Origin of the sequence: Kosakonia sp. N21, assembly GCF_050587465.1 — a bacterium.
Taxonomy (GTDB): Bacteria; Pseudomonadota; Gammaproteobacteria; order Enterobacterales; family Enterobacteriaceae.
Map to the genome: position 1 here is coordinate 57,672 of NZ_JBOBHR010000010.1, position 57,671 is coordinate 115,342.

Genomic DNA, 57,671 nt, shown 5'->3' on the forward strand with positions numbered 1-57,671 from the left:
CGCCCCTGATGGCGCGCATGTGGGCGTGGTAACGGTAAGTCCGCAGGCGGAAAAGTATGTTTTCATCCATGGTCCGGAAAACCCGGATGCCGACTGGCAATACGACTTTCATCATCGCCGCGGTGTGGTGACGGAAAATGGCTTGACCCATAATCTCGATGCGATGGACATCACCGCGCCCTGGACCCCCGGCGCGCTGCGCGGTGGTACGCATGTGCATGTTTTCAGCCCTAATGGCGAATTCATCAGCTTCACCTATAACGACCATGTTATGCATGAGCGCTCCCCGGCGCTGGATTTACGCAACGTCGGTGTTGCTGCGCCATTTGGCCCGGTTAACCCACCCTGTACACATCCCCGCGAGTACGGCGGCAGCCACTGGAGCGTGCTGGTAAGCCGCACCACACCTACGCCCGTGCCGGGTAGCGATGAGATTAACCGGGCGTACGAAGAGGGCTGGGTGAGCGACCAGCGGCTGGCGTTTATTGGCGACACGCTGTCGCTGACCGGCGAAAAAGTGCCGGAGCTGTTTATTGTGACGCTCCCTCAGGATGAACAGGGTTGGAAAACGGCGGGCGACGCACCGCTACAAGGAACGCCGGATACCCTGCCCGCACCTCCGCTGGGGGTGGTGCAACAGCGCCTGACCTTTACCCACCATAAACCCTTTCCCGGCCTGGTGAATGTGCCGCGTCACTGGGTGCGTAGTCATCCGCAAGCGACGCAGATTGCGTTTCTGATGCGCGACGACCAGGGCATTGTTCAACTCTGGTTAATCAGCCCAAATGGCGGCGAACCGCGCCAGCTAACGCAGACCAGCAGCGGGATCCAGTCGGCGTTTAACTGGCATCCATCGGGTAATGCGCTGGGATTTGTACTGGAAAACCGTATTGCGCTGTGCGATGTGAAGCGCGGAGAGATAACCTTTTTGACTTCCGATCATGGAAATCCGCCGTCAGCGGATGCGGTGGTCTTTTCGCCGGATGGCAAACAGATCGCCTGGATGCAAGACGCGGAGGGTTTCCGCCAGTTATGGATGACGGAAACCGGGCTGTAGTTTACCGGGCAGGCATCGGTGCGGGCGGGATAACGGAATTGGTGGCAAAGTTAGCCTGCTCGCTCTTTTCCACCCGTGACTTTATCGAGTTATCACGACGGAACAGATCCCATGGCAGCAGTAAGGTGTCCATCACCGCCGTGAAGGGCATATCCAGCACCACCAGCGATTTCATGCCAATACCGGTGTCATCATCCGACACCATGGCTGAGCTGGCGCGCGTGCCGGGATAAACCCCCTCTTTGCCGCCGGTATGAGACATGACGCTGGAGCACCCCGACAGCACCATTCCGCTGAAGAACACAAAAACTACCAGTATATTTTTCATCATTAGCTAATCATCGTTATTGGCAGTGTGAACACCGTTCCGCGTTTATGGCTTTTCCGCAGAGCAAAAATCAGCGTTCGGGTTCCGCTCTGTGGCGGCATTCGCACTTTGACCATTTGTGCTGTAACCCCAGTCTAAGCGTTGCCACAGAAAGTGCAAAAAAAAGTCGATATTCGCCCCTTGAAATCATCACCGTCAGCCACATTTTAGGAATAGAGCCGGGGAACACGCCGTAAGGGTGTTTGGCTACTGTTGCATGGCCTGTCCATTGTGGAAGGCAAATAACAATCTCGCTGATTTCAGGAGCTTTATGTATGCGTAACTTCGATCTTTCTCCGCTTTACCGTTCTGCTATTGGTTTCGACCGTCTGTTTAATCTGCTGGAAAACAATCAAAGCCAAAGCAATGGCGGTTACCCTCCGTACAATGTGGAATTAGTGGACGAAAACCACTACCGCATCGCTATCGCCGTGGCGGGGTTTGCTGAAAGCGAACTGGAGATCACCGCGCAGGACAACCTGCTGGTGGTGAAAGGCTCCCATACCGCCGAGCAAAAAGAACGCACCTATCTCTATCAGGGCATCGCCGAACGTAACTTTGAGCGTAAATTCCAACTGGCCGAAAACATCCACGTCCAGGGCGCTAACCTGGTCAATGGCCTGCTGTACGTCGAACTGGAACGCGTGATCCCGGAAGAGAAAAAACCGCGTCGTATCGAAATTAACTGATTTATTCCGGGTCGCACTGGCGGCCCATCCCGAACATGCTCGCCGACAGGGAGCATATGCGAGCCGCATGCTCGCAGGTATTCACTCGCTTCTTTGAAGGAGAAACACAATGCGTAATTACGACTTATCCCCCCTGCTGCGTCAGTGGATCGGCTTCGACAAACTGGCCAACGCGCTGCAAAGCACCACTGAGCAACAGACCTTTCCGCCCTATAACATTGAGAAGGGCGATGACAACCACTACCGCATTACCCTGGCGCTGGCGGGCTACCGTCAGGAAGAGCTGGATATCCAACTGGAAAGCGGTCGTCTGACTATCAAAGGGACGCCGGAAAAACCCGCCAACGAACCGAAATGGCTGCATCAGGGGCTGATTATCCAACCGTTCAGCCTGAGCTTTACGCTGGCCGATTTTATGGAAGTCACCGGCGCTACGTTCAATAACGGCTTACTGCATATTGATCTGCTGCGTAATGTCCCGGAAACAGCCGCTCCACAGCGTATCGCCATTAGCGAACGCCCGGCGTTAAATAGTTAATAGTACTGGCTAATACTGGAGCCCTGCTTTCATGCAGGGCTTTTTTGTTTCTTTGTCTGTCTGGTATACACTGGAGATATTGAAGGATTCGGGAGGTAGTTATGCTTGGTGAACATCTTGAAATTGAAGGACTTATTGGTGTGGGGCAAGTTAACTTAGAACTTGAATCCAGCCAGCATATTTATACCTTTATCGGAGCCAATGGCGTGGGCAAGACCAAAATGCTTGAGGCTCTATTCCAGATTATTTTTTTCAATAATTCCCTAGTGCATAAGTCTCTGGAGTCGATTACGGCCATTCCATTAAGGTTTAAATCGTTTAGCCAACATTCTCCTGATTCTTATCGCATTCAGATACACAATAGCTCACCTATTCTTTGGATGAATGCCAGAGACTGCTTTCCTCCGTCTTTATCCCACCACTTGCCGGTTGTTTTTCTGGGGGCACAATCCCGTGGGCTGATAACGAAAGATGAAATTCAGAATACATCCCTGGGGGGGTTAGAAAGTCGCAGGAAAGCATACTTTCAGTCACTCACCAAACAAATGGAGTCCGCTTTTGGTTCCATGAATATGTCTTCCAGCATCCAGGAATGGTTTGTTTCTATCGCCCGTTCGTCAAATCGCTGGCAGAAACGTGAAGATAACCGCGAGGTAGAAATTTCGACTGTTATCCGTTTATTACATGAGATCGATGAGCGAATTGACCCGGAGTTTCTTGAGGTTGGTGGCGATGATCGAGTGTGCTTGAAAATTGACGGGCAGGTTCGCGAAATCAGCCAGTTAAGCTCAGGCTTTACATCAATACTTAAGCTTATTCAGGCTATCATCTCAGGTTATAGCTATTTCACTAATGAATCCAATATTCAAAAGATTAAGGGTATTGTTTTAATTGATGAAATTGAAAGTCACCTACATCTCTCTTGGCAAGCGAACATCATTCCTTTATTGAAGAGACTGTTCCCTAATACCACCTTCTACATCACAACTCATTCATCGGTTGTCCTCGCGCAACTCAAAGAAGGTGAAGCCTATAATCTCTATCGGGATAATAATGGTGTTGTTAAAACAAGAAAAATAACTGCGCCGAATAAAGCCGCATTGGCTGATATTCTTAAAGATGTTTTCAGTGTTGATATCAACCAGATGAAGCTTCAGAACAGCAGTGTTGACGAGCAGCTGGATGCAAAAACCAGCTTGTTAGGATTGCTTAAAAAACAGGAGAAACAGTAATGACAAGGAATGTTTTGCTGGATACCAATCTGTTGATAGCAGCGCTAGATTCAAGTGGCAGAACATCGGATGAGATGAAAGAATCTGCAACAGCAATCCTTACTGGACTACTCAATGATGTAGAAGTGAAACTCTTTATTACTCCGTTGATACGCTATGAAGTTTTACGCGGGGTCCCGTGGTTGAACCACGAAAATTTCAATAAACTCCAGAATACGTTAAATCAATTCCCTGAACTGGATATCACCCGCAATATTTCTGAGCTTTCAGCCAACTTATTCCGGTACGATAGCTGGCTGATGGAGCAACCTGGTGCTGCCCCGCGAAACCTGGAAAAACGAAAGTTCGATGTGTTCCATTTCAGTAGCGCATCTTGCAACAGGCTTGAACTTTGCTCAAATGATTCAGATATCGGAAAGATACGCTCACTGCATGACGAGTATAAGACCTTTAGATTACTTGCTCAGCCATGAATCTATAAGTGCTACATGTCGGCGCTTTTTTTACGCGCTTACCGTCTGTAACAAGCAGTGTTGCCAAGGTTTCAGCACAAAAAAGCCAGTAGCGCACAGACAATATCCAGCGTAATGGCGCAGCCAAACACCAAATTCCAGCTGCTGGTATGCTGATACATCAGCTCTGCCAACGGGCCGCCGAAGGTAGAACCAATCCCCTGCGAGATTTAGAGCCAGCCATAATTTGCAAAATAATCAGCAGTGAAGAAGACAGTTGGATCTCTCCCAGTGGGACGTTCAGTTTTTCCATAAACGGACGGGTAAACAGAGCTCAGACATACTGCGGGCTGGAGATAGAAACCATCCACAGCAAACCCAGCGTCAGCTAGGTCCCTTTCTTCTGGTTCGCTACCGCGAGAAGCAACAAAAGCCGCGCGCTTTGTGCGCCATCACCCATACAAGCACGGTTGCCTCTGCCAGAATCGCAATAGTCATCATGTGGAAGGAAGCATTCATGAGTGATATCGCGTTAACAGTAAGCATACTGGCGCTGGTTGCGGTTGTCGGTTTGTGGATCGGTAATGTGAAGATACGCGGCGTCGGTTTTGGCATTGGCGGCGTGTTATTCGGTGGGATCATTGTCGGGCACTTTGTCGACCAGTTGGGTGTCCCCTTAAGCAGCCCGATGCTGCACTTCGTGCAGGAGTTTGGCCTGATCCTCTTTGTCTATACCATTGGTATCCAGGTGGGGCCGGGGTTTTTCGCCTCTTTACGTGTTTCTGGTCTGCGGCTCAATTTGTTTGCCATTCTGATTGTTATCCTCGGTGGTCTGGTGACCGCTATCCTGCATAAACTTTTTGCCATCCCGCTTCCTGTGGTGCTCGGTATTTTTTCCGGTGCGGTCACCAACACGCCTGCGCTCGGGGCCGGGCAGCAGATCCTGCGCGATTTGGGCGTACCAGGTGCTGCGGTTGATCAAATGGGGATGAGCTACGCGATGGCCTACCCGTTTGGCATTTGCGGTATTTTGCTGACTATGTGGCTGCTGCGGGTGCTGTTTCGCGTCAATGTCGATGACGAAGCGCGGAAGCATGACGCCACCCTGAGTCACGGCACGTCGCTTATCCGCACCATCAATATTCGCGTCGAAAACCCGAATCTCAACAATATGGCGATTCAGGATGTGCCCATTCTCAACAGCGACAAAATCATCTGCTCGCGGTTAAAACGGGCGGATTTGCTGATGGTACCCTCGCCCACGACGCTGATTCAGTCCGGGGATTTGCTGCACCTGGTCGGGCTGCCAGCAGACCTGCACAACGCACAGCTGGTCATTGGCCAGGAGGTGGACACCTCGTTGTCGACACGCGGTACGGATTTACGCGTTGAGCGGGTGGTGGTGACCAACGAGAAAGTGCTGGGGAAAAAAATCCGCGATCTGCACTTCAAAGAGCGGTACGACGTGGTGATCTCCCGGCTTAATCGCGCGGGGGTGGAACTGGTCGCCAGTAGCGATGCGGGCCTGCAATTTGGTGACATTCTCAATCTGGTCGGCCGTCCGTCGGCAATTGAAGCGGTGGCCAATGAAGTCGGCAATGCGCAGCATAAACTGCAACAGGTGCAAATGCTGCCGGTGTTTATCGGTATTGGGCTGGGGGTGTTACTGGGCTCCGTACCGGTTTTTGTGCCGGGTTTTCCGGTCGCGCTGAAGTTAGGTCTGGCGGGCGGCCCGCTGATTATGGCGCTGATCCTCGGGCGTATTGGCAGCGTTGGCAAGCTGTACTGGTTTATGCCGCCGAGCGCCAACCTGGCGCTACGTGAGCTGGGGATTGTGCTGTTTCTGGCGGTGGTTGGGCTGAAATCCGGCGGTGATTTCATCGCCACGCTGACCCATGGCGATGGGCTGAACTGGATGTGCTACGGCATTTTTATCACCGCCATTCCGCTTATTACCGTCGGTGTGCTGGCGCGGGTGCTGGCGAAGATGAACTACCTGACCCTGTGCGGCATGTTAGCGGGGTCAATGACCGATCCCCCGGCGCTGGCCTTTGCTAACGGCCTGCATGCCACCAGCGGCGCGGCGGCGCTCTCTTATGCCACGGTGTATCCGCTGGTGATGTTTCTGCGCATTATCACGCCGCAGCTACTGGCGGTGATCTTCTGGGGACTGGGGTAAGGGCAGATCAGGGTGGATGCGCCGCAAGTGGTAATCCACCTGGTAATCACGGGTATTGCGGAACATGACGGAATAGTTGAGAAACTCGCCGCTGTCGCTGTAGGAAAGAGAGGTAATGCGCAGTAGCGGCGTATGTTCTTCAATATTGAGCACCGTTGCCAGCTGTTTATCCGCCAGCACCGGTGTCAGGCTTTCGTAATTACCGCTAATGCATATACCGCACTCTTGCTCGATATAGTCGAATTTTGACCCTTCGAGATGCGCCAGCGAGAGAGTGCGGAACAGCTTCACCGGCATATAGCTATCTTCCAGCATTAAGGGTTTGCCTTCGACATAGCGCACCCGGCGCGAAAAGTAGATCCGCTCATTAATTTGAATGCGTAACTGGCTGGCGATAGCCGGCGGTGCGGGCATCACTTCAAACAGCAGCACCTGGCTGTGAACCTCCTTTCCCTGCTGACGCAGCACTTCCACCAGTCCGGTCAGATTGGTGGTTTCATGGTGCACATCTTTGCGCGCCACATAGGTGCCGCTGCCGTGGCGGCGCACCACCAACCCCCAACCGACCAGCAAGTCGATCGCCTTGCGGATGGTCATCCGCGCCACGCCAAACTCCAGCGCCAGTATTTTTTCACCAGGCAGCGGGCTGCCAATGGGGTAATCCGACGAATTCAGCCGCAGGCGTAATCGTTCGGCAATGGATTTATAGATCACCTGTAGACCTCTTTAGGGGCATTAAGCCGGGAATGGGGTTTGAGCATGTCTATCTTTCTGCTGAAAAGTAGACCTGACAGGGCCAAATAAAACTATGAGGACTATCACGGATCGCAGCGGCGCGCCCTGCTCGCGCTGAAGCAAATTCTTATGCTCATTTCAGGCCAACACACCATAACAAGGCCTCTACCCCTACAGGTTGTTCAATGAGGATTTAAAAATGCTCAGTCAAATACAACGTTTTGGCGGCGCCATGTTTACCCCGGTGTTGCTGTTTCCCTTCGCCGGTATGGTGGTTGGGATCGCTATCATGCTGCGCAACCCGCTGTTCGTCGGTGAAGCGCTTACCGCACCCGACAACCTCTTTGCGCAGATCGTTCACATTATTGAAGAAGGCGGCTGGGCGGTGTTTCGTAACATGCCGCTGATTTTCGCCGTCGGTTTACCCATTGGCCTGGCGAAACAGGCACAGGGGCGCGCCTGTCTGGCCGTGCTGATTAGCTTCCTGACCTGGAACTATTTTATTAATGCCATGGGGATGACCTGGGGTCATTTCTTTGGCGTCAACTTTGCCGCAGACCCTGTTGCCGGTAGCGGATTAACGCTGATTGCCGGTATTAAAACCCTTGATACCAGCATTATCGGCGCGATTGCCATTTCCGGCCTTGTGACGGCGATACATAACCGCTACTTCGATAAGCCGTTGCCGGTATTTCTCGGCATTTTTCAGGGCACATCGTTTGTGGTGATTATCGCGTTTCTGGTGATGATCCCCTGCGCCTGGCTAACGCTGTTGGGCTGGCCGAAAGTGCAACTGGGCATTGAGTCGTTACAGGCGTTCTTACGTTCCGCCGGCGCGCTGGGCGTGTGGGTCTATACCTTCCTGGAGCGCATCCTGATCCCGACCGGGCTGCACCACTTCGTCTATGGGCCGTTTATTTTTGGCCCGGCGGCGGTGGAAGGCGGCATTCAGGTGTACTGGGCGCAGCATTTACAGGAATTTAGCCAGAGCACCGAAGCGCTGAAAACCCTCTTCCCGCAAGGCGGTTTTGCCCTGCACGGGAACTCAAAAGTGTTCGGTTCCGTCGGCATTGCGCTGGCGTTGTGGTACACCGCATCGCCGGAAAACCGCGTTAAAGTTGCAGGCTTACTGATCCCCGCCACGCTCACGGCAGTGCTGGTGGGCATTACCGAACCGCTTGAGTTTACCTTCCTGTTTATCTCCCCGCTCTTATTTGCTGTTCACGCCGTGCTGGCCGCCAGTATGGCGACGGTGATGTACAGCTTTGGCGTGGTGGGCAATATGGGGGGCGGCCTGCTTGACCAGTTCTTACCGCAGAACTGGATCCCCATGTTTCATAACCATGCGGCGATGGTGCTGACACAGATTGGCATCGGTCTCTGTTTTACCGCGCTCTATTTCCTGGTTTTCCGCACGCTGATTGTCCGCCTCAACCTCAAAACGCCGGGGCGGGAAGAGAGTGAAGTGAAGCTCTATAGCAAAGCGGACTACAAAGCGGCGCGTGGTCACACCACGGCTCCGGTTGCCGCGCAAACGAGCCAGGCCGCCGGTTTCCTGAAAGCGCTTGGCGGCACGGCGAATATTGAAAGCGTTAACAACTGTGCGACCCGGTTACGCATCACGCTGAACGATATGGCGAAAACCGACAGCGACGATGTCTTCAAAGCGCTGGGCGCGCATGGCGTGGTGCGGCGCGGTAACGGCATTCAGGTGATTGTCGGGCTGCATGTTCCTCAAGTGCGTGAACAGCTTGAATTCCTTATGAAAACTCCTGTAACGAACGAACTTTCCACTCTGTCGGAGGCTGTATAATGAAAAAATTTTCTGTGGTAATCGCTGGCGGCGGTAGCACCTTTACACCGGGTATCGTCCTGATGTTGTTGGCTAACCGCGATCGCTTTCCGCTGCGCGCGCTTAAATTTTATGACAACGATGGCGCGCGCCAGGAGACCATCGCCGAGGCCTGTAAAATTATTCTCCGTGAGCAGGCGCCGGACATCGACTTTAGCTACACCACCGATCCGAAAACCGCCTTTAGCGATGTGGATTTTGTGATGGCGCATATTCGCGTGGGCAAATACCCGATGCGCGAAAAAGACGAGAAAATCCCGCTGCGCCACGGTGTGGTGGGCCAGGAAACCTGCGGCCCTGGTGGGATCGCTTACGGTATGCGTTCTATTGGCGGCGTACTGGAGCTGGTGGATTATATGCAACAGTATTCGCCAAATGCCTGGATGCTCAACTACTCCAACCCGGCGGCGATTGTCGCGGAAGCGACCCGTCGTCTGCGCCCGCAGGCCAAAATCCTCAATATCTGCGATATGCCTATCGGCATTGAAGGACGGATGGCGCAGATTGTCGGCCTGCCCGATCGTAAAGCGATGCGGGTGCGTTACTACGGGCTTAATCACTTTGGCTGGTGGACATCGATTGAAGATCAGAACGGCAACGATTTAATGCCGAAATTACGCGAATATGTGGCGAAAAATGGTTATGTTCCGCCCGCAAAAGATGAGCATACCGAAGCGAGCTGGAACGACACTTTCGCCAAAGCAAAAGATGTGCAGGCGCTGGATCCGGACACCATGCCGAACACCTACCTGAAGTATTACCTCTTCCCGGATTACGTTGTCGCACACGCTAACCCTGAACGTACCCGTGCGAATGAAGTGATGGATCACCGTGAAAAACAGGTATTTGGCGCGTGCCGCGCGATTATTGAAGCGGGGAAATCGTCTGCCGGTGATCTGGAGATCGACGAACATGCGTCTTACATCGTTGATCTGGCGACCGCCATTGCCTTTAACACCCAGGCGCGGATGCTGTTGATTGTGCCGAATAACGGCGCGATCCATAACTTCGACGCCGATGCGATGGTGGAGATCCCTTGCCTGGTGGGGAAAAACGGCCCGGAACCGTTGACGGTCGGTGATATTCCGCACTTCCAGAAAGGGTTGATGAGCCAGCAGGTGGCGGTGGAGAAACTGGTGGTGGACGCCTGGGAACAGCATTCCTACCAGAAGTTGTGGCAGGCCCTCACCCTGTCGAAAACCGTCCCCAGCGCCTCTGTCGCCAAAGCCATCCTTGATGATTTGGTGGACGCGAACAGAGATTTCTGGCCTGAACTGCATTAATCCCCGCGACCGGCATCATCAGGATGCCGGTCCCTCACGTGAAACGTGTCGAAAAAAACTGTCGTATCCGCTACTTTGTTGACCAGAACCACAACAAGGAGCCCCCATGAAGATCTCCCGCGTCGGCGAAGCGCCGGATTATCGCTTCTCGCTGGCTAACGAGCGCACCTTTCTGGCATGGATCCGCACGGCACTGGGCTTTCTGGCGGCGGGCGTTGGTCTGGACCAGCTTGCCCCGCAGTTTGCCACACCGTTGATCCGCGAAGTGCTGGCGCTGTTGCTGTGCCTGTTTTCCGGTGCGCTGGCGCTGTACGGTTATCTGCGCTGGCTACGTAATGAGAAAGCGATGCGCCTGAAAGAGGATCTGCCTTACACCCGCGCATTATTGGTGATAAGTGCAGCCCTGCTGATGGTGGCGCTGGTGGTGATGGTGCTGGTGTTCTATGGCGGGTAGCCGTAAGGCCCGCCGCGAGGGCGACCCCGGTCTGCAACCGGAGCGCACGTCGCTGGCGTGGCTGCGCACGCTGTTTGGCTATGGCGCGTTGATGGCGCTGGCAGTGCGGCACAACTGGCAGCACTCCGGCATGCCGTTCTGGATCTCGCTGGCCGTGTTGGCGCTGGCAGCGGGTCTGCTGTGGCGCTATACGCGCAAACGTATCGTCATGGATGTTGAAAAAGATGATTTTGCCCAGGCGGGCGCAATACGTGACAAATTATTGATCTCCCTCGCGGTGTTCTCCCTCGCGTTACTGTTTGCTGTAACCCATATACGCCAGCTACTTCTATTTCTTTGAGGACATTGCATGCCAGGCTGTCACGTTATGGCCAAGCCCGCCAGTTCGCGCTGCAACCTTAACTGCCGCTACTGTTTTTATATAGAGAAACAGCAGCAAAGCGTTATGGACGACGCCACGCTGGAGGCGTTTATCCGCCAGCAGATTGCGGCCCAACCCGATAACGCCATTGTGCCGTTCGCCTGGCAAGGTGGAGAACCGACGCTCTGCGGGCTGGATTTTTTCCGCCGCGTCGCCGCGTTGCAAAAGCAGTACGCTAACGGCAAACGTATCGAAAACGCCTTTCAGACCAACGGTATCTTGCTGAACGACGACTGGTGTCGCTTTTTTCGCGAACATGGCTGGCTGGTGGGTATTTCCATTGATGGCCCGGCGGATTTACACGATGCCTATCGCGTTAACCGCAGCGGCAAACCCTCGCATCATAACGTCGTGCATGCTATCCAACTGCTGGTGAAACACCGGGTCGGGTTCAATCTGCTGTGTGTCGTAAACGCACTGAATAGTCAGCAGCCGCAACGCCTGTATCGCTATTTACGCAGCCTCGGCACGCCGTTTTTGCAATTTATTCCGCTGGTTGAACAGGATGCGCAGGGGCGATTAACCGCCGAATCGGTGAGCGGCGATGCGTGGGGAACCTTCCTGACTATAGTGTTTGATAGATGGGCGCTGGACGATATTGGCCGGGTGTACGTCCAGCTTTTTGATTCGACGCTGGGTGTGTGGAGCGGCTACCCGTCGCAAATGTGCACGTTTGGTGAAACCTGCGGCCATGCGTTTGCGCTAGAGGCCAATGGCGATATGTATGCCTGCGATCACTATGTCTACCCTGATTATCGCCTGGGCAATCTGCATCAGATCCCGATTAGCGAGATCAATGCCAGCCGCGACGCCACGGCTTTCGGGCAGAGCAAAAAAACCACCCTCGGCGATGAGTGTCGCCACTGCGAAGTGCTGCGGTTTTGCCAGGGCGATTGCCCGAAGCACCGCATCCTGCGGGGAAAGAGCGCGTTGTGCGAAGGCTATCGCCGCTTCTTCAGCCACACCGCGCCGCACATGCGCGTGATGCGTGACCTGCTTCGCCAGCGGCGTTCCCCGATGGAGTTGATGGCGATTCTGCGCAAGTCGGGCTGATTTAGCGCGCCTTTGCCAGATACTGCGCCATCTCGTCGGCAGGCACCATGCCGCCGCCGGTCGCCCAGACCAGGTGTGTGGCCTGGGCGAGTTGGCTGTCGCTGAACCCGTGCAGTCGGTGGTAGGCCGTGTCGGTGCAGATCTGCTGTGGCCCGGCCATCCCGGCCAGCGCCGAGGGCTCCAGTTGAATGCCCTCTTCCTGCGCCAGCCAGCCGAGCAGGCTATAAAGCGTGCGATCATCGACGGTGTAGAAGCCATCAAGCAGGCGCTCCATCGCCCGACCGACAAAGCCGGAGGCGCGCCCTACCGCCAGCCCATCGGCAGCCGTCAGGTTATCTATCCCCAGATCCTGCACGGCAATGCCGTCATGCAATCCGGTATAAACCCCTAACAACATGCACGGGGAGTGCGTGGGTTCCGCGAAAATACAGTGCACATCATCGCCAAACGCCAGCTTCAGGCCGAACGCCACCCCACCGGGTCCGCCGCCCACGCCGCAAGGCAGATAGACAAACAATGGGTGCGCGCGATCAACGACTTTACCGAGCCGGGTAAACTGATCTTTGAGGCGCTGCCCGGCGACGGCGTAGCCTAAAAACAGCGTGCGCGAGTTTTCATCATCGATAAAAAAGCAGTTTGCATCGTTTGCCGCTGCCAGCCGCCCTTGTTCAACGGCGACACCGTAATCCTCCGCGTATTCCACCACCTTCACGCCGTGGCTGCGCAATTTGGCCTTTTTCCACGCCCGCGCATCGGCAGACATATGCACCGTAACGTTAAAACCGAGGCGTGCGCTGATGATGCCAATCGACAAACCGAGGTTACCTGTGGAGCCGACAGCAATGCTGTACTGACCGAAAAAGCGTGCAAACTCCGGCGACAGTAACTTGCGGTAATCATCCTGTTCGCGCAGTAACCCGGCGGCAATAGCGAGTTTTTCCGCATGCGTCAGAACTTCATAAATGCCACCCCGGGCTTTGATCGAGCCGGAAATCGGCAAGTGGCTGTCTTTTTTCAGCCACAATTCGCCGGTTATCGCCGGGCCAATGCGGCGCTGCATCGCGGGGATCGGCACCACATCTGATTCAATAATGCCCTGACTTACGGCTGTTTCCGGAAAGGCCTGCGCCAGAAACGGTGCAAAACGGGCAAGACGTGCGTGTGCGTCGCTCACATCTTGCGCGCTCAGGCCAACATGCGGCAAAGCCTGCGCAACAGAGGTAGTATTAGGGTTAAACCAGCGCGTTTCTTGCAGGTCAATCAGCTGTTGTACCTGCGGGTACTGCTGGATGAGTTTCTCGATATCGGCGTTTTTCATCGGTTCACTTTTTTCGGGAGTGGATGCGTAAAGAAAACAGGAATACGCTGTGGGCGCAAGTATGGAGAGTCCGTGAGAATTTATTACGCTTTGGCGCTACACCTGGGGTGTCAAAGCATGATAAATACATGTAATCACCCCTAATTTTCGCAAGGTCAACTGTGTTAAAGCCACTGATTACTGCTGTTATGTTGCTGGCGGCAACCCCTGCGTTTGCCGCCGATACTCCGCTAACGGCGGCGCATTACGCGCAACAGTTAGGGGTGGGAATGGACGTTGACTGGGCGCGCACCGACCGTGGGATCCGCGAATTTGATCCGCTGATTGTGCGCGATTTTTATAATATTGGGATCCGCCATGTCCGCATTCGCGTGGCTGACCCGATGACGGAAGCACGCTTAATCCACCTGCGTAAACTGGTGGAAGCCTGTGAAGAGTACGGCGTGATCCCGGTTATCTCCTACCAGGCGGACAGCTTTAAAGCCGACCCGGATGCAAAAAACGAGGCTCAACTGGTGGCGTGGTGGAGCACCGTCGCCACGTTTTTCGGCACGGATCACCCGATGCTCGGTTTTGATGTGATTTATGAACCGGCCGATAAACTCAATCATGATTTACCCGCGCTCAACCGCGCCTATGAAAAAGTCGTCAAAACCCTGCACGATATCGATCCCCAGCGCATGATTTTTGTTGCTCCGCGGATGCGCGCAGCGCCGGAAGACCTGACGTCTCTGAAGTTACCGGCGCACAGTCAGAGTTATTTACTGGCGGAGTGGCATATCTTCCCGTGGGGGCCGCTGAAAAATAACGGTAAATACCCGTGGACGTCGGGCACGGCAGCGGAGAAAGCGGCGATCCGTGGTCGCATTAACCTTGCGCTGCACTGGCAGCAGAAAACCGGTCATGCCAGTTGGGTTGGCGGTTGGGCGGTGGGTGAGTCAATGAAAAGCATGCCCACGGAGTCGCAAATGGCGTTCGCCAGCTTTATGGCTTGTGAATTGAGTCGGGCGAAAATCCCGTATGCCATTAATGCGGATACGCAGTTTTACGATGGTGAAGAAGGCGCATGGCGGCCCGCGCCGGAGCCGCTGCTGAAAGTGATGATCACGCCGGAGTGCGAAAAGCCCGACGTGAAGCCGGGCCATCATGAGGCTAGATCATCTGCTCATGGCGCGCAGAGCGCGACGCCAGAGGTAGCCAGCACAGCAGAATCAAAAGAGCAGCCAGCGTCATCAGCATCCCAAGGCTAAACTGACCGTTTTGCGGCAGTTGTGCCGACAACCACGCCAGACCGCCGGAGCCGATATTCTGTAAGCCGCCGACCAGCGCACCGGCAGTGCCTGCCAGAAACGGGAATGGCTCCATTGCGCCGCTGGTCGCCAGCGGAAACAGCATCCCGGCGCCGAAGAAGAACAGCGCGGCGGGAACCAGTAGCGTCCAGATGGTCATCACCCCAAACCAGCCGGGGATCCACATCATTAACCCGGCCGCCAGGCAACTGATCACCGATTGCCACATCAGCGAAGAGAAACGTTTGTTCTGCCGACCGGCAAACCACGCGCCGAAAAACGCCGCCGGGATTGGCAGAATAAACAGAATGCTTACCGTCATGCTGTTGAGGCCGAGTACGCCGCCCATCAGTACGCCGGAGCTGGCCTCAAACACCGCAATCCCCGCCAGTCCGCCAATCAGCATCAGCAGATAGCAGTTAAACGCGGTATTGCCGAACAGGACTTTATAGCTGTCCACCAGTCGCATACGCGGCGCTTCGGTGGGCCGGGTTTCCGGCATCCAGCGCGCCATGCTGAAGGTCACCACCGCGCACAGCGCCAGCAGGAAAACAAAGCAGGCGCGCCAGTTCACCAGCGTATTCAGCACCCCGCCGATTAATGGCGCCAGTAAAGGACTCACCAGGATGCCCATATTCAACAGGCTGTTGGCATGCCGCAGTTCGGTACCGGCGTACAGGTCGCGCGGCAACGTTCTCGCCATCACGCCGCCGACGCCGGTGCCCACGCCCTGAAGCGCGCTGGCGAGGATCAGCACCGTTAAACTGTGGGTGGTGATGGCAATCACCGTCGCCAGCATAAAGATGGTCATTCCGGCGAGGATCACCGGGCGACGCCCGATTCGGTCCGCCAGCGGGCCATAAAAAAGCTGTGATACGCCGTAGGTCAGCAGGTAGGCCGCCATCACGCTTTGCACCGCTCCTTCACGCACATTCAGGTCGCGCGCCATATCGGCAATGGCCGGAATATAAATGGTTTGCGCCATCTGCCCGACGGCGACCAGGAGCACCAGCATCAATAACAAATTGACGTTTCTCTGCCTTTTCATTTCGCTGATTACTTTTAGAAAATAGGGAATTAAAGAATATGTTGCTGCGATACAGCCTTAATGCGAGAGGAATCTACCACAGTAAGATGACAGAACCACTATGGAAGGCAGCAAAGACAACGCTGCATCAGGCAGGATTTGTAAACAATATTCGGCAACTTTTGTTGCCAGTTTGCATCATGAAAGGCGCAACAAAATAGCGCCGGCGGCAATGCCAAATGCCGCGGCTATGCGCAGCCCGGCGACGCTCTCTTTTAACAGCACAAAGGCGATAATTGCGCCGAACAGAATCGACGTTTCCCGCAGCGCGGCAACCACCGCCAGCGGCGCTTGCGTCATGGCCCACAAGGCCAGGCCATAAGATCCCATGGTGCCAATACCGCCAGGCAGACCTTTTTTCCAGTTGGCAACCAGATAGCGGGTCACCGCTTGCCGCCGCGCCAGCATTGCCCAGCACAACAAGCAAAAGCCGTTGAGGAAAAAGGTCCACAGTGAGTAACCCAGCGCAGATCCTGCGAGGCGCACGCCGGTGCCGTCCACCAGCGTATACCCGGCAATAAAGCAGGAGTTGAGCAGCGCCAGCCAAATCCCTTTGCGCGACTGGCTTCGTCCATTAAATGCCATGCCGAGAATGGAGAGGCAAACCACGGCAATCCCGCCCCATGCGGTGGCGGAAAGTGAATCGCCCAATACCAGCACGCTTATCACCGCCACCAGCAACGGCGCGGTGCCGCGCATCAGGGGGTAGGTCTGGCTCATGTCTGAGACCTGATACGTTTTCGCCACCAGTACGGTGTAAACCACCTGCAACGCGCAACTTGCCGCGAGATACGGCGCGCTGGCAAGGTCAGGTTGTGGGGAAAAAGGGAGTAAAATCAGCGCAATTAATGACGCAGAGCCGCTTACGGCGATAGCGGAATAGAGCTTATCGCTGCCTGCTTTCACAATGGCGTTCCAGCTTGCGTGCAGCAGGGCGGCGAACAGCAGAATGCAGAAAACAGAAAAAGTCATAATGGGTTGCGTCAGTGGAGTGTCAGCAAAAGGTAACATGCGGCTGCGCAATGAAGCCAGATGAAGGGTGTTAAAGAGGGGCGGTTTCCCGCCCCTCTTTTGTGCGGCTTGAACCTGAATTACCGCAGGTATTTCAGGACGGCATCAAGCAGTTGCAGTAACGCAACAATGAGTTTCAGGATCAGAATCACCATCTCCATTCCGCCCATACGCTTCTCCTCGGGTTAAGGAGCACCGGCTGACGTACCTCTCCGCTGCCTGTTGTCAGCCTTGTTGTTGGCGTAACGCAGTGTGCTCTCATTGGGGTTAAGGTACTGACGGCACCACCCGTTTCAGCCAGGACTTTATCTGCGCCGTAGAACAGCGGCCCCGCACACCGATTACAAGGTCAGTATATATTAATGCTGTTTATATATACAGTATTTCCTGGACGATTTTCGCCCCGTGAACCATAATGAATGCGGGGTAAACTGCCCAAAAATTGCGCGAATACGAAAATTACCGTATAGTTTCGTTGTTGACGTAACGCAGTGTGTTTTGCGGCGACCAACCGCGAAAACCTGTTAAAAACCTCGCTCCGGCGGGGTTTTTTGTTTTCATGCCCTGTGCAAGCAAACGTGATCTGTAACCCATTTTTCTGCCGGTGCGTAAAAAGCAGTTGTCGGCGGCAAAAAGCTGTGTTTGTATAAATCCTGTTAACTCATGACAGACAGGTCCCTAATGAACACTTCCACGATGTCGATGAACCTACTAAAAACCGCGCATAACGCCGCGGTGGTCGTCGTGCGTGTGGTGGTGGTCGTCGGCAATGCGCCGTAGGGTCCGGAACAACACACGATTCCAAAACCCCGCCGGCGTAAACCGGGCGGGGTTTCTTGTTTTAGCCTCCCTGGAAAGTCGGCCCAGAACAATAAGGACTGGAGCATGGCAAGTTCGGGCACAACATCACCATCGACGCGCTACACCGGCGCGCAACTGATCGTTCATTTACTGGAACGTCAGGGCATTACCACGGTAACGGGTATCCCTGGCGGTACGGTTCTTCCCTTATACGACGCGTTAAGCCAGAGTAAGCAGATCCGCCACATCCTCGCCCGCCACGAGCAAGGGGCCGGGTTTATCGCCCAGGGCATGGCCCGCACGCAGGGCAAACCGGCAGTATGTATGGCCTGTAGTGGGCCGGGTGCCACCAATCTGGTGACCGCTATCGCTGATGCGCGCCTCGATTCTATTCCGCTGATTTGCATTACCGGCCAGGTACCGGCTTCCATGATTGGCACCGACGCCTTTCAGGAAGTCGACACTTACGGCATCTCTATCCCCATCACAAAACACAACTACCTGGTGCGCGACATCGCCGAGCTGCCGCAGGTGATCAGCGATGCGTTCCGCATTGCGCAGTCCGGTCGCCCTGGCCCGGTGTGGATAGATATTCCTAAAGATGTGCAGACCGCAGAAATCACCTTGAGCGAATTGCCGGAAGTGGGCGGTAAAGCCCCGGCACCTGCGTATAACGCGCAAAGCGTGCGCGACGCCGCTGCCATGATTAATGCCGCGCAGCGCCCGGTGTTGTACCTGGGCGGCGGGGTCATTAACGCGCCGGAACAGGTTCGCCTGCTGGCGGAGAAAGCCAATCTGCCGACCACCATGACGCTGATGGCGCTGGGCATGCTGCCGAAGCAGCATCCGTTATCATTGGGCATGCTGGGTATGCACGGTGCGCGCAGCACCAACCATATCCTGCAGGAAGCGGATCTGCTGGTGGTGCTGGGCGCGCGTTTTGATGACCGGGCGATTGGCAAAACCGAGCAGTTCTGCCCGAACGCCAAAATCATTCATGTGGATATCGACCGCGCGGAGCTGGGGAAAATCAAGCAGGCGCATGTGGCTATCCAGGGTGATGTGGGCGAAGTGCTGGATGCGTTGATCCCGCAGGTGGAAGCGCAGGCGCGTCATAGCTGGCGCAACCTGGTGGCGCAATTACAGCAGGAGTTTCCGGGCAACATTCCTCAGGCGGGCGATCCGTTGACCCACTATGGGCTGATCAATGCCGTTGCCGCATGTGTGGATGATGAGGCCATTATTACCACCGATGTTGGCCAGCATCAGATGTGGGCGGCGCAAGCTTATCCGCTGAACCGACCGCGCCAGTGGCTGACGTCTGGCGGCCTGGGAACCATGGGCTTCGGTTTACCCACGGCGATTGGCGCCGCGCTGGCGAACCCGACGCGCAAAGTTATCTGCTTCTCCGGCGACGGTAGCCTGATGATGAACATTCAGGAGATGGCCACCGCCGCGGAAAACAATCTGGATGTGAAAATCATCCTGATGAATAACGAAGCGCTGGGGCTGGTGCACCAGCAGCAAAGCCTGTTCTACAAACAAGGCGTGTTTGCGGCAACCTATCCGGGAATGATTAATTTCACCCAGATTGCCGCCGGTTTTGGTCTGCATACCTGCGATTTAAACGCCGTTGCCGATCCGCAGGCCGCCTTGCAGGCGATCATCGATCGTCCTGGCCCGGCGCTGGTCCATGTCCGCATCGACCCGCAAGAAAAAGTGTACCCGATGGTGCCGCCAGGCGCGGCGAATACAGAAATGGTGGGGGAATAAGCCATGCATGCAACTGATAACGTCATTCTTGAACTCACCGTGCGCAACCATCCGGGCGTCATGACTCACGTCTGTGGGCTGTTTGCCCGCCGGGCATTTAACGTGGAAGGCATTCTCTGTTTGCCGCTACAAAGTGGCGAACAGAGCCGCATCTGGCTACAGGTCGCTAACGACCAGCGTCTGGAGCAGATGATCAGTCAGATAGATAAACTCGAAGACGTGGTGCAAATCATCCGTCACCCGACCGATCCCGGTGTGTTTAATAAGCTTGGCCTGTTTTTCGAGTAACCGTGGACGTAACCCGGTGCCTTGCGCACCGGGTCAGAGGGCAGCTTCGCTGTCGGAATCCGGTGTAATAACTTTCACAAACGCATTGCGGCAGTGCGCCGGGTACTCCGGCGGCAGCGGTCGATCGCTCACCAGTACGTCAAACCCCGAAAGCGGGGCAATGCTGGCCGGCGCCACTTCATCAAACAGTGCGTAACGCGCCAGTAAAATTTTGCGCATGCCGTGCGCCATCGCTTTGCGCTTGATGGGTAAATCATCAATATTGAACCAGGTTACGCCATAGTGTTCATGCACGCCGCTGGCGGAAATAAAGGCTTTGCGCGGATTCAACGCATCCAGCAACGAGTGGTTGTCCGGCGCATAGAAGGCATCGCTTTTAGCGCGGTAGGTACCGCCGCATAACATGGCGGTGGCGTTCGGTTTGGCGTTCAGCGCCATAAACACCTGGAGGGAATAGCAAATGCCGGTAAAGGTGATGTCATCCGGTATCATGCTGATGACCAACGGCATTTCCGGTCCGTTATCAAAGAAGACCAGATCGTTTTCGTTCACCAGTCCGGCGGCCAGGATGGCGATGGGTAAATCATCTTTATGGTGCGGGCGAGCAGCCATCGCGTTCGTCGCCGGGGCGGGGGCGGCAGGTTTGTTCACCATGACAATGTAACCGCCCAGCAGCGCCAGTGGCAGCGGTTCATCTTCCTGGCTGAAATCCCGGCGAATGGTCATCACCGACACTTCCAGCATCCGCGCTGCGTCTTTCAGATGGATACGGTCCGTCTTTTTCAGCAGTTCCACCAGGCGGCGGATACGCTCTTTTTGCTTGGTTTCCATTCAGTTGTTCTCCTGCTCACCTTTTATGTTCCTATAGTAACATTTAAATGTTAGTGCTGGATATGTGCTTAATCCGCGGATATGCGCTAACTGTGACGAAGGTGGCAGGCAAAGCCGGATCCTGTAATCGCGAGCGGAGTCACAAATGATACTAAAATAACATGATAATGTTACGATAATATCATTGTTATGTGATTGTTTCAGAGAGGTACTAAAATGGATATCGCCGTGATCGGCTCTAACATGGTGGATCTCATCACCTATACCAACCAGATGCCGAAAGAGGGGGAAACGCTGGAAGCGCCCGCCTTCAAAATTGGCTGTGGCGGCAAAGGCGCAAACCAGGCGGTTGCCGCAGCGAAACTTAACTCGAAAGTGCTGATGCTGACCAAAGTGGGCGACGATATTTTTGCCGATAACACCATCCGCAACCTTGAGTCCTGGGGCATTAATACCACCTATGTTGAAAAAGTCCCCTGCACCAGCAGCGGCGTCGCGCCGATTTTTGTTAACCCCAACTCCAGCAACAGTATTTTAATTATTAAAGGGGCGAACAAATTTCTCTCTCCGGAAGATATCGATCGTGCTGCGGAAGATCTTAAAAAATGCAAATTGATTGTTTTGCAACTGGAGGTTCAATTAGAGACGGTTTACCACGCAATTGAGTTCGGTAAAAAACATGGCATCGAAGTATTATTAAACCCGGCGCCAGCACTGCGTGAATTAGATATGTCTTATGCCTGCAAATGTGATTTCTTTATCCCGAATGAAACCGAGCTGGAAATTCTTACCGGCATGCCGGTGGATAATTATGATCGTATTCGTGCGGCGGCACGTAGCCTGATCGACAAAGGGCTGAATAATATTATTGTTACCATGGGGGAAAAAGGCGCGCTGTGGATGACCCGCGATCGCGAGCTGCATATTCCGGCCATAAAAGTGAATGCCATCGATACCAGCGGCGCTGGCGATGCGTTTATCGGCTGTTTTGCCCACTACTATGTACAAAGCGGTGATGTGGAAACCGCCATGAAGAAGGCCTCACTCTTCGCCGCGTTCAGCGTGACGGGTAAAGGCACACAATCATCTTACCCGAGCATTGAGCAGTTTAATGAGTTTCTGACGTTCAATGAATAATCACGCCTGAATTATTGCGGCTGCGCTTAATAAAACGCAGCCTGTAATAACCCAGGCCGGTACCCTGCAAAATTAAAGGTAGCACTATGAACGAAAAAAATATCGTTCAGATGCCCGATGGCTATCTGAATAAAACGCCGTTGTTCCAGTTTATTCTGTTATCCTGTTTATTCCCGTTATGGGGATGCGCCGCTGCATTAAATGACATATTAATTACGCAGTTTAAAAGTGTTTTTTCATTAAGTAATTTTGCTTCAGCACTAGTACAGAGCGCATTTTATGGCGGTTATTTCTTAATTGCCATTCCGGCCTCGCTGGTTATCAAAAACAGCAGTTATAAGATGGCGATTTTAATCGGCCTGACGCTGTACATTGTGGGTTGCACGCTCTTCTTTCCTGCTTCGCATATGGCGACCTACACCATGTTTCTGGCGGCCATTTTCGCCATTGCCATTGGTCTGAGTTTTCTTGAAACCGCCGCCAATACTTACAGTTCGATGCTGGGGCCAAAAGCGCAGGCCACGTTGCGTCTGAACATCAGCCAGACCTTCTACCCGATTGGTGCGGCATCCGGCATTTTGCTGGGGAAATATTTGGTATTTTCCGACGGCGATAGCCTGCAAAAACAGATGGCAGGCATGACGCCGGAGCAGATCCATCACTTTAAAGTACTGATGCTGGAAAACACTCTCGAACCGTATAAGTACATGATTATGGTGCTGATCGTGGTGATGGCGCTGTTTATGTTCACCCGCTTCCCGGCGTGCAAAGTGGCGCAGACCGCCACGCACAAACGCCCGTCGGCGCTGGACACGCTGCGTTATCTGGCAACCAATGGCCGCTTTCGTCGCGGGATCCTCGCGCAGTTTCTGTATGTGGGGATGCAGGTTGCCGTCTGGTCATTCACCATTCGTCTGGCGCTGGAACTGGGGGATATCAACGAGCGCGATGCCTCGAACTTTATGGTGTACAGCTTCGCCTGCTTCTTTATTGGCAAGTTTGTCGCCAACATTTTGATGACGCGTTTTAACCCGGCGAAAGTCCTGATTATGTATGCGATCGTGGGCGCGCTGTTCCTTGCCTATGTTGCGCTGGCACCGAGCTTCAGTGCGGTGTATGTGGCGGTGGCGGTCAGCGTGCTGTTCGGACCCTGCTGGGCGACCATCTATGCTGGTACGCTGGATACGGTGGATAACGAACATACTGAAATGGCGGGCGCGGTGATTGTGATGGCAATTGTCGGCGCAGCCGTGGTGCCTGCGGTGCAGGGATACGTGGCGGATATGTTCCACTCGCTACAGCTCTCGTTCCTGGTTTCTATGCTGTGCTTTGTCTACGTCGGCGTTTATTTCTGGCGTGAGAGTAAAGTGCGCCGTGAACTGACCGAAGCGACGGCTTCTTAAGGAGATGATGATGACCACACGTCTGGCGCTCTGGCGTGAGTTATTTACTGCGCAGCCGCGCATCATTCTGGAAAACAGTGATTTTACCGTCAGCGCGTTTCGCTATCCGGGCGGCATTGAAGCGCTGAAAATGGAGAATGCCCGCGGTCATCTGCTGGTGTTGCCCTGGCTGGGGCAGATGATCTGGGATGCGTATTTCGATGAACGATCCCTGACCATGCGTAACATGTTCAGCCAACCGAAACCGGCACAGCAGATTGTGGAAACCTACGGCTGCTTTGCGTTCCACTCCGGGCTGCTGGCGAACGGCTGCCCGTCACCGGAAGATACGCACGCCCTGCACGGTGAAATGGCGTGCGCATCGATGGACGAGGCCTGGCTGGAGCTGGAAGGTGACACGCTGCGCCTGAGCGGGCGCTATGAGTATGTGATGGGATTTGGCGATCACTATCTGGCACAGCCGTCGGTGGTGCTGCGCAGCAATAGCGCGCTGTTTGCTATTGAGATGGCGGTGACTAATCTGGCGTCTGCGCCGATGCCGCTCCAGTACATGTGCCATATGAATTACGCCTATGTGCCGCAGGCCACGTTCAGTCAGAACCTGCCGGAGGACGCATTAACGCTGCGCGAGTCGGTGCCAGCACATGTGAAACCCACTGAACAGTGGCTGGCTTTTAACCGCCGCTTGCAACAGGGTGAAGCAACGCTGACTGCACTGACGCAACCGGAGTTTTACGATCCAGAAATCGTCTTTTTCGCCGATCGGCTCGACCGTTACACCGATGCGCCGACCTTCCGGATGCACGGCCCGGATGGCGTGACGTATCTGACGCGTTTTTCCAGCCGCGAGTTTAACTATGCCACCCGCTGGATCCTTTACAACGGCGACCAGCAGGTGGCGGCCTTTGCCCTGCCCGCCACCTGTCGCCCGGAAGGATTCCTTGCGGCGCAACGCAACGGCAGCTTGCTGACGCTGGCGCCAGGGGAAACGCGGCAGTTCCACGTCATGACCGGGATTGAGTAACACCCTGTTGACGCGCCCGTGAACCGGGCGCGTTAGCCCTGACTGGTTTCCAGCAGCACGTTACGCAACCACTGATGCGCCGGATCGCGGTGAGTGCGTTCGTGCCAGGTCATGGTTTTCGTAAAACCGGGCACCGGTAACGGCGTCTCCAGCGTGCGCATGCCCCTGGTCAGACTGGCGAGCCGCTGTGGCACAACCGCCACCATATCGCTGGCTGCCAGTATGTCCGGCAGGATCAGAAAGTTGCCCACCGACACGCCCACGCGCCGCGTTCTGCCCTGCGCCGCCAGTGCCTCATCCGCCACGCCGCGAAAGCGGTCGCCATCCCACGAGACCAGCGCATGTTCCAGCGCACAGAATCTGTCCAGCGATAAACTCTCCTGCGCGGCATCCGGGTGGTCGGCGCGCATCATGCAGACAAAACGCTCATCAAACAGCGCCCGGCTGTGTAGCTCTGGTGGTGTGCTGTAGGGCGTCATTAACGCCACATCAATCTCGCCGCGTTCCAGCTGGCTCACCAGTTGCCGGGGCTCGACCGGCTCCACGCGTACGCGGATCCCCGGCGCCTGTTTTTTTAACGCTGCAATAAAGGGCACGATCACCACTTTGAGCGCGTAGTCCGTGGCGGCCAGCGTCCAGGTGAGTGTGGCCACCTGCGGGTCGAATGCGACAGGCTTCAGCAGCAGGTCAATCTCTGCGAGGATGCGTTTGACCGGGGCCGCCAGCGCTTGCGCGCGAACCGTTGGCACCATGCCATGCGGCGCGCGAATAAACAGCGGGTCGGCAAAGTAGTCACGCAGTCGCGTCAGCATGCCGCTCACCGCTGGTTGGGTTAACGAAAGACGCGCCGCCGCGCGCGTGACGTTTCGCTCATCCAGCAGTGCATCAAGGGTTTTAAGCAGGTTGAGATCGAGGTTTCTGATATCGTTATTCATGATGATAATCCGCTCAGGCGATAACAAAGATTATCGCATTTACGACTGTCCGTAGCCTGTGTTTTACCCGTATGATGAGCCTCTTTTCTGCCCCGGGAGCGGTTATGATTTGGTTGATGCTGGCAACGCTGGTGGTTGTTTTTGTGATTGGTTTCAGGGTATTAACCTCCGATTCCCGCCGTGCGATACGCCGTCTCACCGACCGACTTACGCTCCAGCCTGTGCCGGTCGAATCGATGATCGACCAGATGGGCAAAACCGCAGGGGCTGAATATCTGGCGTATCTGGCGCGCCCGGACGAGGCCCATCTGCAAAATGCGGCGCAGGTGTTGCTGATCTGGCAGGTGTGCATTGTCGACAGTAGCGAGCAAAACTTGCAGTACTGGCATCGGCTGATGCAAAAAGGGCGGCTGGCGGCACCGATCACAGATGCGCAGGTACGCCTGGCGCTCGGGTTTTTACGTGAGCTGGAGCCGGATAACGCCGAACTGAACAATTTCCAGATGCGCTATAACGCGTTGTTTATTCCCGAAGACGGGGTGCACTGGCTGCACTGATATCACGTTGCGTTATAACGTTTATCAAAGATAACCATTAGATTTATAACACCGCGCTACGCATAGTGACCCTCGTTAATTACTGACGAGGTACACCATGACGCAATCACTGACCCAAAGCGCGATAATCTGGCCGCAAGACTACCTGCCGGGCACCACCGATAACTTTGCCTCCAACGAAATCATTGTCGCGGGGTTAACGGCGCAGGAGATTTGGGCGCAACTCAACGACACCACCCGGTGGCCGACCTATTACAGCAATGCGCAGGATATCCGTTTCCATGACGGTAGCGGCCCGCTGTTAAGCGCCAACGCCCGTTTTCGTTTTACTACGTTCGGTTTCCCGGTGGAGGCGCAGGTGAGTGAATATGTGCCGCCTGCGGAAGGCCAGGCCGCGCGCATTGCCTGGTATGGTTGGGTGGAAGGTGACGCCAGCTCACGGCTGGACGTGATCCACGCCTGGCTGTTTGAGGATTTACCCGGTGGCCGTGTCCGCATCCTGACGCAGGAGTCGCAACGCGGCGTACCAGCGCAACAGCTTGCCAGCACCGTGCCGAACCCGATGATCAACGCGCACCAGGAGTGGATAGTCGGCCTGGCGACCGCCGCGCGTCACGCGCGTACTGCGTAATTCCACCTTCATCCTAAGCCTCTCCCCGTAGGGACGAGGGGGATATATGTGCTCGTTTTCCCCCTCTCCCTTCCAGGGAGAGGGCCGGGGTGAGGGTCAACCGACGCCGGGTAAAAAGTTGTCAAATTGTTAATTGCGTCACAGATTATGAATGTTACACTGCGCGACTTTCACGAATAAAAACTAAGCGGGTGATACATGACTGAGCAATCTGTGACGCAATCTCCAACGGATGCGGTAATTCGCCCCAACTGGTCCGCCGTTTTCGCCGTGGCGTTTTGTGTGGCGTGTCTGATCACGGTGGAATTTTTACCGGTCAGCCTGCTCACGCCAATGGCGCTGGATCTCGGCGTTTCTGAAGGGGTTGCCGGGCAAACCGTGACCGTAACCGCCTTTGTTGCCATGTTCGCCAGCCTGTTTATTACCAACGTGATCCGCGCGATGGACCGGCGGTATGTGGTGCTGGCCTTTGCCGTGTTGTTAACTCTTTCCTGCCTGCTGGTCTCTTTTGCCAATAGCTTTACGCTGCTGCTGGCAGGACGCGCCTGCCTTGGGCTTGCGTTAGGCGGTTTCTGGGCGATGTCGGCCTCGCTGACCATGCGGCTGGTACCGGCTCGTACCATCCCGAAAGCGCTGTCAGTGATTTTTGGCGCGGTGTCTATTGCACTGGTGATCGCCGCGCCGCTTGGCAGCTTCCTGGGCGGTATTATTGGCTGGCGCAATGTGTTCAATGCCGCCGCGCTGATGGGGTTTGCCTGTATCGCCTGGGTATGGCTGGCGCTGCCGTCGTTGCCGGGTAAAACCGAGCATCACCAGAACATGTTCGGCCTGCTCAAACGCCCTGGCGTGGCGGCGGGGATGCTGGCGATCTTTATGGTCTTCGCCGGGCAGTTCTCCTTCTTTACCTATATTCGCCCGGTGTACATGAACCTGGCCGGGTTTGATGTGGATGGGCTGACGCTGGTGTTGCTGAGCTTTGGTATTGCCAGTTTTGTTGGCACCTCGATCTCGCCGATGGTGATGAAGCGCTCGGTGAAAATGGCGCTGGCGCTGGCACCGCTCACGCTGGCGGTAAGCGCGCTGGTGTTGATCTTCTGGGGTTCCGATAAAGTTGTCGCCGCCGGCATCGCCATTATCTGGGGACTGGGTTTTGCGCTGGTGCCGGTTGGCTGGTCAACGTGGATCACCCGTTCGCTGGCCGATCAGGCGGAGAAAGCCGGTTCCATTCAGGTGGCGGTGATCCAGCTTGCCAATACCTGCGGCGCGGCGATTGGTGGCTTCGCGCTGGATCACTATGGGTTGCTGTCGCCGCTGGTGCTCTCCGGCAGCCTGATGTTACTGACTGCACTGTTGGTGGCGGCAAAAGTGAAGGTTAGAGCGTAACGTAGAATGCGTGCAGGCCTGATAAGCGACGCGCTATCAGGCCTTGTGCTATCAGGCGGCGACCCGCACTTTGCGGCGGGAATCGAGCGAAATGAGCATCACCGATGAGACAATCAACAGCGTGCCCAGCCAGTCTGGCAGGGAAAACGCCACCCCCAACAAGACCACCGAGAGCAGGGCGCTGCTCAGCGGTTCGGCGCAACTGAGAATACTGGCTTTCGAGCCGCCAATGAGCTGTGCGCCTTTCAGGTAAAGGCTGAAGGTGAGCGCCGTGCCGATCACCACCAGGTAGAAAAACGCCATCAACAGGCGGCCATCGACGACAAAATCACTCCCCTGCCCGCCAAAGAACGGCGTCAGCATCAGCCCTGCCAGCAACATACTCCAGCCGACAATCGGTAGCGTGCCGTAACGGGCGATAAGCGCTGCGGGATAGGTGGTATAGAACGCGGCGGAAAATGCCGAAACAATCCCCCACAGCAGCGCGTCCGGAGAAATAGAGAGCGACGTCAGATTGCCATGCGTCACCAGCAGGAAGGTGCCGAGCAGCGAGGTAAAAATGGCGGATGCCACCGGCAGGGTTGGCCGGGCTTTACGCGCCAGCGCAAACCACGCCACGATAATGGTCGGCGATAAAAATTGCAGCACCGTCGCGGTGGCGGCGTTGGATTTTTCGATGGTCAGTAAAAAGGTGAGTTGCACAATCAGTGCGCCAAACAGCGAGAAAAACAGCAAACTGAAGGTGTCTTTGCGGCTTTTGAGGATCGCGAAAATCTTGTCGCCGTGCACAAACGAAAGCGTCAACAAAATCACGCCGGTGAACAGCAGTCGCGTCATGGTTAACCACGGCGACGAAATATGACTCTTCTCCATAATGTACTGCGCACACACCCCGGAACTGCCCCATAACACGGCGGCCGCCAGTACACAAAGCATCCCTTTTTTCGTGGAACCCATCGTCTAACCCAACTCTGTCATGCTGATTGCTTATTAATAAGGCGCGCATCATAACACATGTACAGAGTTTAACCGGAGGCGGCTGAGGGGGACCGCCTCCGGTTTTTACATCAGAACCAGGCTTCCCACATCGCGCCGACGTTAAAGGAATCGAGCGTGGTGTCGGTCGTGCCGTTGACGCGTGCGGTGCGTTTGTTATCCACTTCGCCGCCGGTCACATAGAAGCGCAGCATCGGGCGGAACTCAGGCCCCATCGCGATAGAGATATTCTGCGAGAGGGTGACTTTCCAGCCGTGGTTATCGCCGCCATCGTCATAATCGACGCGCTGATAACCCGCTTCCAGCCAGGTGGAGTGCACATCGTTCCACCAGTGCATTGGGCGCACAATCACGCCATAGTTGCGGCGGTTATCCGCTTTATTGGCGCTGTTATCGTAGTCATGGAACGCCAGCAAGTAGTCCACTTGCGTCTGCCGGGAGAACTTGTAGCTGCCCTCAAAGCTGGCGTAAATCGCTTTCAGATCGTCGGTTTTATTGAAGACGCTGTTGTCGGCGTTATCGGAGTAGCGGGCGATCACTTTATTTACCCCGTGATCGTTGGTGTGGCTGAGCACCACGCCGCCCTGCCAGGCTTTCAGACGATCTTCGCTTTCAATCGCTTTTGAGTCGAAACCGTAGTTGGCGTAAATCTCCAGATCGAGCGGCCCGACCTTCATACCGTGAATTTTTGAGGTGACGGCATAGTTGCCTTTATCACCGACGTTCGAACTACCGGTACAGGTTATGCGCGACGGGTTGGCTTCATCTTCCAGCACTTCCGGGCTACAGGATTCGACCGCGCCGACGGCGGCCACATCAAACTGCACGCCGCCAATATCGAAGTTTTTCACCCCGGCGCCCTGGCCATCGTGGTTCATCCAGAAGTAGTCGTTGATCCCCTGTTGCGGACGCTGGTGGAAGTCACGCCCGGCCCAGAAGTACGCATTCGGGTTGGAGGCCAGCAGGTTGGTGACGCCGGCATAGGCTTTTTTCAGGTTAACTTCGTCGCCCCAGTGATCAAACATCACGTTGACGTCCCAGATCGCGCCGTTACCGCTTTTAAACGCTTTCGAGAGCTGGAATTCACCGCCGTTGCCTTCGTTACCCAGACGACCAATGGCCGACGCGCCATTATAGGAGCCGTCGACACCGACATATTTCTGATCGCCGGTCTGGAAATGTGCGCCATAACGGGCGTAGCCGCTGAATTTCACGCCGTAGGGAATGGCCATATCCGGCGTTTGCGCCGTACTTTGCGGTTCGACAATCACATCCGCTTTTTTATTAATGGCGGCGTCCATTTTGGCCTGACGGTCCGCCAGTGCTTTATCCACCGCTTTGGCGACGATGGCGTCTATTTGCTCTTGGGTAAATTCTTGTGCGAAGACGGATCCAGAGCAAAGGGTAGCCGCAACCGCCAGCGCCACTGGAAGTTTTTTATTTATTCTCATGGTTATCTCAATGTAGTAAGTTGTTCTCAGACAATAACCTTCCGTTCCTCAGTGGACAGAAAATATTGCCATCATCAAAACAAAATGCTTTATTTTAGTAACTCGGGTACAGAATAATTAAGATTTACCGTAATCAATTCTCCATTTATTAACGTTGATAGAGCTGGATTATTTCCTCCGATAATTCACGCGCCAGCAGCGAGGTCATTAAATGATCCTGGGCATGCACCATAATTAATGTCATGGGCTGTCGGGCTTCACCGGCATCCTGTTCAATTAATTTTGTTTGCATCTGATGCGCCTGACGGGAATAACCGTCGGCTTCGCGCAGCAGATTGCGCGCCTCTTCCATGTTGCCTTCCCTTGCCGCACGCAGCGCTTCAAAGCACAGGCTGCGCGACTGTCCGGCGTTGACGATAATCTCCATTACCGCTTCTTCAAGTGCGACCATCATAATTTAATCCTGATTAAAACCATTTTGAGAAGCGGTTGCGGCGAACCACTCTCCGCTTTTCTTAATGGTACGTTGCTGGGTTTCTAAATCTAACTGCACAAAACCGTAACGGTTTTTATAGGCATTACACCATGACCAGTTATCAATAAATGTCCACATATGATAACCGAGGCAATTACAGCCTTCGCTAATACCTTTATGTAACCAGGTCAGATGATCACGAATAAAGGTAATACGATAACTGTCGTTAATTTGCCCGTTTTCAATAAAACGCTGTTCATTCTCGACCCCCATACCGTTTTCAGAAATAAAACAGCGTGGGTTGCCATAATTTACGCGCAGGTTGGTAATAATATCGTAAATACCGGGTTCATAAATTTCCCACCCGCGATACGGGTTCATTTTGCGGCCTGGCATTTCGTAATAATCAAACAACCACTCTGGCATAAACGGCGATGCGGGATTGACCGCGCTGTCCCGGCACTTTACCCGCCGCGGCTGGTAATAGTTGATGCCGAGCAGATCGATTTTCCCTTCTGCAATGAGCGAGATATCCTCCGGCTGGCAGGCGGGGAGCTGATCGTACTCTTTCAGCAGCGCCACCAGGTCAGCGGGATACTCGCCACGCAGTACCGGGTCGAGAAAACTGCGGTTGAACAACAAGTCTGCATAGTGCGCCGCTTGCAGATCCGCCGGATGCTGCGAACGGGGATACGACGGCGTCAGGTTCAGTACAATGCCAATTTCACCGGAATAATGCCCGGCGCGAAACGCGCGTACTGTGCTGGCATGGGCCAAAACCGTGTGGTACGCCACCGTGGCGGCACGTTTGAAATCCACCACGTTTGGGTAATGGAAATCGTACAAATACCCGCCTTCTACAGGCACGATGGGTTCGTTAAAGGTAAACCAGTGCTGAACCCGGTCGCCGAACAGCTCAAAACAGATTTGCGCGTAGCGGCTGAATGCCTGCACCACTTCCCGGTTTTCCCAGCCGCCTTTTTCCTGCATCACCATCGGCATATCGAAGTGAAACAGCGTAATAAACGGCGTAATGCCCTGCGCCAGCAGTTCGTCGATCACCGCGTTGTAAAATTCCACCGCCTGCGGATTCACCTCGCCGGTTCCGTCCGGGATCAGGCGCGCCCAGCTGAGAGACGTACGAAAACTGTTGTGATTGAGCTGCTTTAACAGCGCGACATCCTGCCGCCAGTGGCGGTAAAACGTGGACGTCTCCTGCGGCCCAATCTGCTGGTGAAAGCGCCAGGGTTCCCGGGCGTGCCAGGCATCCCAAGTGGTGGCGCTTTTCCCGCCTTGCTGGCTTTCCCCTTCGGTTTGCAGTGCGGAACACGCGCTGCCCCACCAGAAGTTTGCGGGAAATACGTATTTCATTACCGACTCCTTTTCATTACTGCTTATGCATTACGGCTTAGTTACTGCGGACGGTTTCCGTCATCGGCGCAGTGTTTTGCGCTTTTTGTTCCTCTGTTTTCATCAACGAACGCTCGTAAGCGCGCAGGAACGGCAGGTACATCAGCGCAGACATCACCATACAAATCAGGCACATCACCACCGGGCTTAAGGCCCAGTTTGCAGCCCATGACGCACCAATCGGCGCAGGCGTTGTCCACGGCGTTAGCGAAACCACCTGCGCCAGCAAGCCCATTTTGGTGGCGGTCCAGGCCAGTACGGCGTTAACCAGCGGCACGCAGACGAACGGGATAAACAGCATCGGGTTCATGATGATTGGCGCACCAAACAGGATCGGTTCGTTGATGTTGAAGAAGCTCGGCACCACGCCCATTTTGCCGATAGTACGCAGATGTGCGACGCGGCTGCGCAGCAGCAGGAAGGCCAGCGGAAGCGTGGAACCGACGCCGCCAATCAGCAGGTAGTGATCCCAAAACCCTTGTAGATAAACGTGCGGCAATGCAGCACCCGCAGCCAGTGCAGCCTGGTTGGCGGAGAGGTTTGCCATCCAGAACGGGTTCATGATGCCGGTCACAATCAGTGAACCGTGGATCCCGGCGAACCAGAAGATTTGGCACAGCAGCACAGACAGCAGAATCGCGGGCAGAGAGTCGGATGCAGACACCAGCGGCTCCAGCAGGTGCATAATCGCCTGCGGCAGGATCATGCCGGTTTGCGCTTCAATAAACAGGTTCAGCGGGTGCAGCGTCCCAATGATCACCAGTACCGGAATGAGAATTTCAAACGAGCGGGCAACGCCGGTCGGCACCTCTTTCGGCAGGCGAATGGTGATGTTGTGCTGTTTCAGCCAGGCATAGACGCGAGCGGAGTAAATCGCGGTCAGCAGCGCGGTAAAAATCCCCTGTCCGGAAAGGTACTGGGTGGAGATTTTGCCGTCTGCATAGGGTGCTGCCACCAGCAAAAACGCCATAAATGCCAGCAGGCCGGTCATCACCGGGTCGAGATTAAACTGGCGACCGAGGCTGGCGCCGATACCGACGGAGATAAAGAACGTCATTACCCCCATGCTGAGGTTAAACGGCAGCATCAGTTGCGCGCGATACTCGGTGGAGAAATCGAGCCAGGCGCGGGCGAAACCGACGGTGGTGTCGGCGGAGAACGGTGGGAAGATAAACACCAGCATAAACGAGCCGATGATCATAAACGGCAGTGCGGCGGTAAAACCGTCGCGGATAGCGATAACATATTTTTGCTGCCCAAGACGACCGGCCAGCGGCGTAATGGTTTGCTCGATAACCGTAATCATTGATTGATATAAGGAACTCATAAGAACACCTTGTTAATGTGCCGCTTCAATCAGCGACAGAGCATAGTCCAGCACCTTTTCGCCACGTTGCATGCCGTAATCCATCGGGTCGATGGGTTGTACCGGAATGCCCTGAGCGGCGGCCTTTTCTGACAGCGTTTTTAACATGTATTTTACTTGTGGTCCGAGAAGCACAACCTGATAACGCGGAAACTGCGTGTCAAATTCCGCCACGCCGTACGCGTCAATCTCCACCGGTAATTCGCGTTCCTTCGCTGCTTCCAGCATCTTCCTCACCAGCAGGCTGGTGGACATCCCGGCTGAGCAACACAACATAATCCTGTACATCGTCATTCATCCTCGAAATGTAAATAGTTATTGCGGAGGTGATTGGACATCATACGGAAACCGGTTTCCATTTCTTCGGGATAGAAGTGTGATTGCTGTCAATATCTAATGGTTGCAAGGCTGTGTTATTGGATTTTCATCACAGATTTGGATGATGAATTGAGAACAAAAATGACAAAACGGAAAATCGGTTTCCATCAAAAACGGAAACCGTTATACTGCGAACGGTTAGATTTTAGTCGTTGCTGTAATTGGAATTTGCAGGTGCTGTAATGCGCCTGTCTGGGGAGAAAGATGTCTACAATCAACGATGTATCACGTTTAGCTGGGGTGTCCAAAGCCACAGTCTCACGGGTGTTGAGTGGTTCGCGCGGCGTTAAGGAAGCCAGTCGCCTCGCGGTACTGAAAGCGGTTGATGAGCTGAACTACCGGCCCAACGTTATCGCGCAGTCCTTGCTCAGCCAGTCGACAGGCTGCATCGGTGTTATTTGCGCCCAGGACAATATCAACCAAACCACTGCCTACCTCTACGCACTGGAAAAACATTTAAGCCAGAGCCAGAAACATTTGCTGTTACGCTTCGCCAATAGCAAGGCGGAAGTGATGAGCGCCCTCGATGAGCTGACCTGCGGGCTGTGTGACGATGTGTTGGTTATCGGCGCGCGCTTCCCGCTCCATATCGACGATGAAAATGTCATTCTGGTGGATTGTGTGGAATCCGCGACGACCACGCCGAACAGCATCCAGTTCGATCACGCGTTTGCAGCGGAAACCGCCTGTAATTATCTGATTAGCCAGGGACGTCGACAAATTGCACTGATTCACCCCAACAGCGCCGCAGCCGATCAGGTGTTATTGGGTTATAAGCTGGCGCTGGAAAACAATTTCCTGCCGTTTAACCGCAACCTGGTGTTTATGGATGATACCTCTTCATCGGTGGCGCTTCAGGTGCTGCTTAATAACGCAACGACGTTGAATTTCAATGCCTTGCTGGTAGCAGACGAGCAGGAAGCGCAGCGGGTTATTCCCCAGTTGCAGGCGTTTAATAAAACCGTGCCTGGCGACATTATGGTGTTTAGCCTTGCCGGTTCGCTGCATTTACCGGGTATTCCAACGATCCCTGCCATTGAATATTCGATGGATGCGATGGCCGCGAAAATCGTTGCCTGGCTGAATGAGAAAACCCAAAGCGTGCTGGGTTCGTACCGGGTGCGCGGGGATTTAATTATTCCGGATGTCCGTAAACGCTAGCGTCAGGTAATAAATTTGTTAAGGCCTCCATCCGGAGGCTTTTTTATTGCCTTGTGCAACGCCCTAATTATTCACATCGATTATATCCATGAGGATATATCTTGAATTAATCCTAAATTTTTATGAGAAATAGCCATTTTGCCTGGCTACATATTGCTTTGTAATTTGTTCCATAGGAATATACTCAAAACTAATAATTAATAACCACTTAACCCAAATTTATTTATTGGGTCAGGATGTTTTTTCTCATGGATGGTCGCGTGCGTTATCTGGTCTTATTTTTATTATTTGCGGCGACGGCACAGGCCGCGCCTTTATCTCCGGCCGATCGTGACGCCGTGCGTCAGCAGCAGGAGCAGTTGCTGCTGCAGAACCAGCAACTGCGCGACGAACTGGAACGCAGCACCTCGCTGCCGCGCGCAGGCCAGAGCCTGCCTGCCTCTCAGCCCGGCGGCCCCTGCTTTGCCATTCACACCATCACCCTTTCCGGCGTCACCCTTATCAGCGCAAAGGCGCAGCAGAAACTGACTGCCCCCTGGCAGAACCGGTGCCTGAATATGGCGAAAATAACGGAACTCACCGCCGCCATTTCTGACTGGTATATCAGCCGGGGCTATATTACCAGCCGGGCCTTTCTCACGGAGCAGGATTTATCGCAGGGGGAATTACGCATTGTGGTGCTGGAGGGGAAATTACGCCATATCCGCCTCGACGGCGACTCCCCGCGTATGCTGAAGATGGTGTTTCCGGGGCTGGAAGGAAAAGTCCTTAACCTGCGGGATATTGAACAGGGCATGGAGCAGATTAACCGCCTGCGCAGTAATCCCGTGCAGATTGAAATAGTGCCGGACAGCGAACCCGGTTATTCCACGGTGAATTTAACCGCCACGCCGGAATTTCCGTTAAGCGCCAGCGTGTCGCTGGATAACAGCGGGCAGAAAAGCACCGGTGAAAATCAGTTAAACGGCTCGCTTGGCGGAAATAACCTGCTGGGCGTGGCGGATAAATGGTTTGTCAGCGGCGGGCGCAGCAGTGATTTCGCCACCGGCTATGACGCGCAGAGTTTCCAGGCCGGGGTCAGCGTCCCCTGGGGCTACAGCCTGCTGGACTACAGCTACGCCTGGAGTAACTACCGCACCACCCTCATCAATATGGGCTACCCGTGGATGTCAACCGGTGACACGAAAACCCACCGCCTGAACCTTTCCCGCGTGGTGTTCCGCAACGGCGACATCAAAACCGCGCTCAGTGCCGGTATCACGCAGCGCTCATCGCGCAACTGGCTGAACGACGCGCCGCTGACCAGCAGCACCCGCAACCTCTCCAGCCTGCAGCTGGGCGTCAGCCACACGCAGAAAATCCTCGGCGGGGTGGCGACCTTTAACCCGGCCTACAGCCACGGCACGCCGTGGTTCAACGCCGAAACGGACGAAGACAAAACCGGCGATGTGCCGCGCGCGCAGTTTCGCAAATGGAGCCTGAGCGCCAGTTTCCAGCGCCCGCTCACGAATGACCTGCTGTGGCTCACCAGCCTGTACGGGCAGTGGTCGCCGGACCGGCTCTACGGCAGCGAGCGCCTGACGCTCGGTGGCGAAAGCTCGGTACGCGGTTTTAAGGAGCAGTATATCTCCGGCGACAACGGCGGTTACTGGCGCAACGAACTGAATTACGCCCTCTTCACCCTGCCGGTACTCGGGCAAATCAGCGCCACCGTGGCGCTGGACGGCGGCTGGCTGGAAAAAGACCGCCTCGACCGCTATGCCAGCGGCACAGTGTGGGGGGCGTCGGCGGGCCTCGGCAGCGCCGGACGCGGGTTCGCCAGCCAGATTTCTGCCGGCACGCCACTGCACTATCCCGACTGGCTCGGACCGGACCACATCAGCGTTAACTGGCGCGTGGCTGTCACTTTTTAAAGGATGAAAAAGATGCATACCGATAAACCGGTTCGTTTCTCCCAGCGCGCACTGAGCTGGCTGATAATCAGCCTGCTGGTCTGGCAGCCGGTGGCCCCGTCTTTTGCCGCCGCCATCACGCCGGACGGCCCGGCGACCATGGACAAAGCCGCCAACGGCGTGCCGGTGGTGAACATTGCCACGCCGAACGGCGCGGGTATCTCGCACAACCGGTTTAACGAGTACAACGTCGGCCCGGAGGGGCTCATCCTCAATAACGCCACCGGGCAGCTGACGCAGACGCAGCTTGGCGGGCTTATCCAGAACAACCCGAACCTGCGCGCCGGGCAGGAAGCCAGAGGCATCATCAACGAAGTGACCGGCGGCAGCCGTTCACAGCTGCAGGGCTACACTGAGGTGGGCGGTAAGGCGGCGAACGTGATGGTTGCCAACCCGTACGGCATCACCTGTAACGGCTGCGGGTTTATCAACACGCCGAATGCCACCCTGACCACCGGTAAGCCGCAGTTTGACGCGGCGGGTAACCTGGCGGCGCTGGAGGTGACAAAAGGCACGATTACCGTGGAAGGGAAGGGGCTGGATGCCAGCAGCAGCGATGCGCTGTCGCTGATTGCCCGCGCCACCGAAGTGAACGCCGCCATCCATGCGAAGGATTTGACCGTTACCAGCGGGGCGAACCGGGTGGATGCGGGCGGGAAAGCGACGGCGATTGCCGGAGAAGGGGCGGTGCCCGTGGTGGCGGTCGACACCGGTGCGCTGGGCGGGATGTACGCCAACCGTATTCATCTGGTCTCGACGGAAAAAGGGGTGGGGGTCAACCTCGGCAACCTGACGGCGCGCCAGGGCGACATCACGCTGGATGCAAACGGCAGAATGACCGTGAAAAACAGCCTCACCGGCGGTTCACTCACGGCGAAAAGCGACGGTGTGACGCTGTCCGGCAGCCATAAGGCTGGCGGCGCTATCACGGTTAACAGCACGCAGGATGTGGCGCTGAGCGGCGCCACGCTGGCCGCCGACGGTAAACTGACGCTCAGCGGCAGTGACAATACCACGCTGACGGGCAGTTCCCTGACCAGCGGCGGGGAGATGGCGGTTTCCGGGAAGCAGATTGCCACCGATGCCGCCAGTCAGGCGAATGCGGCGGGGAATGTCCATCTGAATGCCAGCGACATTAACCAGCAGGGCTCGCTGATTTCCGGCGCGGACATGACCCTGGCGGCAGACAGCGCCACGCTGAACGGCACGCAGGCGGCAAAAGGCGCGCTCAGCGTCAGTGCGAAAACGCTGCGCCACAGCGGTAAAACGGCGGCATCTGCGGTGACGATGACCACGCCGGATGCGTTCACCAACAGCGGCACGCTGGTGGCGGACAGCCTGAATCTGAGCGGGCAGCAGATCATCAACAGCGGTCTGTTGCAGGGCACCCGTTCGCTGAACCTGCAAACCGGGCGGCTGGATAACCTCGCCAGCGGCACGCTTTACTCTGCCGGTGATTTCACGCTCTCCCTTCCGGAACTGACTAACGACGGCCTGATCACCAGCGACGGTGCGTTACGCCTGAGCGGCAGCACACTGGCCAACGGTGGCGAAATCAACGGGGTGAACCTGTTCAGCGATTACGCCAGCCTGAGCAACAGCGGGCGGCTGCTGGCGGATAACGGGCTGAGCCTGACGGCGGACAATATCACTAACAGCGGTCTGCTGGCCGCGAAAACCGTGGATATCACGGCCGACACGCTGCACAACCCGGGGGATATTCAGGGTGATGAGACGCTGACGCTGGCGGCGCAGACCACCGCTAATAGCGGTAATTTGCGCAGTTCAGGTGCACTGACGCTGAGCGGGCCGACACTGGAGAACGGCGGCCTGATTGCCGCAGACAGGCTGGTGCTGAATGTCGCCGCACTGACCAACAGCGGGACATTGCAGGGCACAGACCTGCTGACCGCCACCGGCACACAGCTCACCAACCAGCAGGGCGGCCTGCTGCTGAGTGCGGGCAGTCTGGTGCTGAAAAATGATCGCCTGATTAACGCCGGGCAGCTACAGGGCGACACGCTTGACCTTGCCACCGGCGAGTGGATCAACACCGGGAATGCGCTCGGCGAAAACGGGCTGAACGCCAGCGTCAGCGGTAATGTGACCAACCAGGGCAGGCTGCTGAGCCAGCAGGCGCTGACGCTGCGGGCGGCCAGCAGCCAGAACAGCGGATCGCTGATGGCAAAAGTGCTCGCCCTGCACGGCGATTTACGCAACAGCGGCCTGTTACAGGGAACGGAAAACCTGACGTGGGACGGCGACAGCCTGACCAGCAGCGGGCAGATGGTCAGCGGCGACAGCCTGGCGCTGCGCGGCACAGCGGTGAGTAACCAGGGCAGTGTGCTGAGCCAGAATCTGGCGGATATCACCGCCACAGAGGTACTGAATGACGGCACGCTGGCGGCGAAAGACCTGCGCATTAGCGCGCCGCGTCTCACCAGCAACGGCATTTTACAGGGCAACGACAGCCTGATCCTGAACTCGCAGACGCTGGTCAACGGCAGCACCGGGCAATTAATCAGCGGCGGCGACCTGAACCTGGATCTGACCACGCTGGACAACCAGGGGCTGCTGTCGGTGAATGACAGCCTCACGCTTCATGCCGCCACGCTGAGCAACAGCGGCCAGATTGCTGCAGGCAGCGTCGCGGTTACCGGCACCACCGTTACCAACAGCGGCGTGATCCAGGGGACAACACTGGCGCAGGCCACCGCGGACACCCTTATCAACGCGGAGACGGGCAAATGGCTCTCCGGCGGCGCGCTGGCTTTCAGCGCGGCGACACTGACGAACAACGGTCTGTGGCAGGGTACGCAGGGCCTGACGCTGAACGCCGACACCCTCACCACCGCCAGCGGTTCGCGCACCCTGAGCGGCGGAGATTTCACGCTGCATGCCGGACAACTGTCCACGCAGGGCACATTGCAGGGCGGGAAGGTCAACATCACGGCGGATGACTGGACGCTCGGCGGTTCACTGCTGAGCCAGGGCGATTTCACCGCCGCCGTGGGCGGTACGCTGACGCTGCCGGGTTCGCTCAGTAGCCAGGGCACGGCGGATATTCAGGCGCAGACGCTGCGCAACAGCGGGCAGCTCCTCAGCGAAGGCGATGTCACGCTGAGCGGACAGACGCTGGAAAATAACGGTGCGGTACAGGGGAAAACCCTGACGGCGCATGAGGCAGGCATTACCAACAACGGCACGCTGACCGGTCTGGACAGCCTGACGCTGGACGCCGCACAACCTGCCGCCAGACTGATGGCGCGGATGGCGATGGCCGCTCCGCAACTGACGCTGATCAACGGCGAGACCGGTTCACTGTTAACGCAGGGTACGCTCGGTATCACCGCCGGGACGGTGGACAATGGCGGGCTCTGGCAGGGCAACGCGATTCTGCTGGCGGCGCAGTCGCTGGATAACCGCGGCGCAATCCGGAGCGCGGGCGACCTGAACCTTCAGCTTACCGGCAACCTGAATTCAGCCAAGGGCAGCAAAATCACCGCCCTGGGCACGGCGGCCCTGCAGGCATTGTCGCTGAGTAATCAGGGGCAGTGGGCGGCGAAAAACCTGACCCTGCACGCAGACACGCTGACCAACAGCGGAGCCGTCAGCGGCAGCGACGGGCTGACGGTCACCCTGACGGGAAATGCGACCCAACTGGCGGGCGGCTCGCTGGCCAGTAACGGTGTGCTGAACCTGAATGCAGACACGCTCGGCAATGCAGGCAACATCCAGGGGAACGGTCTGGTGGTCGCGGCGAATTCGCTGACCAACAGCGCAGGCGGTGAACTGGTGAGTACGCAGGGGCTGACCCTGACCGCGCCGTCGCTGTTTAACTACGGGCTGATTCAGGGCGCGGGGGACACCCGCGTCGACAGCACCACCCTGGCGCGCAACGAGGGCAGGCTGCTCTCCGGCGGGCAACTGACGCTGACCACCCCGCAGTACACCGGCGCAGGCTGGCTGCAGGCCACCACGCTTATCCTGAATGCCGCAAACAACGGCGGCACCGGCACGCTGCTGGCCGATCAGATGACGCTCACCGGCGACAGCTTCACGAACCAGGGCACCACCCAGGCGAATACCCTGGCGCTCAATTACCGGCAACTGACTAATAACGGCACACTGCTCGGTAACAACCAGCTGACGGTGAACGCCACGCAGGTGGAGCAGTCCGCCGGCGGTAAGCTGTTCAGCGGCGGCGACCTGTTTGTGGGGGCAAGCGGGCTGAATGCACTGGGTCAGGTGGTGGCGCTGGGCAACCTGACGCTGCAACTGACAAACGCTTTCACCGCAAAAACCACGCTGGCGGCAGGCAAAACCCTGAGCGTCACCAGCAACGGGGCGATTGATAACCAGAGTGTGATGCAGGGCCAGGCGGTGAATCTGAGCGCGGGCGGACAACTGACCAGTAACGGGCAAATCACCACCTGCAGCGGCGCGAGCACATTAAGCGGCAGCGACATCGTGCTGAACGGCAACAGCGCCCTTCAGGGTGGCGGCGATATCACGCTGGCCAGCCGGGGGAATATCACCGCAAACGGTTTTGCCGGCACGACGGGCAGCCTGACGCTGAGCGCGCCGGGCGCGATTATCAACACCGCGCTGCTGTATGCGGCAAACAACCTGGCGCTGTATGCCAACAGCATCACCAACCAGCGCGGCGATATGCTGGCGGGCAATAACCTGTGGCTGCAACGGGACGCGGCCGGTAATGCCAACGGCGAGGTGATCAACACCTCCGGCACCATAGAAACCCGCAATGGCGATATCACCATTAAGACCGGGCATCTGTTGAACCAGAGGGATGGGTTTACTGTTTCATCAAATCAACAAACCTATGTTTCCGCCACAGAACCCACCCTGAAAGTGCTGGTCTCTTCGTTCGATAAAAGCCAGATTGGTTACAACACTTCTGAATCATGTTCAGGTGGCGGTGGAGGAGAGAGTGGGGGGAAAAGTGAGCATTGTACGACTCATTACAGCATCGCACCTTTCTTTAAGACCGATGTAAAAACTATCACCCTCAGTGAGGCGCTCGTTACCGCTTCTGCAACGGGTGGAACGGGGAGGATCTCAGCAAATGGCAATATGACCATTTCTGCAGGGACGCTGGACAATATCACCAGTTCGATTCTTGCCGGGAAAAACATCGCTCTGTCTGGCAACCAGTTAAATAATAATTCTGTACAAACGGGAAAAACGAAGGTCACCCAAAACTATAAATATAATTGTGCGCCGAACTGCGAGACGAACCTCGATCCGATCCCAAGCTATACGAGCTTATCGAGTTTCTTAAAATCGCATAAGGCTTCTAAGGGCGCTATTACCTACAAGCTTGACAGTGTACCCACGACGATTGTCGAAAATGGCGAGCTCTACCGCGCAGTTATCCAGGCCGGTGGTAATGTCAGTGCCAGTTTTAGCAGTAATATCAGCAACACGACTACCACATCGAATACCAGAGGCATCAGCAACACTCTTACTGCCCCGTCACTGAATACTCTGAGCAATCAAAGTATTGGCGGTAGCGTGGCAAAACAGGCGCTGGCAAACGGCCCGGCGGCGGTGAATTCCCCGCAGTGGCAGGATCAACTGCACAACGCCCTGCAACAGATTAACGGCGGCGGTGCGCTGAGCGGCATTGGCGCACAACAAAAAGGCAATGCCAACCTCGGCAGTCTCGCCAGTGCAGGCGTGACTAATGCGGTGCTGAAAAACACCGTACCCGGCCAGCACCAGGGCAAATCCGTTGATACCAGCGCCTATCCGCTGCCGTCCGGCAACAGCGGTTATTTTGTGGTGTCGGATAACCCGAAAAGCCCGTATCTCATCACCGTTAACCCGAAACTCGACGGTCTCGGGCAGCTTGACCCGAACCTGTTTGGCGATCTCAACAAACTGCTGGGTATCAGCCCGTCTGCCGCCCCGCGTGAAACTAACCGCGCTTATACCGACGAGAAGCAGTTCCTTGGCTCCTCGTACATGCTGAGTCGCATCAAACTGAACCCGGACTACGACTACCGCTTCCTCGGCGATGCGGCATTCGATACCCGTTATGTCAGCAATGTGGTGCTGAACCAGACCGGTAGCCGCTATCTCAACGGCATCGGCTCCGATCTCGACCAGATGCGTTACCTGATGGATAACGCCGCGAATACCCAGCAGTCACTGGGGCTGCAGTTTGGCGTGGCACTCTCCGCCGATCAAATCGCATCACTGGATCACAGCATTTTGTGGTGGGAATCCGCCACGATTAATGGCGAAACGGTGATGATCCCCAAAGTTTACCTGTCGCCAAAAGACGTGACGGTAAACAACGGCAGCGTGATAGCCGGGAACAATGTCAGCCTGGAAGGCGGCGGTGTCACCAACAGCGGCAGTACACTGCTGGCGAAAAACGACCTCAGCATTGAAAGCGCCGGGGCGATCACCAACACCCACGACTCGCTGATCAAAGCGGGCGGCAATGTCGATCTCAGTGCGATTGGCGATATCAACAACGTCAGCTCCGCCATCAGCGGTAAAACGGTGGCGCTGGAGAGCCTCGACGGCAGTATCAATAACCTCACGCTTGCTAATCAGTACTCGCTGGATGCGAAGAGCAAACGCGGTTCGGTCAGCCTCAAAGACACCACGCTGGGCAGCATTGCCAGCATTACCGCGCAGGATGGTCTGTCGCTGACGGCGGGCAAAGATATCACCCTGACCGGCTCCACGCTGTCGGCAGGGGGCAATCTGCTGATGGATGCCACGGGCAATATCGCCGTTAACGCCATTCAGAAAAATGAGGCGTATGGCCAGTCCGGCTTCATGCGTAAAACAGCGACCAGCAATGCTGAAGTCTCTTACCAGGGCAGCGCCATCAAGGCAGGCGGTAACCTGGCGATGCAGGCAGGCAACGATCTGACGCTCAGCGCCAGTGATGTCAGCGCCGGGAAAAACGCGCAGCTCGCAGCCGGGAATGACCTGAACCTGAATGCAGAGCAGACCAGCCAGAACAGCCGGGTGGGCAAAGGGGAAAGCCACCGCACCGGGGTGGATAACACCACCGTCAGCGCGGGGAATAACCTGACGCTGACCGCAGGCCAGGACATCAATTCGCAGGCCGCCGGGCTGGCGGCAGAGCAGCAGGTCGGCTTGCAGGCTGGCCGCGACGTCAATCTGCTGGCGGAAGCGAGCACCCAGGGCGACAGCTACAAAGCCAGTAAGAAAACGGTCATTAACGAGAAGGTTCGCCAGCAGGGCAGCGAAATCAGCAGCGGCACCAACACGGTCATCGTGGCCGGTCGCGACATGAACGCAGACGCAGCGCAGGTTCTGGCAAAAGGTGACGTCGGCGTTTCTGCCGGGCGTGATATTAACCTGAACACCGCCACCGAAAGCGACTATTCGTACTTTGAAGAAACCAAAACCAAAAAAGGTTTCCTGAGCAAGAAAACCACCCACACCATCAAAGAAAACAGCCAGACCAACGAGAAAGGCACGCTGCTGAGCGGCGATAACGTCTCGCTGAACGCCGGGAATAACCTGCTGGTGAAAGGCTCCGCTGTGGCTGCCGAAGGGGATATCGCCCTGAAAGCGGGCAACGATGTCACTGTTGAAGCGGCGACGGAAGAGTCTTCTCACTACAGCATGAAGAAGACGAAAAAAAGCGGTGTGTTTGGCGGCGGTCTGGGCATCACCATTGGTTCACAGTCTTCTCAGGTGTCGCGTAAGGGCAGCGAAGTCGCGCAAAGCGATGCACGCAGCGTGATCGGCACCACCGGCGGCAACGTGATTATCAACGCCGGTAACCAGGCGACGCTGAGCGCAGCCGATGTGGTCGCCGCGCGTAAACAGGGCGATACCGAGCGTAAAACCGGCCATATCGACATTACCGCCAGCGACATTGCGATTATCCCTGGTAAGGATGTGGTGCAGGAGACGGTGAAACAGTCCAGCAAGAGCAGCGGCGTGGGCATCTCCCTCTCTGACCCGATTATCGATGCGGTGCGCAATGTGCGCGACATCGTCAAGATGGGCGGCAGTGGCATCACACAGGGGAAAACCCTGGCAGGTGAAGCCGCAGCGACCTTTGCCGATCTCGGTGGCGGCGCATCGTTGCCGATCAGCTACGGGCGTTCGTCGTCAAAAAGCGAATCCCATTATTACGGTGAGTTCGCCACCGGCAGCAACCTGACAGCGGCAGGTAATATCCAGTTGGATGCCACAGGGGCGAAAAGCCCGGGCGACGTGCTGATTGGTGGCAGCCGCCTCGGCGCGGGCGAAGCGGTGATTATCGATGCGAAAAACAATGTCGATATCGCCACCTCAACCGACAAAGAGCGCCTGAGCACCAGCGCCAGCAGCAGTAGCTGGAGCATCACAACGCAAGCGCCCACCATCGGTTCCGCTATCCGTACCGTGGAAGGCGGGCCGAACCACGGCGCTAAAATTCTGCCGTTCGGTATGGAGAAATCCAGCAGCAAGGGGGACAAGCAGACCACCACGCAGACCGGCAGCGAGATTTCCGGAAAGGACATCTACATCACCAGCCAGAACGGGCATGTGAATGTTTCTGGTAGCTCGCTGGCGTCAATTAACGACCTGTTGTTATCGGCGAAAAACGGCGATATCAACGTCACCACCGGCAATAACACCGTCAATGACAAGCAGAGCGGCAGCCAGAGCATGGTCGGCGCCCTCGGCGGCGACGGTTACAGCGGCAAAGTCGGCTACAGCAGTTCAAAACATGCCTCGCAGCTCGACAGCAACCAGCAGAGCACGCTGCGTAGCCAGATTGCCAGCAAAGACGGTGATGTGGCGCTACAGGCGAAAAAAGATGTGTCGGTAAACGGTGCGGATATCAGCGCCGGTAAGTCGCTGGCGATCAGTGGCGAGAACGTGCGGCTGGATGTCAGCGAAGACCGTCTGCATACCCAGAGCGAGTCCTCTTCGACGCAATACGCTGCGACAGCGTCGGCGTCTGGTTGGGCCGTCACCGCCGCACAGGCGCTGGAGAGCGCAGCCCGCTCTGCGGAAGAGGGGCGCGACCCGCGTCTGACGGCTATCTATGCCGCGCAGGCCGGGCTGACCACCGCCGTTAACGTGGCGAAAGAAGCCTATGACTCGTCAATGGTGCGGGTGAGCGTGGGCGTTTCCGCCGGAACCTCGAAAGAGAAGCAAGATTACCGCAGCCAGCAACAGCAGGGCAGTCATCTTGCCGCCGGGGAGTCGGTGATCGTCAAAGCCGATCAGGATATCACTGCCCAGGGCATCACTATCACCGGTAAAAACGTGGTGCTGGACGCCGGACGCGACATCACGCTGACGGCAGCACAGGACACGGATAAACAGAAGAGCAGCAGCAGTGGCAGCCAGTATTCCCTGGGCGTGAGCTTCTCGGCGATTGGCCAGCAAAACGGCTTTACGGTGGATATCGGCGCCAGCCGTTCGCAGAGCAAAGAGAACGGCAGCAGCCTGGTTAATCACAACAGCCAGATCCACGCAGATGAGACGCTGAACGTGAATAGCGGGCGCGATACCACGTTGCAGGGCGCGGAGCTTCATGGCGATCGGGTGATTGCCGATGTGGGCCGCAACCTGACCATCAGCAGCCAGCAGGACAAAGCCGAATACGACAGCAAATCCAGCTCCACGGGTGTGAACGTCAGCATCTGCGTACCGCCCATCTGCGGCGGCACCTCGGTGCAGGGCAGTGTGAGCGTCAGCAGCGGCAAGATGAATAACGACTACCAGTCGGTTATCGATCAAAGCGGGATTTTCGCGGGTAAAGGCGGCTTTGATATCAACGTTGGCAGCCACACGCAACTGGACGGCGCAGTGATTGCCTCGAATGCCGATGCGGCGAAAAACCGTCTCAGCACCGATACGCTGGGCTGGAGCGATATTCATAACAAGGCTGAGTCCAGCGGCAGCCAGTTCGGCATGAACGTCTCCGGCGGCGTGGAGAAAGTCGAAAAAACCGGGGAGTTCAAACCCACTACCGGTGAGACCGCGAAAGAGGGCCAGAAAGGCGAGTACAAAGCGATGCCTGGCGGGCTGCCGTCGATGACGATGGCGAGCGTGTCGGAAAGCGCCAGCAACACCACGCACAGCGCGATTGCCGCAGGTGACATCATCATTCGCGACAAGGCGAACCAGCAGCAGGATGTGGCAGACCTGAGCCGCGATACGGCGAATGCGCACAACGCGCTGGAAAACAACTTCGACAGGCAGGCCATCAAAGACAAGCTGGAGATTCAGCAGCAGGCGTCGTCGCTGGGTACGCAGGCAATGACGGCGTATATGGACAGCAAGCTGGACGCTGCGAAGAAGAAAGTGCGTGACGAGATGGCGGCGCGCGGCGAGCTGAAAGGGCTGAGCGATGAGGAGATCAACGACAAAGTCACCGCATCGGCTGAATTTAAAGAGGTGGATAAGGAGTACGGCATCGGCAGCCCGTTCTGGACCGCCAGTTCGGCGATGACCGGGTTACTGGCGGGTGTGCTTGGCGGCAATGTGCAGAGCGGTATGGCGGCGGGCGCAGCACCGGTGCTGGCGAAACTGGTAAAAGAAGCCACACACGAAAGTGACGCGGCACGTATAGCGCTGCATACGGTGATTTCCGCCGCGCTTGCCAAAGCACAGGGCGGTAATGCCACCGCAGGTGCCATCGGCGGGTTTATCGCCTCCGCCGGGGCAGAACAATTTGCTCAGGCGCTGTATGGCAAAAAAGCCGATCAGTTAAACCCGGATGAGAAGATGGTGATCCTCAACCTGGTGTCGGCAGTAGGGGCAGTCGGCGGCGGCGTGGCAACCGGCAACACCAACGGCATGGTCAGCGCAGGGAATGCGGCGCGGGTTGAGGTTGAGAATAACTCGCTGTTCTTGTACGTCAATCCCGACGCCTATCAGGAAGAGTTTAAGAAAACAGGCGATCCACTTTACCGGCTGACTGAAAAATATGAGCAGGAAGTCAGGGAACATGCTGAAGCAGGCGATCCGGTAGCAATACAGGAATTACACAAGCTCGAAGAGTCCAAGGAAAACGCCAGAATAGCTGTTGCAGCTTATGGTGCTGTAGCTGCCGGTGTGGTCGCGCCGGAAGTGATTGCTGCTGCGAGAGCCGCAGCCAGCGGTTGTGCAGAAAACCTGGTACTTTGCGCCAACGAGGTCAGCATCTGGCTGGCAGAGATGGCTGCCGGAGATGCGTTACCGGCAGGTCTGACACTGGCAACAGCCAGCAAGATAACCGTAACTGAACTGTCGGAACTGAAAGCGCTGATGGTGGTTGAGAAGCAGGCCGGGACTAAAGTGACTCCGGAAACAGTCCGCCAGCTAGTAAAAACGGGTGACAATGCTGCGCCAGAGCTTAGGATCGTCGATATCAACTCTGGCGGAAAAGGTAACTGGAGCAAAGAGCTTAATAAACCGCAGCCGAATACTATTTATAAAGTGGATGGCGATAAAGTTTACAAGACGGATAATCTTGCAAGACCGAACCAGGTAGAAGCTACCCTTAGCCCTAATGTAAAAGACAGAAATACCTATCAGCAATGTAAAGCGGGTAAATGTGGTATTGACGGTGATGAAGGTGGTCACTTAATCGCCTCCATCTTTAACGGTCCGGGCGAAAAACTGAATCTTTTGCCGATGGATGGTAACCTGAATAAAGGCGCATGGAAGCAGATGGAAAATACCTGGGCGAAAGCGCTGAGTGAAGGCAAGGAAGTGAAGGTCAATATCCAGCCATCTTATGTAGGTGATAGTGTCAGGCCAGATAAATTCTACGTAGAATATACGATAGATGGAGGAAGACCTATTGCAGAAACATTCAAGAATGCACCAGGAGGTAAATAATGCGAACTGACCAGGAAATCTACAACGATATTGGTTCAATATTACTGGCAGTAGTTCCTGATACCGGATCGAAGGTAATCATGCGAGCGGAGTTATCACCTGAGAATGATCATTGTAAATGTGAATTTGATTATGTAGATAAACTTACAGGAAAGATGAATTGGTTCTCTGCCGGAGCAAGGGCTAATAGTGATCTACTAGATCTTCTGGTCGAGTTAAGAAATTACTTTTTAGCCAACTTCAACTCCCAGGAAAAACCATTCTGGCACGGCTGTGAAGTAACGGTAGATGTTGAATCGCTCAAGATAAATATCGACTTTAAATATGATGCTTAAGTAAAAAAACCAGCCGAAATAACTGGTTTTTTATTTTACAACCAGTTAGTTAGTCTAACCTGTCAGCTCTCTTCTGCGGCGTGGTAATCACCTGTATAAACTCCGCAATCTGCCTCTGCTTGCGGGCGGAGAGCTTTTTGCAGGCTTTACGCAACGCGACAACGACTTCCGGTTCTGTTGCCGACTGTGGTTCCTGCGCAGTCAGTATCAGACAGCCCGGCATCACCCGCACCTCCAGTGGCGTCCCAGTCTCAAAGCCTGCCTCTGTCAGCCAGTGGCCTTTAAGGGTGACCGCCGGAACGGGCTGATACTTTGCGTCACTGACATAACCCACGGTATAGCGCCGGGTTGTGGGTGTGCCTGTCTCTGGCTTATGATGTGTCTGAATCGCCACGGATAATCTAGACACTTCCGAGCCGTTGATAATACTGGTTTTCATATTCTGTCGGTGACATCTGATCGCTGGAACCATGCCGACGCTTACTGTTATAAAACATTTCAATGTAATCAAAAATATCGCTGCGGGCTTCTTCCCGCGTTCCGTAGATCTTTTTCTTTATCCGTTCGCGTTTCAACAACTGGAAAAAGCTTTCTGCAACCGCATTATCGTGGCAGTTACCACGACGGCTCATGCTGCCCTCCAGGCCGTGTGATTTCAGGAACGACTGCCACTCATGGCTTGTGTACTGACTGCCCTGATCCGAATGAACCAGCACCTGTTTTTGGGGATTACGCCGCCATACAGCCATCAGTAGTGCGTTCAGGACAATGTCCTTTGTCATCCGGGATTGCATGGACCAGCCGATAATTTTGCGTGAGAACAGATCAACAATCACGGCAAGATACAGCCAGCCTTCGTGGGTCCTGATATAGGTTATGTCGGTTACCCAACGCTCATCCGGAGCATCCGGATTGAACTGTCGCTGGAGCCTGTTGGGCGACACGATACTGGCCTCGCCTTTACGTGCCCGCGGGCTCCGGTATCCGACCTGAGCTTTTATCCCGACACGTTTCATCAGTCGCCAGACTCTGTTGACTCCGCACTGTTGCCCGCTGTCCCACAGATCCAGATGGATCTTGCGATAACCATAGACGCATCCCGATTCCAGCCAGAACTGTTTAATCTGTCCTGTCAGTCTCAGGTCTGTCTGATGGCGTTGTGAATGTGGCTGCTGGAGCCAGGCGTAAAAGCCACTGGGATGAACATCCAGCACCCGACAGAGCATGCGAACAGGCCAGCAACGGGCGTTGTCACGGATAAAGGCGTACCTCAGTCGGACAGCTTTGCGAAGTACGCCGCGGCTTTTTTTAATATGTCCCGTTCGTCGGTAACCCGCTTCAGCTCTTTCTGGAGACGGCGGATCTCGGCCTGAGCATCTGACTGTTCTTTATGAGTGGAAGAATCCGGACCGTACTTCTTTATCCAGGCGTAAAGACTGTGGGTGGTGATATCGAGACGTGTTGCAACGCTGGAAAAAGAATAACCACGATCAACAACCTGTTTGACTGCTTCAATTTTAAACTCTTCGGGATAACGCTTACCGCTCATGGGCACCTCTCTCTTTAAGCCATCTTAAATGACTCTGAGGTGTCTGTTAAACCTGTGGCGATTCACTCCAGTTGCCTCAGACGCCGCAGTTCCGTCACGCCCAGACCGGCAAATTTCTTTTTCCAGTTGTAAAAGGTGGCCTCAGAAATGCCCATCTTTCTGCAGACTTCCCCGACGCGGGTGCCGGTTTCGGCCTGTTTCAGCGCAAACGCAATCTGCTCTTCGGTATAACGGGTCTTTTTCATGGCGATGTACCTCCCGGCGAGATGGAAGAAAGACCGGAGACTTCAGTTTAGCCTGGCACTGTTTTCAGGGAGGAGGTCAAGACCTTGAGCTGCCACGGCTTGAAAAACGCCTGCCACGCTACATCCTGAGCGTGGATGAGGTGGAGCAGGTGCTGGCGTTACCCGACCTGACCACGCCGGGCGGCATCCGTGACCGGGCGCTGATGGAAGTGCTGTGGTCAACGGGCATACGACGCAGTGAAGCCGCAGGGCTTGAGGTGTTCAGCGTGGATGCGAACCGCCGCACCCTGACTATCGTGCAGGGTAAGGGCAAACAGGACAGGGTGGTTCCTGTGGGCGAGCGGGCGCTGTGGTGGGTGCAGCGTTATCTGCACCACGTCAGGCCGCAACTGCTGGTTAACCCGCACTGTAAGGCGCTGTTCGTGGCGCTTGATGGTGTGGAAGGTCTGACGCCGAACGGCATCACCAACACGGTCAGTCACTGGATGAAAGCCTCGGGGCTGGTCGCGCACGGAAGCTGTCACCTGTTCCGCCACGCGATGGCAACGCAGATGCTGGAGAACGGGGCTGACCTGCGCTGGATACAGGCAATGCTGGGCCATGCCAGCGTCGAATCGACGCAGATATACACGCAGGTGTCGGTGCGGGCGTTGCAGGCGGTTCATGCGACGACCCACCGGCAGAGCGTGAAGCACAAATCCCGGATGACAACACGGAGGACTGACATCATAATGACAACACAATCGACACCACGCGAGGTTATGACGATGAGCAGTACCATCCACTTCCGTATCGACGAAGAAACCAAACGTCTGGCGATGCAGGCCGCAGAGCGCCAGCAGATGAGCCTGACGGAGCTGATGCGCCAGCGTGCCGAAGAGCTGGCCGCTGAAGAGCGCCGCCATCAGAGCAGCGAGCATGAAGGCTGGCTGGAAGAACAGATAGCACAGGCGTTCAGCCGTCATGATGCAGGCGAAGGTGAGTACATCAGCAACGATGAAATGGAAAACCGGATGAACGCACTGAAACAACGGGCCACGCGGGGTACGTTGTGACGGTCAGTGTTGAATGGGAAAAACGCGCACAGAGCGACAGGGAAAACATCTTCCTGTACCTGAACCGGGAAGCTGGCGCACTGGTCGCTATCGCTGCCGATGAGCGGCTGGCAGGCATGGCGACTATCCTTGCGGAGAACCCGCTTGCCGGGGTGAAAGCCGGACGCTCAGAGAAACAGCGTAAACTGGTAGTGCCTCACTTCCCGTTCATCATCGTGTATGTAGCAGAAAACGCCTGTGTGCGCATCCTGCGCGTGCTTCACACCTCCCGGAAGATAGCTGGGCAGTACAGCCAGGACTGATACCACAACGCCTCTTCCGTCACATCCCAGGCCTGTAACTTCAATCTTGCAAAAAATACTTTATCAATAAATTACAACAGTTTATGTGGAGTATGAGGTGGTTCAGCTGCGTGCCACTGATATGATAAGAGCGGTGCAGACCTTAGTGTCACGGCGGGGCGGTAGCGTCTTCGGGTCGAAAACGCACGTCGGGGCAAAATGCTGCCAGCGTCAAAATGCACTGACAAAAATGGTCTGTAACCTGCTGACCTCACAGGGAAAACACCTCTGCAATCTCAACAACCGTGTCGGAATGGGTTGTCGTGGAGAATAATACTTTAGCCAGGCGACATCATCATTCGCGACAAGGCGAACCAGCAGCAGGATGTGGCAGATCTGAGCCGCGATACGGCGAATGCGCACAACGCGCTGGAAAACAACTTCGACAAGCAGGCCATCAAAGACAAGCTGGAGATTCAGCAGCAGGCGTCGTCGCTGGGTACGCAGGCAATGACGGCGTATATGGACAGCAAGCTGGACGCTGCGAAGAAGAAAGTGCGTGACGAGATGGCGGCGCGCGGCGAGCTGAAAGGGCTGAGCGATGAGGAGATCAACGACAAAGTCACCGCATCGGCTGAATTTAAAGAGGTGGATAAGGAGTACGGCATCGGCAGCCCGTTCTGGACCGCCAGTTCGGCGATGACCGGGTTACTGGCGGGTGTGCTTGGCGGCAATGTGCAGAGCGGTATGGCGGCGGGCGCAGCACCGGTGCTGGCGAAACTGGTAAAAGAAGCCACACACGAAAGTGACGCGGCACGTATAGCGCTGCATACGGTGATTTCCGCCGCGCTTGCCAAAGCACAGGGCGGTAATGCCACCGCAGGTGCCATCGGCGGGTTTATCGCCTCCGCCGGGGCAGAACAATTTGCTCAGGCGCTGTATGGCAAAAAAGCCGATCAGTTAAACCCGGATGAGAAGATGGTGATCCTCAACCTGGTGTCGGCAGTGGGGGCAGTCGGTGGCGGTGTGGCAACCGGCAACACCAACGGCATGGTCAGCGCAGGGAATGCGGCGCGGGTTGAGGTTGAGAATAATTCGCTGTACTGGGAATACGCGCTTCAAGCAGCCGCAAATAATGCAGCGGCTGCTGGCGGGGCTGCAGGAAATGGAACCAAAGGTTCAGGGAAGGGAGATAGCTGGGATAATGGCGGTGGTTGTGAAGGAACGCGCGAGCAATGCGCGGTGCGCGATGGCACGCGCGGGCCGGGTCATACGGAACTGCCAATAGCAGATCAGGATCCTACTGGTGGTAAGCTGGTTAACCCGGATCAGAGCGAAGCGCAGGGAGCAACGGATACTGGCAAAGGTGCTGGTGGGGTTGATACAGGGCCGAATAATACGGCAAATAATGGCGGGTCACCAAATACTGGGGGTAACACTACTGTTACACCGATCCCGGATGGGCCGAATAAGGATGATCTGGCTTATCTTGATTCGGGGGCTACCGGGAGCAATATTGTCAATCCCGCAACCAATAAAGTTCCAACTGAACATACTGTAGTATCGTCAGGTAAGGCACCAAAAAAATCGACACCTAACTCTGTCTATGAGGTATCCAGGGCTGATGGTACCAAAAGTATCACTTACTATGATGACAGGGGTAATATGTTCTCTCGTGAAGACTATGGACAACAGAGGACCCATGGAACTTTGGGGTATGATTCTAATGGAAACGTTCCACCCCATGAGCATAAAGTGGAGTATAACGCCAACGGTCAACCGATAGGGAAGTATTACCGAGAGCTTGATCAAAACGGTAACGTAGTTGGTGGTTGGGTCTCAGAAAAATAGAGGTGTGAATATGTCTAATGATGTTTGTGGTTACATTTCTCCCTCGTTGGATTTGGAGGGCGAGAATAATTTAGATAGGTATAAAAAAAATCAAAAAATAGGGATTATTGAAATAGGTAAAGAACAGTTATATAACTTTCCAGTGGGTTTTTTACCTATGGATGGTTGTTACGCCTTTTTAATTGGAGATAGGCCAGACTATCCAAATGCTACTTATTTAATAGATTATCTGGATTATGCGCCAGAGGCAGATATAGGATTTCCTTTATCTGGGAAAGAACGACTTAATATTCTTCTTGATGTACTTCGCGATATATTCATAATAACAAATGCAAAAAAAATGGTCATCGCATTAACAGATGGCAATCAGATTGAACATACTAGAAAGATTAAATTTTCTGAGCTTTATGATGTAATTCATGCGGATTTTGAGTTGCATGAGGCTCCTCCTGATACACTTTATGAAATTACCCTTTAAGAGGAGGTTTATTTACGTGTAGGTGCGAATACAATTTGAATATAATAGGTTATGGAGACAATAAGACATTAGATAAATATGTTCAGGGAAGAAAAATTGGGGGTTTATTCACGAGGGAATAACCTGCTCTGTCTTTTATACTTTCAACGGTTATAGGTAGCACAAGCCTCTTAGTTATCTACGCAGGTGGTCGATATGATTGGATCAAAATTTTAAATCGAGAAATGAGTAAGTCTAAGGAAGAATCATGATTTTCTGTCAGCCGTATGAGTTTGCTGTTTTTTACGATCTACTGGAGAAAACAGATGATGGATACTGGAAATTTGGCGTGTTATCTTCTTTATTGAAGATGAAATATACCCAGCGGAGGGCTCTAATTATACATTGGCATGGCCATGACCTATCTAAAAGACAGTTATAAAGAGATAATCGATAGTGAAGATATTGGATTAGATATGTCAGTTTCTGACCATACGCTATTAAAGAAATTGGCTCATTCACATGGAGTTTTTCTTGCAGAAGATCCTGATGATTTGGATGTTTCTTGTACAAATCGCGTGGGTGTTTTTCTAAGTCCTCCGGAGATCACTGAGTCAGGTTTTTATCTGTTCTGTTATCCAGGCAGTAATAATGAAGAATATCTTATCTATAGTGCGGATTACGGTAAAACAGCCAAAAGAACTCTCTTACCCAAGGGGACTGTCGGTAATGTATTGGGAAACTTCCAAATAATTATGAAATATAAAAAGGAGTTTGTGGTTTTTGGATGAGAATTTAATCTCGCGTATGGAGGATTCTGTTTATTGACTTACTTTTTCGCCTTAGAAAAGCTAATGAATGAATAGATATGAATATATCATATCAAATAATATCGGTGGTTATATAGTATCTGTACTATAAGCGCCCTATATAACCGTGCCACTCACATTCAGAGATCTTCCTGCATACTCAATCTAGATCGCTATGCCGATGAATTAATTGCATCTACTGCATCTGTTGCGTGTTTGCATCGTAATGCAGTAAGCACTGTATTATCTTTATTGCGCATAATTTGCGTTATTTTAAGGCGATTGGATAAAAGTGGTCTCGATAATCAACTTATTCTGGATATAGAGAAAATAGATAAACTGGCATATTCGTGAATTACCCCAGCTACTTGTATGCTCTTTATTCTTCTTGATTTTCATGGGGATATTAAGTTATAAAATAACGGATAATGACACAGGGATTGCAAAAAATGAAAAAATACGCCAGCTTGATATTCTTTCTTTTTCTCGCTGTGTTCTCTCTTCGCGCAATGGCGACGGTGGAAATAAAAAACGGTGTACTCCAGGCTTACTGGCAACCGAACTGGAATGTTGATGCAACGGTCAATACGCCAGAGTTAGCGTTTCGCTATTTTGCCCTGGGTAATAAAAAGAAAGATAACAAAATAATTGATATTACGGTTAAAGGCAGTGAAGCGCAGAAGATCGCATTTATCAAAAAGAGCTTTAGGAATATCCCGGATAACTTCTTTACCTTTAAAGAGTGGTACGTTAACCAACCTGGTACGATTAAAGTGCCTGCGGTGGTTAACTATATGGAATGCAACGCAGATAACTATAAAGCCGATCTGCTGTCATTCCAGCCGGGTAATGCTGCGCAAAACGCTGACGATATGATGACTCAGGATTTCGGCGGCTGTGGATCAGATACGCCTTATCTCGTGTTATATCAGTTAAACGAGGGCGAAAAGACGTTATCCCTGAAAAGCGAAGCCAGTGAAACAGCGTCAGATTTGGCTTCGGTCAACAGTAATGAAACGCTGGCTAAAATCAGAACTGTCGATAAAGCGTGGATCTATGTTGCAGTTTACGACGAAGCGGAAAAAGGGCATCTGAGCAACAAACGTGGGTTTGTTAAACTGAGCGCTCTGACACCGTTGAACTGATAACGCGCTACATAGCGAGTGATCATTCATTGCCACTGCTCATGGCATTCGCGCTGTGAGCAGTATATCTACCGTTACCGCTGTTTCGGGCATGAACGCTTATTTCTCACGGTTAAGTCTTACCTCAAACTTCCGACATTTAATCCCGCTCTAACTGCAATGCCAGCAACAACTTTGTCTTTTCCCTGCCCGTATTGAGTTTATTCTTATCCCATCGCATCATCTTGTTTTTACAAGGAGTTTTAATAATGAAAGCGATGGTGGCGTTAGCGGGCGTGCTGTTACTCAGCGGCTGCTCAACTTATGAAATGGTTAAGGAATATAACCAGAGTATCAAAGATTATACCGGCCCGAATCGCGTGGGCGTGGCGTTCGATCTGAATAATACCGAGGCACGTATTTACCCGGAAACCGACCGCTGTATTAATCTTTATTCCAATAAAAACGGGTTTATTGGTTCCGGCTCTTTAATGGGCGATCACAAGCGAATTGGTGTGCCTTACGTCGCGGATATGACGCAAAACCGCGATGAATACTGGGTTAGCGCCGAGAAGTTTATCAGCGTGCGCATTATTTATGCCGGGCGGGATGGCAGCGGCGGGATCCTGACGAACCAGGCGCGTGTGAATGAGCGCTATGTCACCTTTAAACCGGAACCGGGCGCTTATTACTATGTCAGTGTTGAACGGCCGGACTCCTCGCGCCTGGCTGAGCGGTATTTAAAAGTCTACAAAATCGTTGTTCATGAATCTGGTCGTAAGGAGCTGCAACCCGTGCGGGAGTGGGGCATCCATAACTGCCCTGGCCAAAAACCGTGGTATATGGTTAACGGCGCCACAATATAATCCCATCAGGTATAAAACGGTTATCCCGGTGATAACCGTTCCTCCTTTATATTCACGTAACGGTACTGCTCACATTATTATTATCCCGTCACGTGAATAACGTTCAAATATAATCCCTACGTAGTAACTTCTTGATAATCCGTGCCCTTATGATCTCTGTCAATTGAGACATATCTTTACCGATCGTAATATATCATTTTACATAACGGTATATTTCCCCCATGCTTAAACTCTCCAGGCTGGCAACGCTGTTGCCACTTCTCATTCCTTTTGCCACACAGGC

At 54.8% G+C, this 57,671-nt stretch carries 49 protein-coding genes and 3 pseudogenes (2 of these 52 cut by a window edge); 34 read left to right on the forward strand and 18 right to left on the reverse strand.

The window, feature by feature from the left end; all coding sequences use genetic code 11:
* Positions 1-1,057: the 3' portion of a YidR family protein gene (locus ACQ3G7_RS20690; protein WP_430891756.1), read on the forward strand. 170 nt of this gene lie to the left of the window's left edge; 1,057 of the gene's 1,227 nt are visible here — the last part of the coding sequence; the start codon falls outside the window, past its left edge; it ends in the stop codon at positions 1,055-1,057.
* 1 nt (position 1,058) lies between these two features.
* Here the strand turns inward: ACQ3G7_RS20690 and ACQ3G7_RS20695 are convergent, their stop codons facing one another.
* Positions 1,059-1,388: a YceK/YidQ family lipoprotein gene (locus ACQ3G7_RS20695; RefSeq protein ID WP_263098686.1), complete on the reverse strand. Its 330-nt coding sequence runs from the start codon at positions 1,386-1,388 to the stop codon at positions 1,059-1,061.
* Between the two features lie 311 nt (positions 1,389-1,699).
* On the opposite strand from ACQ3G7_RS20695, the gene ibpA reads away from it, so the two are divergent.
* The 4 genes from ibpA (at position 1,700) to ACQ3G7_RS20715 (ending at position 4,356) form a co-directional block, all read left to right on the forward strand.
* Positions 1,700-2,113 (forward strand): small heat shock chaperone IbpA, encoded by a 414-nt coding sequence (gene ibpA, locus ACQ3G7_RS20700; protein ID WP_061492406.1) that lies wholly within the window; start codon positions 1,700-1,702, stop codon positions 2,111-2,113.
* A 109-nt stretch (positions 2,114-2,222) separates the two neighbouring features.
* Positions 2,223-2,651, forward strand: a complete 429-nt coding sequence (ibpB, locus tag ACQ3G7_RS20705) for a small heat shock chaperone IbpB (protein WP_430891759.1) — start codon at positions 2,223-2,225, stop codon at positions 2,649-2,651.
* 101 nt (positions 2,652-2,752) lie between these two features.
* A complete protein-coding gene (locus ACQ3G7_RS20710) occupies positions 2,753-3,883 on the forward strand; it encodes an AAA family ATPase (protein WP_430891761.1) in 1,131 nt (376 codons plus the stop codon).
* A complete protein-coding gene (locus ACQ3G7_RS20715; protein ID WP_430891763.1) occupies positions 3,883-4,356 on the forward strand; it encodes a type II toxin-antitoxin system VapC family toxin in 474 nt (157 codons plus the stop codon). The genes ACQ3G7_RS20710 and ACQ3G7_RS20715 overlap by 1 nt, the downstream gene beginning before the upstream one ends.
* Before the next feature lie 30 nt (positions 4,357-4,386).
* On the opposite strand, the pseudogene ACQ3G7_RS20720 reads toward ACQ3G7_RS20715, so the two are convergent.
* Positions 4,387-4,586, reverse strand: a pseudogene (locus tag ACQ3G7_RS20720) (oxalate/formate MFS antiporter); the annotation flags it as partial.
* 266 nt (positions 4,587-4,852) lie between these two features.
* Between ACQ3G7_RS20720 and ACQ3G7_RS20725 the strand changes: the two are divergent.
* A complete protein-coding gene (locus ACQ3G7_RS20725; protein ID WP_430891765.1) occupies positions 4,853-6,514 on the forward strand; it encodes a putative transporter in 1,662 nt (553 codons plus the stop codon).
* Here ACQ3G7_RS20725 and ACQ3G7_RS20730 read toward each other — a convergent pair.
* Positions 6,482-7,228 (reverse strand): GntR family transcriptional regulator, encoded by a 747-nt coding sequence (locus ACQ3G7_RS20730; protein ID WP_263098689.1) that lies wholly within the window; start codon positions 7,226-7,228, stop codon positions 6,482-6,484. The two genes, ACQ3G7_RS20725 and ACQ3G7_RS20730, sit on opposite strands and share 33 nt — an antisense overlap.
* Before the next feature lie 220 nt (positions 7,229-7,448).
* Here ACQ3G7_RS20730 and ACQ3G7_RS20735 point away from each other — a divergent pair, with 220 nt between their 5' ends.
* The 5 genes from ACQ3G7_RS20735 (at position 7,449) to ACQ3G7_RS20755 (ending at position 12,312) form a co-directional block, all read left to right on the forward strand.
* Positions 7,449-9,062, forward strand: coding sequence for an alpha-glucoside-specific PTS transporter subunit IIBC (locus ACQ3G7_RS20735; RefSeq protein WP_430891768.1), 1,614 nt, complete (start codon positions 7,449-7,451; stop codon positions 9,060-9,062).
* Positions 9,062-10,384 carry a 6-phospho-alpha-glucosidase gene (locus ACQ3G7_RS20740; RefSeq protein WP_430891770.1) on the forward strand — a complete coding sequence of 441 codons (1,323 nt, stop codon included), beginning with the start codon at positions 9,062-9,064 and terminating at the stop codon, positions 10,382-10,384. Before ACQ3G7_RS20735 ends, ACQ3G7_RS20740 begins: the two co-directional genes overlap by 1 nt.
* Before the next feature lie 106 nt (positions 10,385-10,490).
* Positions 10,491-10,838 (forward strand): YidH family protein, encoded by a 348-nt coding sequence (locus ACQ3G7_RS20745; RefSeq protein WP_263098692.1) that lies wholly within the window; start codon positions 10,491-10,493, stop codon positions 10,836-10,838.
* Positions 10,828-11,178 carry a DUF202 domain-containing protein gene (locus tag ACQ3G7_RS20750; RefSeq protein WP_263098693.1) on the forward strand — a complete coding sequence of 117 codons (351 nt, stop codon included), beginning with the start codon at positions 10,828-10,830 and terminating at the stop codon, positions 11,176-11,178. The genes ACQ3G7_RS20745 and ACQ3G7_RS20750 overlap by 11 nt, the downstream gene beginning before the upstream one ends.
* 9 nt (positions 11,179-11,187) lie before the next feature.
* On the forward strand, positions 11,188-12,312 hold the full coding sequence (locus tag ACQ3G7_RS20755; RefSeq protein WP_430891773.1) for an anaerobic sulfatase maturase: 1,125 nt from the start codon (positions 11,188-11,190) through the stop codon (positions 12,310-12,312).
* Between the two features lies 1 nt (position 12,313).
* On the opposite strand, the gene dsdA is transcribed toward ACQ3G7_RS20755, so the two are convergent.
* Positions 12,314-13,630, reverse strand: a complete 1,317-nt coding sequence (gene dsdA, locus ACQ3G7_RS20760; RefSeq protein ID WP_430891775.1) for a D-serine ammonia-lyase — start codon at positions 13,628-13,630, stop codon at positions 12,314-12,316.
* Between the two features lie 161 nt (positions 13,631-13,791).
* Between dsdA and ACQ3G7_RS20765 the strand changes: the two genes are divergently transcribed.
* The gene (locus ACQ3G7_RS20765; protein ID WP_430891777.1) at positions 13,792-14,880 is read left to right on the forward strand and encodes a cellulase family glycosylhydrolase; all 1,089 of its coding nucleotides are present in this window, start codon (positions 13,792-13,794) and stop codon (positions 14,878-14,880) included.
* Here the strand turns inward: ACQ3G7_RS20765 and emrD are convergent.
* The 3 genes from emrD to tisB form a co-directional block, all read right to left on the reverse strand.
* Positions 14,783-15,967, reverse strand: a complete 1,185-nt coding sequence (gene emrD / locus ACQ3G7_RS20770) for a multidrug efflux MFS transporter EmrD (RefSeq protein ID WP_430891779.1) — start codon at positions 15,965-15,967, stop codon at positions 14,783-14,785. The genes ACQ3G7_RS20765 and emrD overlap by 98 nt on opposite strands.
* A gap of 177 nt (positions 15,968-16,144) precedes the next feature.
* On the reverse strand, positions 16,145-16,978 hold the full coding sequence (locus tag ACQ3G7_RS20775; RefSeq protein WP_430891781.1) for an EamA family transporter: 834 nt from the start codon (positions 16,976-16,978) through the stop codon (positions 16,145-16,147).
* Positions 16,979-17,097: 119 nt separating this feature from the next.
* Positions 17,098-17,187: a type I toxin-antitoxin system toxin TisB gene (gene tisB / locus ACQ3G7_RS20780; RefSeq protein ID WP_263098700.1), complete on the reverse strand. Its 90-nt coding sequence runs from the start codon at positions 17,185-17,187 to the stop codon at positions 17,098-17,100.
* Positions 17,188-17,698: 511 nt separating this feature from the next.
* Between tisB and ivbL the strand changes: the two genes are divergently transcribed.
* The 3 genes from ivbL (at position 17,699) to ilvN (ending at position 19,879) form a co-directional block, all read left to right on the forward strand.
* Entirely contained in the window at positions 17,699-17,797 is a 99-nt protein-coding gene (gene ivbL, locus ACQ3G7_RS20785; RefSeq protein ID WP_134319157.1) for an ilvB operon leader peptide IvbL, read from the forward strand.
* 105 nt (positions 17,798-17,902) lie between these two features.
* On the forward strand, positions 17,903-19,591 hold the full coding sequence (gene ilvB, locus ACQ3G7_RS20790; protein WP_263098701.1) for an acetolactate synthase large subunit: 1,689 nt from the start codon (positions 17,903-17,905) through the stop codon (positions 19,589-19,591).
* Positions 19,592-19,594: 3 nt separating this feature from the next.
* Positions 19,595-19,879 carry an acetolactate synthase small subunit gene (gene ilvN / locus ACQ3G7_RS20795; RefSeq protein ID WP_263098702.1) on the forward strand — a complete coding sequence of 95 codons (285 nt, stop codon included), beginning with the start codon at positions 19,595-19,597 and terminating at the stop codon, positions 19,877-19,879.
* A gap of 33 nt (positions 19,880-19,912) precedes the next feature.
* Here the strand turns inward: ilvN and ACQ3G7_RS20800 are convergent, their stop codons facing one another.
* Positions 19,913-20,710 carry a DeoR family transcriptional regulator gene (locus tag ACQ3G7_RS20800; RefSeq protein WP_430891785.1) on the reverse strand — a complete coding sequence of 266 codons (798 nt, stop codon included), beginning with the start codon at positions 20,708-20,710 and terminating at the stop codon, positions 19,913-19,915.
* A 216-nt stretch (positions 20,711-20,926) separates the two neighbouring features.
* Between ACQ3G7_RS20800 and rbsK the strand changes: the two genes are divergently transcribed.
* The 3 genes from rbsK to ACQ3G7_RS20815 all read left to right on the forward strand — a co-directional run bounded on the left by rbsK (position 20,927) and on the right by ACQ3G7_RS20815 (position 24,274).
* Positions 20,927-21,847, forward strand: coding sequence for a ribokinase (gene rbsK, locus ACQ3G7_RS20805; RefSeq protein ID WP_430891787.1), 921 nt, complete (start codon positions 20,927-20,929; stop codon positions 21,845-21,847).
* Positions 21,848-21,933: 86 nt separating this feature from the next.
* Positions 21,934-23,250: an L-fucose:H+ symporter permease gene (fucP, locus tag ACQ3G7_RS20810; protein WP_430891789.1), complete on the forward strand. Its 1,317-nt coding sequence runs from the start codon at positions 21,934-21,936 to the stop codon at positions 23,248-23,250.
* A gap of 10 nt (positions 23,251-23,260) precedes the next feature.
* Positions 23,261-24,274, forward strand: coding sequence for an aldose 1-epimerase family protein (locus ACQ3G7_RS20815; protein WP_430891791.1), 1,014 nt, complete (start codon positions 23,261-23,263; stop codon positions 24,272-24,274).
* 32 nt (positions 24,275-24,306) lie between these two features.
* On the opposite strand, the gene ACQ3G7_RS20820 is transcribed toward ACQ3G7_RS20815, so the two are convergent.
* Entirely contained in the window at positions 24,307-25,209 is a 903-nt protein-coding gene (locus ACQ3G7_RS20820; protein ID WP_430891793.1) for a LysR family transcriptional regulator, read from the reverse strand.
* A gap of 104 nt (positions 25,210-25,313) precedes the next feature.
* On the opposite strand from ACQ3G7_RS20820, the gene ACQ3G7_RS20825 reads away from it, so the two are divergent.
* The 3 genes from ACQ3G7_RS20825 (at position 25,314) to nepI (ending at position 27,780) form a co-directional block, all read left to right on the forward strand.
* Positions 25,314-25,766, forward strand: coding sequence for a DUF1198 domain-containing protein (locus ACQ3G7_RS20825; protein ID WP_263098707.1), 453 nt, complete (start codon positions 25,314-25,316; stop codon positions 25,764-25,766).
* A gap of 97 nt (positions 25,767-25,863) precedes the next feature.
* A complete protein-coding gene (locus tag ACQ3G7_RS20830; RefSeq protein WP_430891795.1) occupies positions 25,864-26,397 on the forward strand; it encodes an SRPBCC family protein in 534 nt (177 codons plus the stop codon).
* A gap of 198 nt (positions 26,398-26,595) precedes the next feature.
* Entirely contained in the window at positions 26,596-27,780 is a 1,185-nt protein-coding gene (nepI, locus tag ACQ3G7_RS20835; protein ID WP_430891797.1) for a purine ribonucleoside efflux pump NepI, read from the forward strand.
* A gap of 51 nt (positions 27,781-27,831) precedes the next feature.
* On the opposite strand, the gene ACQ3G7_RS20840 is transcribed toward nepI, so the two are convergent.
* The 6 genes from ACQ3G7_RS20840 to ACQ3G7_RS20865 form a co-directional block, all read right to left on the reverse strand.
* Positions 27,832-28,737 (reverse strand): EamA family transporter, encoded by a 906-nt coding sequence (locus tag ACQ3G7_RS20840; protein ID WP_430891799.1) that lies wholly within the window; start codon positions 28,735-28,737, stop codon positions 27,832-27,834.
* A gap of 110 nt (positions 28,738-28,847) precedes the next feature.
* Positions 28,848-30,227 (reverse strand): carbohydrate porin, encoded by a 1,380-nt coding sequence (locus tag ACQ3G7_RS20845; RefSeq protein ID WP_430891801.1) that lies wholly within the window; start codon positions 30,225-30,227, stop codon positions 28,848-28,850.
* Positions 30,228-30,375: 148 nt separating this feature from the next.
* Positions 30,376-30,678, reverse strand: a complete 303-nt coding sequence (locus ACQ3G7_RS20850) for a PTS lactose/cellobiose transporter subunit IIA (RefSeq protein ID WP_170933823.1) — start codon at positions 30,676-30,678, stop codon at positions 30,376-30,378.
* 6 nt (positions 30,679-30,684) lie between these two features.
* The gene (locus ACQ3G7_RS20855; RefSeq protein ID WP_430891803.1) at positions 30,685-32,073 is read right to left on the reverse strand and encodes a glycoside hydrolase family 1 protein; all 1,389 of its coding nucleotides are present in this window, start codon (positions 32,071-32,073) and stop codon (positions 30,685-30,687) included.
* Between the two features lie 37 nt (positions 32,074-32,110).
* Positions 32,111-33,439 carry a PTS sugar transporter subunit IIC gene (locus tag ACQ3G7_RS20860; protein WP_263098714.1) on the reverse strand — a complete coding sequence of 443 codons (1,329 nt, stop codon included), beginning with the start codon at positions 33,437-33,439 and terminating at the stop codon, positions 32,111-32,113.
* A 12-nt stretch (positions 33,440-33,451) separates the two neighbouring features.
* A complete protein-coding gene (locus ACQ3G7_RS20865; protein WP_061492432.1) occupies positions 33,452-33,766 on the reverse strand; it encodes a PTS sugar transporter subunit IIB in 315 nt (104 codons plus the stop codon).
* A 294-nt stretch (positions 33,767-34,060) separates the two neighbouring features.
* Between ACQ3G7_RS20865 and ACQ3G7_RS20870 the strand changes: the two genes are divergently transcribed.
* From ACQ3G7_RS20870 to ACQ3G7_RS20885, 4 genes are all read left to right on the forward strand, one after another.
* Positions 34,061-35,017 (forward strand): LacI family DNA-binding transcriptional regulator, encoded by a 957-nt coding sequence (locus ACQ3G7_RS20870; protein ID WP_061492433.1) that lies wholly within the window; start codon positions 34,061-34,063, stop codon positions 35,015-35,017.
* A 248-nt stretch (positions 35,018-35,265) separates the two neighbouring features.
* Positions 35,266-36,930: a ShlB/FhaC/HecB family hemolysin secretion/activation protein gene (locus ACQ3G7_RS20875; protein WP_430891806.1), complete on the forward strand. Its 1,665-nt coding sequence runs from the start codon at positions 35,266-35,268 to the stop codon at positions 36,928-36,930.
* A gap of 12 nt (positions 36,931-36,942) precedes the next feature.
* The gene (locus tag ACQ3G7_RS20880; RefSeq protein WP_430891808.1) at positions 36,943-48,816 is read left to right on the forward strand and encodes a hemagglutinin repeat-containing protein; all 11,874 of its coding nucleotides are present in this window, start codon (positions 36,943-36,945) and stop codon (positions 48,814-48,816) included.
* Positions 48,816-49,151, forward strand: a complete 336-nt coding sequence (locus ACQ3G7_RS20885) for a hypothetical protein (RefSeq protein ID WP_430891810.1) — start codon at positions 48,816-48,818, stop codon at positions 49,149-49,151. The genes ACQ3G7_RS20880 and ACQ3G7_RS20885 overlap by 1 nt, the downstream gene beginning before the upstream one ends.
* Positions 49,152-49,200: 49 nt before the next feature.
* Here the strand turns inward: ACQ3G7_RS20885 and symE are convergent, their stop codons facing one another.
* The 3 genes and pseudogenes from symE to ACQ3G7_RS20900 form a co-directional block, all read right to left on the reverse strand.
* Positions 49,201-49,560 (reverse strand): endoribonuclease SymE, encoded by a 360-nt coding sequence (gene symE / locus ACQ3G7_RS20890; RefSeq protein WP_430891812.1) that lies wholly within the window; start codon positions 49,558-49,560, stop codon positions 49,201-49,203.
* Positions 49,553-50,700, reverse strand: a protein-coding gene (locus ACQ3G7_RS20895) for an IS3 family transposase (RefSeq protein ID WP_430891814.1) whose coding sequence is annotated in 2 segments (ribosomal slippage) — positions 49,553-50,463 and positions 50,463-50,700 — 1,149 coding nt in all. Because the reading frame shifts where the segments join, the coding sequence is not laid out codon by codon here. The genes symE and ACQ3G7_RS20895 overlap by 8 nt, the downstream gene beginning before the upstream one ends.
* 65 nt (positions 50,701-50,765) lie before the next feature.
* Positions 50,766-50,945: pseudogene (locus ACQ3G7_RS20900) on the reverse strand (transposase); the annotation flags it as partial.
* Positions 50,946-51,025: 80 nt separating this feature from the next.
* Here ACQ3G7_RS20900 and ACQ3G7_RS20905 point away from each other — a divergent pair.
* From ACQ3G7_RS20905 to ACQ3G7_RS20950, 9 genes and pseudogenes are all read left to right on the forward strand, one after another.
* Positions 51,026-51,669, forward strand: a pseudogene (locus tag ACQ3G7_RS20905) (tyrosine-type recombinase/integrase); the annotation flags it as partial.
* 43 nt (positions 51,670-51,712) lie between these two features.
* Positions 51,713-52,000 carry a damage-inducible protein J gene (locus tag ACQ3G7_RS20910; RefSeq protein ID WP_288494504.1) on the forward strand — a complete coding sequence of 96 codons (288 nt, stop codon included), beginning with the start codon at positions 51,713-51,715 and terminating at the stop codon, positions 51,998-52,000.
* Complete coding sequence (locus ACQ3G7_RS20915; RefSeq protein WP_430891817.1) at positions 51,997-52,302, forward strand: type II toxin-antitoxin system RelE/ParE family toxin; 306 nt, start codon at positions 51,997-51,999, stop codon at positions 52,300-52,302. The genes ACQ3G7_RS20910 and ACQ3G7_RS20915 overlap by 4 nt, the downstream gene beginning before the upstream one ends.
* Positions 52,303-52,668: 366 nt before the next feature.
* Complete coding sequence (locus tag ACQ3G7_RS20920) at positions 52,669-54,132, forward strand: VENN motif pre-toxin domain-containing protein (protein WP_430891819.1); 1,464 nt, start codon at positions 52,669-52,671, stop codon at positions 54,130-54,132.
* A 10-nt stretch (positions 54,133-54,142) separates the two neighbouring features.
* The gene (locus tag ACQ3G7_RS20925) at positions 54,143-54,610 is read left to right on the forward strand and encodes a hypothetical protein (RefSeq protein WP_430891821.1); all 468 of its coding nucleotides are present in this window, start codon (positions 54,143-54,145) and stop codon (positions 54,608-54,610) included.
* 395 nt (positions 54,611-55,005) lie between these two features.
* Positions 55,006-55,380 (forward strand): Imm42 family immunity protein, encoded by a 375-nt coding sequence (locus ACQ3G7_RS20935; protein WP_430891825.1) that lies wholly within the window; start codon positions 55,006-55,008, stop codon positions 55,378-55,380.
* 467 nt (positions 55,381-55,847) lie between these two features.
* Positions 55,848-56,543, forward strand: coding sequence for a hypothetical protein (locus ACQ3G7_RS20940; RefSeq protein ID WP_430891827.1), 696 nt, complete (start codon positions 55,848-55,850; stop codon positions 56,541-56,543).
* A 248-nt stretch (positions 56,544-56,791) separates the two neighbouring features.
* Positions 56,792-57,388: a hypothetical protein gene (locus ACQ3G7_RS20945; RefSeq protein ID WP_430891829.1), complete on the forward strand. Its 597-nt coding sequence runs from the start codon at positions 56,792-56,794 to the stop codon at positions 57,386-57,388.
* Between the two features lie 221 nt (positions 57,389-57,609).
* Positions 57,610-57,671, forward strand: partial view of a TonB-dependent siderophore receptor gene (locus tag ACQ3G7_RS20950; protein WP_430891831.1) — the beginning only. 2,125 nt of this gene lie beyond the right edge of the window; the window shows 62 of its 2,187 coding nt (coding positions 1-62); the start codon lies at positions 57,610-57,612; its stop codon lies beyond the right edge, outside the window.

Excerpts from the sequence above, each read along its gene's own strand:
- ACQ3G7_RS20740 (WP_430891770.1), top strand. The coding sequence starts at position 9,062 with ATGAAAAAATTTTCTGTGGTAATCGCTGGCGGCGGTAGCACCTTTACA.
- ACQ3G7_RS20820 (WP_430891793.1), bottom strand. The coding sequence starts at position 25,209 with ATGAATAACGATATCAGAAACCTCGATCTCAACCTGCTTAAAACCCTT.
- ACQ3G7_RS20865 (WP_061492432.1), bottom strand. The coding sequence starts at position 33,766 with ATGTACAGGATTATGTTGTGTTGCTCAGCCGGGATGTCCACCAGCCTG.
- ACQ3G7_RS20750 (WP_263098693.1), top strand. The coding sequence starts at position 10,828 with ATGGCGGGTAGCCGTAAGGCCCGCCGCGAGGGCGACCCCGGTCTGCAA.
- emrD (WP_430891779.1), bottom strand. The coding sequence starts at position 15,967 with ATGAAAAGGCAGAGAAACGTCAATTTGTTATTGATGCTGGTGCTCCTG.
- ACQ3G7_RS20775 (WP_430891781.1), bottom strand. The coding sequence starts at position 16,978 with ATGACTTTTTCTGTTTTCTGCATTCTGCTGTTCGCCGCCCTGCTGCAC.
- tisB (WP_263098700.1), bottom strand. The coding sequence starts at position 17,187 with ATGGGCGGAATGGAGATGGTGATTCTGATCCTGAAACTCATTGTTGCG.
- ACQ3G7_RS20870 (WP_061492433.1), top strand. The coding sequence starts at position 34,061 with ATGTCTACAATCAACGATGTATCACGTTTAGCTGGGGTGTCCAAAGCC.
- ACQ3G7_RS20880 (WP_430891808.1), top strand. The coding sequence starts at position 36,943 with ATGCATACCGATAAACCGGTTCGTTTCTCCCAGCGCGCACTGAGCTGG.
- ACQ3G7_RS20855 (WP_430891803.1), bottom strand. The coding sequence starts at position 32,073 with ATGAAATACGTATTTCCCGCAAACTTCTGGTGGGGCAGCGCGTGTTCC.
- ACQ3G7_RS20860 (WP_263098714.1), bottom strand. The coding sequence starts at position 33,439 with ATGAGTTCCTTATATCAATCAATGATTACGGTTATCGAGCAAACCATT.
- ACQ3G7_RS20815 (WP_430891791.1), top strand. The coding sequence starts at position 23,261 with ATGACCACACGTCTGGCGCTCTGGCGTGAGTTATTTACTGCGCAGCCG.
- ACQ3G7_RS20695 (WP_263098686.1), bottom strand. The coding sequence starts at position 1,388 with ATGATGAAAAATATACTGGTAGTTTTTGTGTTCTTCAGCGGAATGGTG.
- ibpA (WP_061492406.1), top strand. The coding sequence starts at position 1,700 with ATGCGTAACTTCGATCTTTCTCCGCTTTACCGTTCTGCTATTGGTTTC.
- ACQ3G7_RS20745 (WP_263098692.1), top strand. The coding sequence starts at position 10,491 with ATGAAGATCTCCCGCGTCGGCGAAGCGCCGGATTATCGCTTCTCGCTG.
- ACQ3G7_RS20845 (WP_430891801.1), bottom strand. The coding sequence starts at position 30,227 with ATGAGAATAAATAAAAAACTTCCAGTGGCGCTGGCGGTTGCGGCTACC.
- ACQ3G7_RS20725 (WP_430891765.1), top strand. The coding sequence starts at position 4,853 with ATGAGTGATATCGCGTTAACAGTAAGCATACTGGCGCTGGTTGCGGTT.
- ACQ3G7_RS20830 (WP_430891795.1), top strand. The coding sequence starts at position 25,864 with ATGACGCAATCACTGACCCAAAGCGCGATAATCTGGCCGCAAGACTAC.
- ACQ3G7_RS20945 (WP_430891829.1), top strand. The coding sequence starts at position 56,792 with ATGAAAGCGATGGTGGCGTTAGCGGGCGTGCTGTTACTCAGCGGCTGC.
- fucP (WP_430891789.1), top strand. The coding sequence starts at position 21,934 with ATGAACGAAAAAAATATCGTTCAGATGCCCGATGGCTATCTGAATAAA.
- ACQ3G7_RS20735 (WP_430891768.1), top strand. The coding sequence starts at position 7,449 with ATGCTCAGTCAAATACAACGTTTTGGCGGCGCCATGTTTACCCCGGTG.
- rbsK (WP_430891787.1), top strand. The coding sequence starts at position 20,927 with ATGGATATCGCCGTGATCGGCTCTAACATGGTGGATCTCATCACCTAT.
- ACQ3G7_RS20710 (WP_430891761.1), top strand. The coding sequence starts at position 2,753 with ATGCTTGGTGAACATCTTGAAATTGAAGGACTTATTGGTGTGGGGCAA.
- ACQ3G7_RS20715 (WP_430891763.1), top strand. The coding sequence starts at position 3,883 with ATGACAAGGAATGTTTTGCTGGATACCAATCTGTTGATAGCAGCGCTA.
- ACQ3G7_RS20800 (WP_430891785.1), bottom strand. The coding sequence starts at position 20,710 with ATGGAAACCAAGCAAAAAGAGCGTATCCGCCGCCTGGTGGAACTGCTG.
- ilvN (WP_263098702.1), top strand. The coding sequence starts at position 19,595 with ATGCATGCAACTGATAACGTCATTCTTGAACTCACCGTGCGCAACCAT.
- ACQ3G7_RS20935 (WP_430891825.1), top strand. The coding sequence starts at position 55,006 with ATGACCTATCTAAAAGACAGTTATAAAGAGATAATCGATAGTGAAGAT.
- nepI (WP_430891797.1), top strand. The coding sequence starts at position 26,596 with ATGACTGAGCAATCTGTGACGCAATCTCCAACGGATGCGGTAATTCGC.
- ibpB (WP_430891759.1), top strand. The coding sequence starts at position 2,223 with ATGCGTAATTACGACTTATCCCCCCTGCTGCGTCAGTGGATCGGCTTC.
- ACQ3G7_RS20910 (WP_288494504.1), top strand. The coding sequence starts at position 51,713 with ATGAGCAGTACCATCCACTTCCGTATCGACGAAGAAACCAAACGTCTG.
- ACQ3G7_RS20875 (WP_430891806.1), top strand. The coding sequence starts at position 35,266 with ATGGATGGTCGCGTGCGTTATCTGGTCTTATTTTTATTATTTGCGGCG.
- ACQ3G7_RS20940 (WP_430891827.1), top strand. The coding sequence starts at position 55,848 with ATGAAAAAATACGCCAGCTTGATATTCTTTCTTTTTCTCGCTGTGTTC.
- ilvB (WP_263098701.1), top strand. The coding sequence starts at position 17,903 with ATGGCAAGTTCGGGCACAACATCACCATCGACGCGCTACACCGGCGCG.
- ACQ3G7_RS20825 (WP_263098707.1), top strand. The coding sequence starts at position 25,314 with ATGATTTGGTTGATGCTGGCAACGCTGGTGGTTGTTTTTGTGATTGGT.
- ACQ3G7_RS20755 (WP_430891773.1), top strand. The coding sequence starts at position 11,188 with ATGCCAGGCTGTCACGTTATGGCCAAGCCCGCCAGTTCGCGCTGCAAC.
- dsdA (WP_430891775.1), bottom strand. The coding sequence starts at position 13,630 with ATGAAAAACGCCGATATCGAGAAACTCATCCAGCAGTACCCGCAGGTA.
- ivbL (WP_134319157.1), top strand. The coding sequence starts at position 17,699 with ATGAACACTTCCACGATGTCGATGAACCTACTAAAAACCGCGCATAAC.
- ACQ3G7_RS20925 (WP_430891821.1), top strand. The coding sequence starts at position 54,143 with ATGTCTAATGATGTTTGTGGTTACATTTCTCCCTCGTTGGATTTGGAG.
- ACQ3G7_RS20850 (WP_170933823.1), bottom strand. The coding sequence starts at position 30,678 with ATGGTCGCACTTGAAGAAGCGGTAATGGAGATTATCGTCAACGCCGGA.
- ACQ3G7_RS20840 (WP_430891799.1), bottom strand. The coding sequence starts at position 28,737 with ATGGGTTCCACGAAAAAAGGGATGCTTTGTGTACTGGCGGCCGCCGTG.
- ACQ3G7_RS20885 (WP_430891810.1), top strand. The coding sequence starts at position 48,816 with ATGCGAACTGACCAGGAAATCTACAACGATATTGGTTCAATATTACTG.